This window comes from Candidatus Baltobacteraceae bacterium, from assembly GCA_036559195.1.
In the GTDB taxonomy this organism is placed as follows: Bacteria; Vulcanimicrobiota; Vulcanimicrobiia; order Vulcanimicrobiales; family Vulcanimicrobiaceae; genus JALYTZ01.
Window position 1 is genome coordinate 1 of the sequence record DATBTN010000059.1, and the last position, 55497, is coordinate 55497.

The following is a 55497-nucleotide window of genomic DNA, read 5'->3' on the forward strand; positions in this document are numbered from 1 at the left end:
GATTTTTTAACTGAGATTGCACTTCGCGCAATCTCCGGCACTCCGGTCCGCTTCCGACACGTTGCGTCGGAATCGGCCCTGCGCGCCCCCACCCTGACTTCGCGGGTGGGACCCCGATTTTTTTAACAAAAAAAAGGCGTCGCCGAAGCGACCCCATCGATTGGAACCTACCGGCGGTCCCTCGGATGAAGACCGGATCGCCCGAAGGCATCCGGTGAGGACCCTCCCGGGCCCTACTTCGGCTCTGGGAGTGTACCACGGCGGACGGGGTGCCCGTCAAGGACTCCTGTCCCGCGGAAGGCATTATCACCCGATGACCGAGCCCATCTATCGCGCCTTGCTCGGAAGCGAGCTTTCCACTGCCGCCGCCTATTGGATGGCGATGAACCAAGAACTCGCGCTGACGCAGTCAGGTTTCGTCGAGGATCCCGAAGCAATCCTCGACGCCTATCTTCGCGACGGCACGAGCCGCGGAACGCTGTGCGTCTTCGGCGCGCAGCTCGATGGCGAGATCGTGGGGAGCGCGTGCGCCGCGCTAAACAACTGGGGTTCGAATGCCATTCTGCGCGCGCCCTCCGCGACGATCGTCGGCGTCTACGTCCTGCCGCCGTTCCGCCGTCGCGGAATCGCCCGAGGCCTGACCGAGCGCGCGATCGAGTGGTGCCGTGCGCAGGGCTGCGAGTACGTGCGGCTTCAGGCGTCGGCCGCCGGCCGTCCGCTCTATGAATCGCTGGGTTTCACGCCGGGTTCGGAGATGCGTCTCGATCTGCGCGCGCGGTAACGCGTACGTCCGCGAATGCCACCAACGTGGCAGCATGATTCGCGTTGCAAGGTCTGAGCTTCTCAGTCGCGTAGCCTAACGCTAACCCGTTTTTTTTAACCATGTAGAAGAGGACGCACGCCCGTGAATCTTGCCAGCCTGCGCGCGACGCTTGGAAGCGTCGCTCTTTCGAGTTGTGTGCTTTTTGCGCCGCACGCCGCAGCGGCCGCCGAGCCGATCGCGCTAACCGTCGACGCTTCGCTCGCGCCGACGCAAAATCTGGTGCGAACGCACGAAATCATTCCGGTGAGCCCGGGAAAATTGACGCTCTTCTACCCGCAATGGATTCCCGGCGAACACGCGGCCGTAGGCCCGATTCAAAACGTCGCAGGGCTCGCGATCAAGGCCGGCGGCAAGACGCTGCCCTGGACGCGCGAGCCGTACAATCTCTTTGCTTTCGACCTTACGGTTCCGCAGGGCGTGAGTTCGATCGACGTCGATTTCGTCTATTTGGGTGCGACCTTCGGTAACTATTCGTCGAATCGGCTCTCCTCGCCGAACATCTTCGTGATCGACTGGAATCAGAACGTGCTGTATCCCTCGACCGGTACGTTTCAAAACACGATGTTCGATCCAACGTTGATTCTGCCGGGCTCGAATTGGAAGCTCGCGACCGCGCTTTACGATGAAAAACGTCTCGGCAATACCGTGAGCTGGAGTACGACCTCGCTCGAGCGGTTGCTCGATTCGCCGCTCGATTCATGCCTCAACTTTCGCCAGTGGGAATTGTGGAAGGATACCGGCGCGTTCCCGGGGACCGCGACGCTCAACGTCTGCGCGGATATCCCCGAAGAACTCGACGCGAGCGCCAAGGTCGTCGATCACTACAAAGCGCTCGTGCGCGAGATGATCGCGATGTACGGCGCGCGCCACTGGCACGATTATCATTTTCTATTGACGCTTTCCGACGTGATGCCCGGCGAAGGCGTCGAGCATCACGAATCGAGCGACGACGGTGAGGGCGGGAATTACCTCATCGATGCGGTTGCGCTCGAGCGCGGCGGCGATCTGCTTTCGCACGAGTTCAACCATTCGTGGGACGGCAAGTACCGCATGCCGGCCGGTCTCTATCCGAAGAATCCGAACTTGCCGTTCGACGACGAACTGCTCTGGGTCTACGAGGGCATGACGCAATACTACGGCGACGTCATGTCGTTCCGCGACGGCATTCGCGATGCGAAGAATTGGCCCGATCAAGTCGCGGAGATCTATGCGAATTACGACAACGAGCCGGGACGTTTGCAGCGCTCGCTCGACGACACGGCGACGTCGGGACCGTTTCTTTACGGCGCGCCGCGCGTCTACACGTCGGAACGCCGCAGCGTCGACTTCTACTCCGAGGGCCAGCTCGTGTGGCTAAAGGCCGATGCCGTCATCCGCCGTCTGTCGGGCAATAAAAAATCGCTCGATACGTTTGCGCGGGCGTTCTTCGGTCAAGAGAATACGGGGCCGATCGTCAAGACGTACACGCGGGCCGACGTCATCGCCGGCCTCGAACGCGTCGTGCCCTACGATTGGACTTCGTTCTTTCACACCTGGGTTGACGATATCGCACCGCATCCGGCCGACGGCTTTACCGAGGACGGCTGGAAACTCGTCTATACCGACGAGCCGACTCACTACGTGAAGAAGAACGACTTCGTTTACTCGGTGGGCTTTAGCGCGCGCAACGGGATGGTCGCCGACGTGCACTTCGGTTCGCCCGCCTACGAGGCGGGCCTCGACGTGCTCAGTTCGATCGTCGCGGTCAACGGGCGAACCTACTCCGACGATCTCATGTTCGATGCGATCGCGGCGGCACAGAAATCACATCAGCCGATCGTTCTGCTGACCGTGAAGAACGATGCCTACCGCACCATTACGATCCCGTACTACGGCGGCCCGCGCTACCCGCATCTCGTTCGGATCGCCGGCACGCCCGACCGCCTGAGCGACGTCGTGAAACCGTTAGCTAAGTGATTTGACGGCGTCGCGGAAGCCCGCTAACAGAAACTCGATCGCCGCTTCGTCGATGACCAGCGGCGGGGCGATGCGCAAGACGTTGGCGTGCGTATCTTTGGCCGCGATGCCGCGTTCGAGCAGCGCGTCGGAGAGGTGGCGCGCTTCGATCGTGAGTTCGATGCCGATCATCAGGCCTCGGCCGCGCACCTCTTTAATCAGCGGTGACGCGATCGCGCGAAAGCCCTGCATCAACGTTGCGCCGGCATACCGCGAACGGCTCACCAGATTCTCCTCGACGATGACGTCGATGGCCGCATCGGCCACCGCCGATCCGAGGGGATTGCCGCCGAACGTGCTGCCGTGGTCGCCGGGCTTGAAAAGCCCCATGAGGGCCGCACTCGCGAGTACCGCCGATACCGGATAGAAGCCGCCGCCGAGCGCTTTGCCGACGATCATCACGTCGGCCTTGATGCCGTCGTGATCGCAGGCGAAGAGATCGCCCGTGCGCCCGAAGCCCGTTTGAATTTCGTCGGCCACGAAGAGCACGCGGTGCTCGCGGCACAGCCCCCACGCACGTTTGAGGAAGCCGTCGGGCGGAACGATCACGCCGCCCTCGCCTTGAATCGGCTCGATGAGGATCGCACACGTATTCGCGGTGACCGCGCGGGCCAGCGCGTCGTAGTCGCCGTACGGAACCAACACGAAGCCGGGCGCGAACGGACCGAAACTGCGTTTGTATTCGTCGTTCGAACTCGCGCCGATAATCGCGGTCGTGCGTCCGTGAAAATTGTTCGCGAAAACGACGATCTCCGCACGATCCGGCGCGATGCCCTTAACGTCGTATCCCCAACGGCGCACGAGTTTGATCGCGGTTTCGACGGCTTCGGCGCCGGTATTCATCGGCAGCGCCATCTCGTAGCCGCACAGTTCCGTCAGTTTCTTTAAAAAACCGGGCATACGATCGTTGCGCATCGCGCGGGAGGTCAGCGTAACTTTTTTTGCCTGCTCGATCAATGCCGCGCGAATACGCGGGTGGCCGTGGCCCTGATTGACGGCGGAATAGGCGCTAATGCAATCCAAAAAGCGATTGCCGTCGACATCGTAGAGCCAAACGCCCTCGGCGCGCTCCACCACCACGTCCAGGGGATGATAGTTGTGGGCGCTATAGCGGTCCTCGAGCGCAATGAGCTCGCGAGACTTATCTTGAAAAACGTGCATGCTATCCATGCGCGCCGCGTGTGTTTACCGGCCTTTACCGGGACCGCAGGGGCGCGAGCGCCTGCGTTCGAGGAACACTTATCGCAAAGACTTAAGGACCGTACGCTTGGCAACCTCTTTTACAAACGACCCCTACGAACGGGCGCGCGCCGGCCTCAAGCACTTGCTCGATCGCGACCACGACCGGATCGGCGTATCGGGACGATCGCTCGTCTACGATCACGGGCGGCGGACCCCGCGGGCGGCGGTGCTTTTCCACGGTCTCTCGGCAAGCCCCACGCAGTTCGCAGCCGTTGCCGAGGCACTCTACGCCCGCGGCTACAATGTGCTCGTTCCGCGTCTCCCGCGCCACGGCTATGAAGACCGAATGTCCGATGCGCTTTCGCGGTTAACGGCGGCGCAGTTGCGCGCGAGCGCGACCGAGTCGTTCGAGCTCGCGCGCGGACTCGGCGAACACGTTACCGTCGTCGGTTTTTCTCTCGGCGGCTTGCTCGCGGCCTATTTGGCGCAACACGAACCGGTCGACTGCGTGGTTGCGGTCGCACCGTTCTTGGGCATCGTGCTCGTGCCGAGCCTCTTTCGCCGTCCGCTCACCTTTTGGGCGCTGCGCACGCGCAATCGCTTTGCCTGGTGGGATCCGTTTTTGCGCGACCGGCAACTCCCCGCGCACGGCTATCCGCGCTATTCCACGCACGCCGTAGCGCACGCGCTGACGATCGCCAACGATCTGCTCGAGGCGGCGCGCGCCGATTCGCCCCGCGCTCGACGAATCGTGCTCGTCACCAACGCCCGCGAGACGGCGATCAACAATCGCGCGGTCAATCGGTTGCTCCAACGCTGGCGCAAGAAGAAGCCGGAGGCCGTACACGCCCATCGCTTCGACGATCTGCCGCTCTCGCACGACATCATCGAGCCGCTGCGCCATCCCGATATCTCGCAGCGCGTCTTGCGAGTCCTCGTCGAACTGATCGATCGATGACGCGCTGTTCGTGGGCCACGAGCGATCTCGCGATCGCGTATCACGATGCGGAGTGGGGCGTACCCCAGCATGACGACCGGTGCCTCTTCGAATTTCTCGTTCTCGAAGGCGCGCAGGCCGGCCTGAGCTGGGAGACGATCTTGCGCAAACGCGAACGCTACCGCGCGGCATTCGCCGGATTCGATCCCGCGCGCGTCGCGCGGTTCGCGCCGGCAAAAATCGAACGCTTGATGGAGGATCCGGGTATCGTGCGCAATCGTCTCAAGATCTTGTCGGCCGTCGGCAATGCGCGAGCGTTTCTCGCCGTGCAGCGTGAGTTCGGCAGCTTCGATGCCTACCTGTGGGGCTTCGTGAACGGCAAAACGATCCGCAGCCGCCCCAAGCGCTCGAGCGACGTGCCCGCTACGACGCCGCTCTCCGATGCCATCAGCAAAGACCTGCGAAAGCGCGGGTTCAAATTCGTGGGATCGACGATCGTCTATGCGTTTCTACAAGCCGTCGGCGTGGTCGACGATCATCTCGCCGGCTGCGAGCGCGCGTGCTGAGCGCGCCGAACGCGCGACCGGCGGCCTCGTACGCGGAGGCGCTCGAACGGGCGGCCGCGTTCGCGGCGCTCGACGATGCGAGCATTCTGCCGGCGGCCCGAACGGTCGTGCTCGAGCACGGCTCGCGCGCGCCGCTCGCGGTCGTCCTGCTGCATGGATTTACGAACCATCCCGGACAGTACGGCCGTTTGGCGCCGCTCGTGCACGCGCGCGGGCACAACGTCTTCATTCCGCGCCTGCCCGAGCACGGCGACCGGGACCGCATGACGACGCGCCTTCGCCGCCTCACCGCAGAGCGTTTGCTGGCGTCGGCAACCGAAGCGGTGGATATCGCCTGCGGTTTGGGCGAGCGCGTCTGCGTGCTCGGCATATCGACCAGCGGTCTGCTCTGTGCGTACTTCGCGCAGTATCGAGCCGACGTCACGCGGGCGATTCCGGTGAGCCCAGCGTTCGCGCTGCTCGACGCGCCGTACGGCGTGAGTTTTCTGCTCGAAAAGGTCGTGCTCGCGGTTCCCAACCTGTTTCTCTGGTGGGATCCGCGCATCAAGCAAAACCAGCGCCCCTCGACCGCCTATCCGCGTTTCCCGACGCACGCGCTCATGCAATGCCTGCGAATCGCCGACGATCTGCACGCACGGAGCAAACGAGCCGCCTTAAAAGCCGCATCGGTGCACGTCGTTACCAATCGCTTCGATCCGGCCGTAAATAACGCGGTGACCGCCGAGATCGTGCGAAACTGGCAGCGCTTTCGCCCGCAGGCGGCGACGGCGTTCGAGTTCGCGGGTCTGCCGAAGAACCACGACATCGTCGATCCCGATAACCCGCTCGCCCGGACCGAAGTGGTCTATCCAACGCTGCTGGCGGCGATCGACGCGACGCTCGAGATCCGCCCCTTAATCCGTTCATAATATTGCTCAGGTACAACAACATGCGTACACCGTTGTTTTTACAAGGAGACTTTTTATGCTGCGCAAGTTTGCGTTAGTACTCGCCGCGGCGGGTTTGCTCGTGCCGTTGGCGGCCTGCGGCGGAGACGGGTCCACGACGAGCGGCGCGGTCTCGGGCGATATCACCGTTGCCGGCTCGACCGCGTTGCTGCCGCTGGTCAAGCAGGCGGCCGTCGATTATCAAACCCAGAATCCAAACGTGAAGATCAGCGTCTCGGGCGGCGGTTCGCGCGTCGGTATCACGCAGGCCGCGCAGGGCGGCGTACAGATCGGCGACTCCGATATCGCGGCGCTGGGCGAGCCGAGCTTACTCGACCATCGGGTCGCCGTCGTTTCGTTCGGCGTGGTGGTGAATCCGGCGTCGGGCATCACGCATCTTACGACCAAGCAGATTCGCGACGTCTTCACCGGCAAGGTCGCAAACTGGAAACAAGTCGGCGGTAAGGACATGAAAATCACGATCGTAAACCGTCCGAGCAGCTCGGGAACGCGCGCGGTTTTCGTGAAGAACGTCATGGGCGGAACGCAACCCTCCGCAGAGGGCCTCACGCAAGACTCGTCGGGGACCGTCGCAACGATCGTCGGGCAGACCCCGAGCGCGGCGTCGTATCTCGCGATGGGCTACGTGAAACCGGGCGCGGTGACCGCCGTTGCGATCGACGGCATCGCTCCGACCGACGCGAACGTCACGTCCGGCAAATACCCGTATTGGTCGTACGAGCACATGTTCACAAAGGGTAAGCCGAGCCAAACCGTTGCGAACTTCATCACGTTCGTTACCAACGACAAAGCGCTGCTCGCCCAGCTGCATTTCATTCCCGTCTCCGAGATGAAGACAGCCGGCAAGATGTAGCCGAGCCGGATTCGCTTTAGGCGAGGCTGGGCAGCGGAAGCGAGGGTCGGGTCGAGAGATCCGGGTAGGCCTCCTTGTGCTGCTCGGCCGCCGGCAGAATCAACCCGAGCGCGAAGTCGAGCTGCGGGTCTTTTCCGTTGCGGTAGTCTTGCGGCGCAAAGTCGATGTCGTAATCCGGATCCGTGCCGTAATTTTCAACGTTCCAGCCCACGTCCTTAAACCAAAACGAGAACTCGGGCTGCGTGGTGATCGTTCCGTCGACCAAACGATGGTACGGATTGATGCCGATCACGCCGCCCCACGTGCGCTTGCCGACGAGCGGCCCTAGACCCATCAATTTGAAGCAATGGCTGAAGATATCGCCGTCGCTGCCCGCGTTCGCGTTGGTAATCGCAACGATCGGGCCGCCAACCGATTCGGGCGGATACGGCACGGGCTTGCTGCTGTAACGGCCCACGTCGTAGCCCACGCGTTTGCGCGCGAGTTTCTCGAGCAGCAGCGGCGAAACGTGGCCGCCGCGATTGTACCGCACGTCGACGATGAGTCCGCGGCGATCGTACTCGGAGAGATACCCGCGGTGAAACTCCGAGAATCCCCACGGGCCCATATCGGGAATGTGCACGTAGCCGATTTTGCCGCCCGACCGCTCGTGCACGTAGGCGCGATTGGCGTCCACCCACGCCCGGTAGCGCAGCCCTTGTTCGCTCTCGAGCGTTTTAACCGTAACGCGCCGTTCGCCGCCCTTGCGGGCCTGCATCGTCAACGACACTTCGCGTCCGGCCGTGTGCACGAGCAACTGTTGCGGCGTAATCGTGCGCGAGAGCCGCTTACCGGCGATTGCGAGCAAAATATCGCCTTCGCGAATTTCGAGCCCCGGTTCCGCGAGCGGTGAATCGCTCTCGCGATTCCATGAATCGCCGCGGTAGATGCGCTCGATCTTCCACCCGTCGCTGCTCGCGTCGTATGCGAGGTCGGCTCCGAGAAAGCCGCGACGATATTGCGGCGGAATGCGGTGGTCGCCGCCATACTCGTAGGCGTGCGAAGTGCCCAGTTCGCCCTGCATCTCCCAGATGAGGTCGGAGAGTTCGGCGCGCGTGCGCACGCGCGGAAGAACGGCCGCATAGCGGTCGAAGACGCGGTCCCAGTCGATATCCGACATGTCTTCGACCCAGAAATGTTCGGTCTGCAAGCGCCAGGCTTCGCGGTACATCTGCGCCCACTCGTCGCGTGCATCGATCTCCACGGAGATCCGATCGAGATCGAGCCAACCGCTCTTGCGGCCCGCGTCGCCGGCGGGCTTGGGGGGCTCGTCGCCTTCATCGGGCAGGTCGCCGAGTGCGTCGAGGACGCGCAGCCGATCGTGCGAACGATAGACCAGCGTGTGGTGATCGCCCGCAATCGCGATCTCGTTAACGTCCGGTGCGAAGACCGCGCAGCGCTGCTGCTCGAAATCGTAAGCGAGCAACGTTCCGGCGCCGTCCTCTTCGTCCCACGAGCGGCCGACCGGCTTGATTCCGCGTACGTCGAACTTCGTGAAGAAGACCCGGCCTTTAACGGCAACGAGTTGTCCGTAATCGCCCTCTTCAACCGGGAACCCGAGAATGCGCCCCGCGATTCCGTCGAAGTCGATCTCGACGTTCGCGGGTTTCTCTTGCTCTTTCTTTTTTTTGCCCGGCGATTGGTCGTCGCGATCGTCGTCATCGTGATGGTGTTCGTGATCGCGGTGGACCGGTTTGGGCTTGGGGACGAACGGATTGGGGACGTCGTCGCGAAGCGTGACGACGAACGGGCGCTGCGCCTGCGGGAAGCTCAGGTCGAATTGCAGCGCGTCGTAGACGGGATCGAAATCGCGCGCGGAGATGAAGTATAGGTATTTGCCGTCGGGATCCCACGCGGGACCATGATCGACGCGCAGCTTCGGCGTGATGTCGTGAATCTTGCCCGACTTCACGCGCACCACGCGCACGATCGACTCGTTCGCGCTTTCGGGCCAGAAGACGTAGGCAACGTAACGTCCGTCGGGCGAGAATGCCAGATCGGTGATGCGATTGCCGACGCTTTTGTCCACGACCCGCACGCTGCCGTCGCCGGCATCCACCAACAGCAGCTCTTGGCGATGATTCGCGACCGCCAACAGATCGTCGGCCGGCGAGGCGACGAGCTCGGTCACGCGACCGATATCGCCTTTCGTAATGACCGTCGGTTTGCAGCTCGCGTCTTGCGCGTGGATCGCGACTTGCTCGAGACCGTTGATGTCGGTCACGCAGGCGAAGCGCTTGCCATCGTGCAGCCAGGCGAACGCGCGATACCGCGCGGCGCTGCCGATTCCGTGGTGGACCGGAGCCTCTTCCCACAACGGCATCGTGAACGGTTGCCCGCGCGCGATGATGCCGATGCCCGTTCCGTCGCGCGAGGGTACGAATTCGTCGAGTTCGTCGGTGCCATCGGAGAAACGGCGGACCGTTTGCGGCTGCGCGGACGGCGTGGCGACCTCGATTTCGTCCGTCCGGTCGCCGGCGATATCGTAGACGCGCAGCGCTCCGCCGGCCGCGTAGACGATGCGCGTTCCGTCGGTCGAGGGGAAGCGTACGTAATACTCGGTTTCGTGCGTGTGACGCACGACGTCGCCGCCGTCCGGCGCGCAGGAGTACAGGTTGCCGATACCGTCGTGGTCGGCCGCAAAGTAGATGCGCTCGCCGATCCACATCGGCTGCACGGGATTGCCGTCGGGCAGGTGCAGCCGTTCGAAGTCGCCGCGGCCGCGCAGATCGACCCACACTTCTCCGCTGGTCCCGCCGCGGTAGCGTTTCCAGCGCGCATTGTCGTCGCCGTTGCGGCCGATCGCCACCCGCTCGTCCGCACCCAGACTCAGCGTTTTCATCGGCCCGAAGGGGAGTTCGCGCGGCACGCCGCCCTCCGGCGCGATCGCGAACCCGCGAGTCTCGCGTTCGTACCAGGCCGAGGGATTGCTCACGAAGAGAATCTCTTTCCCGTCGGGACTCCACCCGCTCACCGCCGCGACCGTGCCGCCAAGGAAGGTCAAGCGCTTGGGCCGCCCCCCCGCCGACGGCATCACGTAGACCTCCGGATGGCCCTCGTCGGTCGAGATGAAGGCGATCCGGCTGCCATCGGGCGAGAGTCGCGGATGCGACGACACGCCGGTGCTGGCGGTCAGCCGCACGGCGGTTCCGCCCTGCGCCGATACGCTCCAAAGATCTTCTTCACAGACAAAAACGAGGCGGTCGCCCGCGATGGTCGGGTAACGATAATAACCGTGGCTCATGGGACTTGGGAAGTTGGCGACCGGAGGACGCCGTTCCGCTCGCGGTCCCCGGCTTGCACCCGTTATTACTTTGTGATACAAAGTAAATCATGCTGCACGCTCCACTGACCGATCCGGTGCCGTCGCACGTCGCGATCATCATGGATGGCAACCGCCGCTGGGCGGCGGCTCGCGGTCTGCCGATCGCCGAAGGGTACCGGCGGGGCATCGTGGCGTTGCGTGCCGCCGTGCGCGCGGCGATCGACTCGGGCGTGGGCACGCTGACCGTCTTCGGGTTTTCGACCGAGAATTGGCGGCGCGATTCGACCGAGGTCGCCCTGCTCATGTATCTCTGCGCCGCCTTCGCGCGCAGCGAAAAATCGGCCCTCGCGCGTCAGGGCGTGCGCGTGAAGATCGTTGGCGACGTCGAGCCCTTTTCGTTTGCCGCTCGCGCCGGACTGCGCGACCTGGTGCGCTCGACGCAGCAGAATCACCGCCTCGTGCTGAATCTCGCGCTCAATTACAGCGGCCGGGCGGAGATTCTGCAGGCCGTTCGTTCGATCGCACTCGACGTCGCCGGCGGCCGCCTCGATGCCGGCACGATCGACGAATCCACGCTGCGCTCGCGGATGTACGCGCCCGAATCGCCCGATCCCGATCTGCTCATTCGTACCGGCGGCGATTACCGCATCTCGAACTTCCTGCTCTACCAACTCGCGTACACCGAACTCTTGACCGTCGCGACGATGTGGCCGGACTTCACGCAGGCGCACTTTGCCGACGCGGTCCGGCACTTCTGCGACCGCCAACGCCGCTACGGCGCCTAACGGCGTTTCGTCGAGTGGGGGCCGCCTAGAGCGAGTTGCGGTCCTTTGCGCGTTCGAGCAGATCGCCTAACGTCTTGATCAAGAGTTGGGCGTTGTGCAGCTGGAGGCGCGGCCCCGCCAGCCGCGGCGTCGCGCTGCGTTTTTCGAAGGGCAGCACGGTGCCGCCCGGCGGAAAGGCAATCGCGGGGAAGCCGGCGATGCTGCGAAAGATCAGCTCGGCATAAAATGCGTTGGCCCAACCGAATTCGGCGCGCGTGAATCGCCAGTAGCCGTCGGGATAGAAACTCTCGTGAATGAGTCCGTCTTTGCTGTCGGTCTCCGCGAGGGTCGTGATGCTTTCGTCGACTTCGGCGCTCGACGTGGCCGTGAGCGCGCGCGCGATGATGCCGAGCGGCCACACGAATCCGGCGGGCGTATGCGGGCTGCCGAGTCCCTCGGCATAGCGTCCTTTGAAATAGTACGGATTGCGTTTGGAGAGTGCGAACGCGCGCGTGTTGAGATAGGCCGGGTCTTCGTTCGAACACCACCCCAACGCCGGCAGCGACGTCAGGTTCGGCACGTTCGCATCGTCCATGAGCTTGTCGTGTCCCAAACCATCGGTCTCGTAGACGTAGATCCAACCGCCGAGCGCGGGATTGTAGACGCGGCCGTACCGTTCGATGCCGACCTGAACCTCGTGCGCGAGCGTATCCGCATCGTGCGAAAGACGCGCGTCATGCCAGCCGCTGCGCGCGAGCCGCCCGATTTCGAGCAAGGCCACGACCGCGATCGCCTCTTGAGGTATGTTGAAGCGATACGTCACGGCGTCGTCGGACGGGCGAAACGCATCCCAGATCATGCCGGTCGCATCGTTGTAGGCGTCGTGCGTGGCCACGCGGTACGGGTAGTTGTAGCGGTCGCAGCGATCGTGATGCTGTTCGCAGCGATACGTGGCGACGATCGTGCGCAGCGCCTCGTGCAGATCGGAGGTAAAAAGATGGCGGTCGCGGCTTTCGCGCCAGTAGGTCCACGCGAGCAGCACCGGCCACGCGAGCGAATCGACCTCCCACTTGCGTTCCCACACGTGATAGTTGGCTTGAAACGCGTTCGCGTACGGATCGGCGATCGCGTTGCGGGCGTTGCGCTGGATCACTTCGTCGATGCGCAGCGAGAGAATCGGGTAATACCGGCCGAAGCGCACGTACGGCAGCGTCTGCGCGCTCGAATCGCGCAGCCACATCGCGGGGATATCGCCCGTCTGCACGTACGTCGTGCCGTCGCGCTCGCTAAAGAAGTCGGTGAAGAGCGTGTGAAAGAGCGAACTCGCTTCGATCGGCCGGATGCGCTGGCCGGTCATCGGCAGCGAGACGTCCTGCGCGTTTGCGGGCGCAATGGCGCGCAGAAGCACGACGGCAAGTGCGAGGCCCGCCAAGAGCCGCGATCGGTGTAAACGCAAGACTCGCTACGACTCCGGCCCGAGCGCGATCGCTCCGATCTGTTCGCGAGGGTGTTGGGGCGGCGCGGCGACGTTGGCTTGCATCGTCGGCTCGTTCGCGCCCGGAGTAACGGAGGCTTCGGCATCTCGCAAAATTAATCTAAAAGGCGCTTTGACCCAAACCGAACATGCCGCCCTCCTGCGGGAGTTTGAGGCCCGCTCTCCGCGCGCGCTCGCGCGCGCCATCTCGCTCTGCGAGGGCGGTCGCGGCGCCGAACTCATGCGCGCGCTCTACGGCAAAACCGGGCGGGCGCTTACCATCGGATTGACCGGGCCGCCGGGCGTGGGCAAGTCGACGCTGAGCTCGGCCCTCGTGCGTAAAGCGCGCGCGCTCGGCAAGACGGTCGGCGTCATCTCGGTCGACCCGTCCTCGCCGTTTTCCCACGGCGCGCTGCTTGGCGATCGCATTCGTCTCACCGAACACTTCACCGATAGCGACGTCTTCATCCGCTCGATGGCCAGCCGCGGTCACTTAGGCGGGCTCGCGGGCGCGACCGCGGACGCCGTTTCGCTGATGGATGCCTTTGGCAAAGACGTGATTCTGATCGAGACCGTCGGCGTAGGCCAGTCCGAGATCGAGATCGCCGAACTCGCGCAGACCACGATCGTCGCGCTGCAGCCCGGCAGCGGCGACTCGATTCAGGTGCTCAAAGCCGGGATCATGGAAGTCGCAGATATTTTCGTGGTCAACAAGGCCGACCACCCCATGGCCAATCAGCTCAAACGCGAGATTCGCTCGATGATGGAGATGCTCGATTTCTCGGGCTGGGTGCCGGAGCTCGTGATGACCAACGCCTTGGCCGGCGACGGAATCGACGATCTCTGGACGGCCGTACAGACGCACCTCGCCTATCTGACAAGCAGCGGCGAACTCGACCAAAAACGGCGCGAGGCCTACGTGCACCAGGTGCGCCAGCTGGCTCTGGGGCATCTGCAGCGCCGGCTCGAGCGCGAACTCGACGGCGATATCGCCACCGGCATCGATCCCTACGCGGCCGCCGACCGGGTGCTCCAGGCCTTCGGCGCGGGCGCCGAAGCGGGCGACGAACCGGCGCGTGCGCCGCGAAATCGCGCGGCGGTCAAAGGGCTGACGGGCCATCCCGCCTGAGACGGCCTCCGACTTCAGGGGCTTGCCTTCCGCGCGCCGTCTTGGGAAAATACACTGCGCACGTTGAATGAAGAGGCTATCTTGGCCAAAATGATCGAGCGTCCGAGCGGGCTCGGCGCGCAACCGACAACGCAATTCGTCCAGCAGCAAGAGCAATGGGAAGCTGCCGCCGCCAAGGGTAAGGGCCGTAAAGGTCCTGGCTCGGGCGCGGTCGATCGTACCATTTCCGATCTTCCTCTTAAGCCCGTTTACGGTCCGCAGGACGTCGAGCATCTCGATCTCGCGCGCGATGTAAGTTGGCCGGGGCAGTACCCGTACACGCGCGGCATTCATCCCAACATGTATCGCGATCGCTTGTGGACGATGCGTCAGTTCGCCGGTTTCGGTAACGCGAAGCAAACCAACGAGCGCTATCACTTCCTGCTCTCGCAGGGCCAGCACGGGCTCTCGGTCGCGTTCGACATGCCGACGCTCATGGGCTACGACTCCGATGCCGCGCAGGCGCGCGGCGAGGTTGGCCGCTGCGGCGTCGCGATCGATACGCTCGCGGATATGGAGCAGCTCTTCGACGGCATCGACATGGGCGACATCACGACCTCGATGACGATCAACGGTCCCGCCTGTATCGCCCTCGCGCAGTACATCGCGGCGGCCGAAAAGAAGGGCATCCCGCGCGCGAAACTCGGCGGAACGATTCAAGCCGATATTCTCAAAGAGTACATCGCGCAAAAAGAGTGGATATTTCCGCCGCGCCCGCACATGCGCGTGCTCGTCGATATGATGCGCTTCACGCGCGACGAGATGCCGAAGTGGAACTCGATCTCCGTCTCGGGCTATCACATTCGCGAAGCCGGCTCGACCGCCGTGCAAGAACTCGCGTTCACCCTAGCCGATGGGTTCGCATACGTGGAGGCCGGCATGAAGGCCGGCATGGACGTCGACTCGTTTGCGCCGCGGCTCTCCTTTTTCTTTAACGCGCACATCGACTTTTTTGAGGAGATCTGCAAGTACCGCGCCGCACGCCGCATTTGGGCGCGCCGTTTGAAGGAGAAGTACGGCGCGAAAGATCCGCGCTCGTGGCAGTTGCGCTTCCACACGCAGACCGCCGGCTGCAGCGCGACCGCCCAGCAGCCGGAGAATAACATCGTGCGCGTCGCGTTCGAGGCGATGGCTGCGGTGCTCGGCGGAACGCAATCGCTGCACACCAACTCGATGGACGAAGTGCTGGCGCTCCCAACCGAGAAATCCGTGGAGATCGCGCTGCGCACGCAGCAGGTGCTCGCCTACGAGACCAACGTCACCAACGTGGTCGATCCGCTCGGCGGCTCGTACTATGTTGAAGCGCTCACCGATTCGATGGAGGCGCAAGCCGAAGAGTACTTCCGGCAGATCGAGGAATACGGCGGCGTGATCGAAGCGATCGAGGCCGGCTTCTTCCAGCGCGAAATCGCCGACGCGAGTTATCGCTACCAGCGTTCGCTGGAAACGAAAGATCGCGTCATCGTCGGCGTCAACGCGTTCCAAAAAGAAGAGGGACGCGGCGATCTCGATCTGCTCAAGATCGGCGAGGAGATCGAACGCGGACAATCGGCATCGGTTTGCGCCATACGCGCGCAGCGCGATGCGAACGCGGTCGCGCGATCGCTCGAAGGCTTGCAGCGGGCCTGTAAAGACCCGCTCGACAACGTGATGCCGCATCTCATCGACGCGGTCAACGCCTACGCGACCGAGGGCGAGATCGTGGAAGCTATGGTCGCGGTTTACGGGAGATACACGGAGCGCGCTGCGTTCTAATGAGTACCATGCGGACACACACCGAAATCGAACGGCTCGCCGTTCGGCAAACCCTCGAAGAAGTTATGCGCAAGCTCGAAGAAGCGCTGCGCTTGAGCCGCGAACTCGATCGCGTCAAACGCGACGCGAGTTGCGAGCATAAGGGAGTTCATGGCTAGACCGTTACGCATCGTGATCGCCAAAGCGGGTCTCGACGGGCACGACCGCGGCGCCAAAGTCATCGCGCGCGCGCTGCGCGACGCGGGGATGGAGGTCATCTACACGGGGCTCTTTCAGACCCCCGAGCAGATCGTTCAAACCGCGATTCAAGAAGACGCCGACGGCATCGGCCTCTCGATTCTCTCGGGCGCGCACATGACGCTCTTTCCGCTGATCGTCGATCAGCTCAAAGCCCAGGGCGCGGCCGACATCGTCTTTTTTGGCGGCGGCACGATCCCCCCGGAAGATGCCGACGAGCTTCGCCATCGCGGCGTTCGTGAGATCTTCACGCCCGGCGCGCCGCTTGCCAACATCATCGACTTCGTTCAGCGCGAAGGCGGTCAACGCCGCGAACTCGTCGGCTAAGCTTGAAGGTTAGAACCCGCGTCGCCCCGTCGCCTACGGGCGACCCGCATGTCGGCACCGCATACGTCGCGTTGCTCAACTATTGTTTTGCGAAGAAGCATGGCGGCGAGTTCGTTTTGCGCATCGAGGATACGGACCGCGCGCGCAGCACGCGGGAATCCGAAACTGCGATTCTCGATTCGCTGCATTGGCTGGGGCTGTCGTGGGACGAGGGGCCGGACAATGGCGGTCCTCACGGCCCCTACCGGCAGAGCGAGCGCTCCGCGATCTACGCCGAACACGTGGCGAGGCTGCTTGCGGCCGGAGACGCTTTTAAATGCTTCTGCAGCCCCGCGCGACTGGAAGAGATGCGCGAGGCGCAGCGCGCCGCCAAGCAGCCGCCGCGCTACGACGGCCTCTGTACCGCGTTGAGCGCGTCGGAGGTTGCGGCGCGCGAGTCGCGGGGCGAACCGTATGTCGTGCGGATGCGCGTGCCGTCTGAAGGCGTCTGCGTCGTGAACGATCTGCGTCGCGGACCGATCGAGTTCGAATGGAACGCGGTCGACATGCAGGTGCTGGTGAAGTCCGACGGCATGCCGACCTACCATCTGGCCAACGTCGTCGACGATCACCTGATGGAGATCACGCACGTCATCCGCGGCGAAGAGTGGGTGAGTTCCGCTCCCAAGCACGTGTTGCTCTACCGCTATTTCGGGTGGGAAGCCCCCGCGCTGCTGCACCTGCCGCTGCTGCGCAATCCCGATAAGAGCAAGCTGAGCAAACGCAAGAATCCCACGAGTATTCTGTTTTACGAAGAGATGGGCTATTTGCCCGAGGCGCTCTGTAACTTCTTGGGGTTGCTCGCGGTGCATGCGATTGAGGGCGAAGAGCTGATGACGCTCCCGCAATTGATCGAACGGTTTACGCTCGATCATATCGCGCTCGGCGGTCCGGTTTTCGACGTCGCGAAACTCAACTGGCTCAACGGGCGCTATCTGCGCGAAGTGCTCGACGCGCCGGCCTTTATGGAGCGCGTGCGGGCCTGGGCATTCGAACCGGCGCGTCTGGAGCGTATCGCGCGCCTCGCGCAGCCCCGCATCGAACGCTTGAGCGATCTCGGGCCGCTGCTCGCGTTCTTTTTCGCGGGCCGCGTTGCCATTACGGCGCAGGATCTGCGCGGCGGCAAACTCGACGATGCAGCGCTGCGTCAGGCGTTCCAACTCGCGATGTGGGAATTCGATGCGCTGCGCGTTTGGGATCTCGCCGGAATCGAGGCGGTGCTCAAGCGCGTTGCCGAAACGCTCGAACGAAAGTTTCGCGACGTCGCGCGCCCGTTCTACGTTGCGATCACCGGCAGCCCCACTTCGGTGCCGCTCTACGATGCGATCGAGATGCTCGGCCGCGACCTCGTGCGCGAGCGCCTGCGTTTCGCGTTGGAATTGCTCGGCGGCGCGAGCGCGGCCGAGCAGAAAGCGTGGAAGCAGTTGACCGCGGCCGGCGTAGGAGAGAACCAAGCATGAGCGTTCGAGCGATCGTCCTAGCGGCGGGCAAAGGTACGCGCATGAAGAGCGCGATGCCCAAAGTGCTGCACGATCTGTGCGGCCGTCCGTTGCTTTGGCACGTCTTGGCCTCGCTGCGGCGCGCCGGCGTCGACGAGATCGTGGTGGTCAGCAACCCCGAACTCGATCCACTGCTCGCGGATTTCGGCGTAGCGAGCATCGTTCAGCAAGAGCAGCTCGGAACCGGGCATGCCGTGCAAGTGGCGCTGCGGCAATTGGAAGCGCGCGAGGGCGGACGCGTGATCGTCGCCTACGGCGACATGCCGCTCGTCGACGACGGAATCTTCGAGGAGATCCTGGGCGCGCTTGCGGGTAACGGCGCGGGGGGCGCGGCGCTCGCAATCGTCACCGCGACGATGCCGCTACCCTCGAACTTCGGGCGCGTGATCCGCAGCGGCGACGGCGTCGAGCGCATCGTCGAAGTCAAAGACGCAACTCCCGCCGAACTCGCCGTCGACGAAATGAACGCCGGCATCTACGCGTTCGAAGAATCGGCGCTGCGCGCGGGCATCGCGCACCTGCGCAACGACAACGCGCAAAAAGAATACTACCTCACCGACATGGTGGAGATGTTCGCCCAAGACGGAAAACGAGTCGTGCCGATAAAATCGAACGATCACCTCCACGTACTCGGTATCAATGACCGCGTCGAACTCGCGATCGCCCGCAAAGAACTCAACGCGCGGCTCTGCGCGCGGTACATGCGCGACGGCGCGACCATCGTCGATCCGGAGACGACCTATCTCGAACCGGAACTCACCATCGGACGCGATACGATCGTCTATCCGAACACGACGATCGGGCGACTCTCGGAGATCGGCGAACGCTGCGTGATCGGGCCTAACGCGCGCCTCTCGAACGCCCGGCTCGGCGACGACGTGAGCGTACGCGAGAGCGTCGTGATCGACAGCACCGTCGGAAACCACGTCCGGATCGGGCCTTTCGCGCATCTGCGCGGCAACACCGAGCTAGCGGCGGACGTGCACGTCGGCAATTTCGTCGAGGTAAAGAACTCGCGCCTCGCGCGCGGCGTCAAAGCCGGACACCTAACCTATCTTGGCGATGCGACGATCGGCGCGCGCAGCAACATCGGCGCCGGCACCATCACGTGCAACTACGACGGCACCACCAAGCACCCCACGACGATCGGCGAGAACGTGTTCATCGGCTCCAACACGTCGCTGGTAGCGCCGGTGACGATCGGCGACGGCGCGCTGACTGGTGCGTCGGCCGTGGTAATCAAAGACGTCGCCGCCGGCGAACGCGTCGCGGGTAATCCCGCCCGTCCGCTGCCGAAAAAACCGGCCGGCTAAAAGCGCAACGGGTGCCGCATGTTGCAATGCGGCACCCGTTGCGTCGCCCGGGGAGAGCTATTTTCCGATCGTCGCGTTGGTTGCGCTGACGTCGAAAGTGCCGAGACCCGTGGTGTAGTCGAAGCCCGGCAGCGCGCTATACGCGCCGTTGCCGCCCGTGAGAATATCGTGGAAACCGCCGTAAGCGCGGGTAGGCGGCGGTCCGGCCACCGGCGCACCGGGCGTCGCTTGCGAATAGATCTTGTAGAAGGCGGGCGATCCCAAGCCCAGAGCGTTGTCATGCGCGCTTTGCAGTCTCGCATAGACGCCCGCCGCGAGCGGCGAGGAGAGGCTGGTGCCGCCGATGACCGTGAGCGCACCGCCCACGTAAACGTCGGCGCCGGTGTTCGGATCCGCGTCCATCGCGATGTCCGGCAAACCGCGTAGGCTGACCGGCGCGCCGGCCGCGCTCGGATTGCTCGGCTGTACGCCTTGCTGCCAGTACGGCGAGTACTCGAACTGACTAACGCCGCCGCCGCCGGCGTTCCACGCGAGCTCGCCTTCGTAGCTTGCATCCGCGTTGCTCAGCAGCGTCGTGCCGCCAACCGCCACCACGTATGGTGACGCTGCCGGATATTCGACTAGCGGCGCGCCGGCGGGAACGCCGTTGGGCGTTCCGACCGAACAAAACGATCCGGTATCGCCGCTCGAGGCAAACATCGTCTGGCCTTGCGCCGCGCCTTGTAGCAGGATCTCGTCGTCGACGAGCATCGAGCCGTCGAGATACGGCCCGAATTCGCAGCCGCCGAACGACGAGTTCCCGATCTGCGCGAGGTCCTGCGTCACCCACTTGTTATATTCGAGCGCGATATCGGAGTCGGTGAGCGACGTGGTTGCGTAGATATAGAGATGCTTGAGCGCGCCGGCCATGCCGCTCGACGCTTGCGTGTCGAGATCCCATTCGTCCACGCCCGCCACGTCGGGGCTCGCGAGCCCGACCCGCACGACGCTCGCCGGAACCTGCGGCAGCCCGAAATGACTTTCGGCGACGCGCAGATCGCCGATCACCGACGAGACGTCTCCTTCGGCCATCACCGCGACCGACGTATTCGATCCGGCCGGCGTACTGCCGACGTCGTACGTCTTCCAGAACGTCGATGGATTGTAGTCGAAGCGAACGCACGTCGCCCCGGATCCGATGCCGCACGGAGTGATCGGCGCGGCGCGTACTTTCACGGCGTTATTGAGCCCGAGCACGGCGACCACGATGCCCGAGAGCGATTGCGGCACGAACGCCGGCGACGTGTTGGCGAAGACGTTCGTATTTTGCTGCGTGAACGCGTGCAGCGTGGTATCGAAAGCCTTCTGCACGATAGCCGACGTTGCGTCGGCGCTCACCAGCAGGTTGTTCGGCTCGACGGCGATGTTGGTGAACCCTTGACCGCGCAGATACGCCGTGACGGCAGCGACTTGTGCCGGCGTGGGCGCGTATTGCGCGTCGAACGCGGACGGATCGACCCTGGTGCCGCCGGCGACGGCGGCTTTGAGCCCGTCGGCATTGCGCAGCTGCAGGCCCAGCCGCACGGTTAGCGGAGTCGATGCGGCGAGGGCTCCCCGATCGCTCGCATTTGCAAGCTGCAGCGCTTGCGTACCCGTCGGTGCCCACCCGCTTGGAGCTGCCGCCGCCGCGGAGACGGCGCGGCTGGTCGCCGCGCCGGAGCTCGCCGGAGATTGCGATCCGATCGGCGGCAGCGAGCCGCCGTGGCCGGCGCACGCGGTCGCAGCCAACATGCCGGCGACCGCGAATGTTGCGCCGATACGCTTCGTCATGCGCATCCCTATTGTCCGATCTGCGCGTTGGCGATTGAGATATCGAAGCTGCCCAGTCCGGTCGTGTAATCGTAGCGTGGAAGTGCCGAATAGGTGACGTTGGAGCCGGTCAGCACGTCGTGGAATCCGCCGATCGGCTGCGTCGGCGGCGGTCCGAGCAGTGCGGTTCCCGGGGCGGCGTGCGCGTGATAGTTGTTATAGAAGAGCGGCGGCGCGAAGCCGAGCGTATTGTGGTGCGCCGTCTGCAGGCGAGCGAAAACGCCGGCCGCGAGTGGCGATGCGAGGCTCGTTCCGCCGGACGTGCAGGGCGTGCACGAACCGTTCACCGCCGAACCGGAGGTGTAGAGCAGCGCGCCGGATTCGAGCGAGGCATCCATCGCCACGTCGGGCAATCCGCGGAAGTTCTGACCCTGCGCGCTCACCGGTTGTTCGCTCGCTTCCCAATACGGGGAGTATTCGAACTGGCTCAACCCGCCGCCGCCGGCTTCCCAGGAGTTCTCGCCTTTGTAGGTGCCGTCGGCATTCGAAAACAGGTCGGTCCCGCCGACCGCGACGACGTACGGCGAAGCCGCCGGATATTCGACGAAGGGTGCGCCTGCCGGCACGCCATTGGGTACGCCGACTCCGCAGAAACCGCCGGAGTCGCCGGTCGAAACGAACATCGTTTGGCCTTGTGCGGCGCCTTCGAGCAAGATCTCGTCGTCAACGAGCATCGAGCCGTCGAGGTACGGACCGAACTCGCAGCCGCCGAACGACGAGTTGCCGATGTTCGTGCGGTGCTGCGTCACCCACTTGTTGTATTCCAGTGCGATATCGGAATCGGTAAGCGACGTGGTGTCGTAGAGATAGAGCGCCTTGAGGTTGCCGGCGATCCCGCTCGAATACGTCATGTCGAGCGTCCATTCATCGGCACCGGCCGTATCGGTGCTGGGCAGCCCGACGGGCACGACGTTCACCGGAACTTGCGGCAGGTTGAAATGCGATTCGTTGACGCGTAGATCCGCGATCGATGAGTTTACGTTGCCTTCGGCCATGATCGCGACGGCCGTATTCGAACCGGACGGCGTGTTCCCGGCGTCGTAGGTGATTTGGAAGGTGGCCGGGTCGTAAAAACGCACGCATGTCGGCGCGACCGGCGTATTGACGGACTTGATGCACGCCGTCGGTTTGAGCTGCGGCTTGGGTTTCATCATCTGCGCCGTGTTCAAGCCGAGCACGGCCACCACGGTTCCCGAAAGCGATTGCGGAACGTAAGCGGGCGCAACGTTTGCAAGCACCGTCGCGCCGTTCTGCGTGAAAGAGTGAATCGTGGTGTTGAAGGCTTTTTGCACTACCGCCGCCGTCGCGTCGGCGCTAACGAGCAGGTTGTTGGGCTCGACGCTCACGTTGGTGAAGCCTTGGCTCTGCAGGTACGACGTCACGCTTGCGACTTGCGCTTGCGTTGGTCCGTACTGGGTTGCGAGCGCCGATTGATCGATCGTTTGCCCGGAGGCGACGAGCGATTTGAGCGCATCGGCGTTGCGCATCTGGAGCCCGAGGCGCACGGTCATCGGCTTCGAACCCGATACGGCCCCGAGATCGCTTGCGTTGAGAAGGCCGACCGATTGGGTGGCCGTGGAAGCCCATCCGCTGGGTGCGGCCGCGACCGATTTAGCGGCGCGGCTATTGCCCGCGCCGACGGCGCTAGCTTGCGGCTGCGAACCGATAGGCGGCACGGCTCCGCCCCCGCCTTGACCCGAGCAGGCGGCCGTGGCTAAGCCGACCACCAGTGCTACGGCACTGAGTTTTTTCATGTGTTGCTCCCCCGGAAAGAAGTGTGCGAGTACTCCACCCCAGGCGAGCGTACGTCTAGCGCACCGGCCGAACCATACCAAAAATTGGGTAGAGGATTCGGCCTGCGGCCGAATCCGTCGCGTTCGGCCCGCTGGGCCGAGCCGCCCGTCGCGTTCGGCCCGCTGGGCCGAGCCGCGTTTTACGCGGTTTGCGTGGCTAGTAGCGCGTCGCCGAGGGCGGCTAGGATTTGGACGAGGTGATCGAAATCGGCTTGGGTGCTGCGGTGGTTGGTGATATTGGCGCGCAAGGCGCGCCGGCCGAAGATCGTAGTCGAGGAGAGCACGGCTTCGCCGCTCTCCTGCAGACGAATGGCCAGTTCGTCGTTGAAGCGATCGGACGCTTCATCGCTCGCCCCCGGGATGCGATAGCGAAAGCACACGATGTTGAGCGTGGCGGGTGCGAGTATTTCGAAGCGCGGATCCGCTTCGAGCAATCGCTGCAGGTAACGGGCCTGCTCGCAATTGCGTTCGATCGCTGCGGCCAGACGCCGAGAGCCGTGTTCCTTGATCGTGAACCAAACCTTGAGCGCGCGAAAGCCGCGCGAAAGATCGGTCCCGAAATCGGCGAACCACGGCGTGCCCGCCGCCAGTCCGCGCGGCATACGTGTGATATACGGGCCTTCGGTTGCAAACGTGGCGCGATGCAGGTCGCCGTCGCGCACCAGCACGCAGCCGGCGTCGTACGGCACGTGCAGCCACTTGTGAAAGTCGAAGGCGATCGAGTCGGCCGCTTCGATGCCGCGCAGCGCCGGCCGCAGCGTTTCGGAGAGATACGCGACCGCGCCGAACGCGCCGTCGACGTGAAACCACAGCCCCTCGCGGTGCGCGAGCGCGGCGAGTTCGTCGAGCGGATCGATCGCCCCCGTATCGACCGATCCGGCGGTTCCGACGATGAAGAACGGCACGTACCCGGCGGCGCGATCGCGGGCGATGCACTCGGCGACGAGCTGCGGCTGCGCGCGATGCCGCTCGTCAACCGGCAGCACGCGCAACGCCGCGGAGCCAAGCCCGGCGGTCTCGAACGCTTTGCGCACGCAGCTGTGCGTCGCCGCCGATGCGTAACCGACGAGTTTGCGCGTCGATTGGTCCAGCCCGTCTTCGCGCACTTGCGGCCCCAGCGCTTTCGTGCGTGCGACCAGCACCGCGATGAGATTCGCCGCCGAGGTACCGCTTACGAGGATCCCCGACGCGCTCGCGCGCCAGCCGTAGAGCGCCGCGAACCACGCGATCACTTGCCGTTCCACGTAGACGGCACCGTGATCGCGGCCGCCCACGTTCGAGTTCATCGTTGCGGCCAACAGGTCGGCGATCGCGCCGCTCGGCGTACCGCTGCCATGCACCCAACCGAAAAAACGCGGATGGATGTTTCCGGTCGCATACGGCATGATCGATTCGGTGAAATCGGCGTAGACGTCTTCGAAACTCGACGGCTCGAGCGGAAGCGGTTCGCGCAAATGCGCCCGCACGTCCTCGGGAACCGCGCGCCACACGGGCCGCTCGCGCACGTCGTGCAGAAAGTCGATGGCGTCGTCGAGCGCGCGATGCGCCTGCGCGCGAAACGCGCTCCAGTCAGCGGGATCGAGCACGAGAATCCAACAGCCGTTCGAGCGAGGCGAAAATCTGCGGCACGTAGAGCCGCTTGTAACCGAAGAGTTCGACGGGATCCTGCATGTGCACGATCATGGCCGGATCCGCTTCGAAAACCAGCAGGTTGCCGGCCGGATCGATGCTGCAGTCGATGCCGAAGTAATCGAGGCCGATCGCGCGGGCGATCTCGCGCAGCGCGCGCTGCAGCGGCGGTCCGAAGACCGACGGAAAGTCGGCCAAATAGCGCTCCTCTTCCGCCCGCATCCACGCTTGTTCGGCCATCGGTGCGTTGTAATAGTGAATCATCCAATTCGGCGAGATCGCGAGATGATAGGCGTGGGGTTCGCCGTCGACGCAGATGATGCGATATTTGCGGTAGAAGCCGTCGGGCTGCCGATACTCGACGAACGGACTCACGTAGAAAAACTCCGCGCGCGCGCTCTCGAGATACGCGTCGAGGTCGGCGAGCGCGTCGATCTTTGCGAGATCGTGTCCGGCATGGGAACCGACCGGGCGCACGAGCAGCGGAGCCTCGATCGGAAGCCGATGCGCCGCAACGTCTTCGCGCGTTACGCGCGTGACCGACGGCGTGACGCACGACTCGATTCCGCGAAGCACGTCGACGAGCGCGACCCGATTGGTGTTGAGCACGCGTGCGGGATCGTTGATCGCCGGCAAACCGAGCCGCTCGACGATCGCGCTCGCGATCTCCAGCGACTCGAGCGCGTCGTCGGCTTCGCCGATCGCGTTGAAGATCACGTCGCAGGCCGGAAGCCGCGCCGCCGCCGCGAGCGAGTCACGGCCCAGCAGAAAGAACTTATGAACGGTCGTGGTTTGCGCATCGAACAGAAAATCGACCGGAATATTTGCCTGCCAGTCCCCCGGGCGCAGCAACACCAAGACGCGTCGCCGCTCCTGAGGCGCGATCGCGCTGAAGAGCTGCTGACGTTCCAGCGCGCGCAATTGAAACGCGAGCGCGTCTTCGCGGCGCCCGGCGACCTGCGCGAGTTCGTACAGTGCCAAATTGGCGGCTACGTTATCCGGCTCGGCCGTTAAGGCATCGAGATAGTGCCGTCGCGCGTCGTCGAATCGCTGCGCGCGCGAGGCGAGGCCGCCTAGTCCGACGTGCGCGGCGACCAGACCTCGATCGGCTCGAATCGCGGCCTCGTAGGCTTGCCGCGCCGCGGCGCCGTCGCCCGACTCATCGAGCGCGATCGCCAGATTGCATTGCAATTCGGCAACCTCGGGGTGAAGCGCGGCGCCCGCGCGGAACGCCTCGATGGCTTGCGCTTGTTGACCCGACGCGCGCAAGGCGATGCCGCGCGCGTTGGCCTCGAAGGCCTGCGGTTCGGGTTGCGGGGATGACCGATCGGTGTGCTCGATGGGTACTGACCTCAGCTAGAGTGTACGAAGTTGTGTTGACGCTTGTCGGCGGCGCCGCGGTTCTCCTCGCGTGCCTGCTCGTTCGCGCGTCGGCGCTCGTAAAGTTTTACGAACGTTCGCTGCGGCGGGTGGAACGCCGCGAATCCGATGTATTGGAGGCCGTTCGCATCCTCACCGCGGCCTCGCGCGAATCCAGCGCCGCCGTTCTGATCGCGCTCGACCGTACGCTGCGCGTGCTCGACCCGGCGATCGACGACGTGCTGGTCTTCGTTCCGGAGACCGAGGAACTCGCGTGCGTCTTTGCCGGCGGCGGCCGCAGCGAGCACTTTCGGGGGCTGCGTCTGAGGCGCGACGCGTCCGACTCGTTGCCCGCGCGCGCGGCTCTCTGCGCGCATCGCGCCCAATCCGGCGACGACGCGCGCAAATTGATGCCGACCGATCGGGCCACGCTCGCGATTCCGATGCTCGACGGCCGGGGCCTCGCCGCCGTGGTCTACGTCGCATCGGCGCGCGCGGAAGCATTCGGCGAGCCCGATGCGCTGGTTCGCGCGGTCGGGCAGACCGCGTCTCCGTTCGCGCTTGCCGCCGAACGCGAAGCGGATCGCGCGAGCGCGACCTACGATGGCCTCACCGGCCTGCTGACGCCGCGCGCTTTTCGAAGCCGTCTGCAAGACGACGTCGCGCACGTGCGGCTCTTACCCGCAACGACGCTTTCGCTCTGGTTCATCGACACCGACGATTTCAAAGCGGTGAACGACCGCTTCGGACACGGAGCCGGCGACGTCGTGCTGCAACGTATGGCGGCGCTGCTGCGCGATCACGCCGTGCCCGGCGTCGACGTGGTCGCGCGCAACGGCGGCGACGAATTTTGCGCGATCATTCGCGACGCACAGAAGACCGTCGCGATCGCGCGCGCGCAAGCGTTTTGCGAAGCGGTGCGCGCGGCGAGTTTCGGCGTCGAGGCGCGCATCACCGCAAGCGTCGGGCTCGCATCGTATCCGCAGGATGCGACGAGCGCGCAGGCGTTGCTCGAACTCGCCGACGCGGCGATGTATCATAGCAAGCATGCCGGCCGCGATCGCGTCGCGTTCGCCCTGGGCGGCTCGCGGTTTGCCGTCTACGGCAAAAAATAGCGGCGCGCCGCAAGCGATTGGCGCCGTCGAGGCGAATGATCGCTCATGGCCGTCAAACTCGTGTGGAGCACCCCCGATGCAGAGCGCCTAATGGGCTACTGCGCGCGCGTGAGCAATCCGGAGAATCAAGAGAATCCCAACGTCGCGGGTCTCCTGCGCTATTGCATCAAGCACGGCCACTGGTCGGTCTTCGAGATGGCCGATATGTGCGTCCAAATAGCGACGACGCGCGGTATTAGCGCGCAGGTCCTCCGCCATCGGAGTTTTCATTTTCAGGAGTTCAGCTTACGCTACGCGCCGGTGCAGAAAATCGAACGCGTGCGCCCGCGACGTCAAGATGCGAAGAATCGTCAGTCGTCGCACGACGATCTTCCGGCCGATACGCTCGAATGGTTCGAGCGCGCGCAGAACGAGCATTTCGGGCAAGCGCGCAAGCTCTACGACGAAGCGCTCGCACGCGGGATCGCTAAAGAATCGGCGCGTTTTTTACTGCCCCTGGCGTCGGGAACCACGATCTATATGAAGGGCAGCGTTCGCGACTGGATCCACTATCTCAACCTGCGCACCGACCCGGGCACGCAGTTGGAGCATCGCGAGATCGCCCAGGGCTGCAAAGACCTTTTCATCGAGCAGTTTCCAATCGTCGCCGAAGCCCTCGGCTGGAGCGCAACGCCCGCAGCCGCCCCCGATCTCGAACCCGCCAAGTAACCGTGCCACCCCCCTGTCATCCTGAGCCTGTCGAAGGACGAGAGCCTGTCGAAGGACGAGAGCCGCTTAAACGGCGACGCGCTTCGAACGTGGCGATTGCGGGGTTGCTGCTCGCGGCGTTGTTCGTGCTTTTTGCGGGGGGCAACGCGCTTGCGGGGACGGCGCGCCCGAACGCGCTCGACCGCAGCGTCGATGCGATTCCGGCGGCGACGCTGCAATCGGCTCCGGCGATTGCGCTCGTGGACGCCGATCGCGAAGCTGCGGCGGAGCGCCTGCAAGGCTATCGCGCGCCGATCTGGATCGCGATGATGCTGTTGCAGATTCTGGTTCTCGCGTGGTTTTGGCGCTCCGGCTGGGCGGCGGCGTGGCGCGACCGCTTGCGCCGATCGATGCGAAACGCGTTTGCCGTGCGTTTCGTTTTCGGCGCCTCGCTCGTACTGATCGCCAAGTTCGCGGCCTTGCTCCCGCAATTCGCGGAATACCGGCTGTGGCGCGTGATGGATATCTCGACGGAACTCTCGCGCGCCTGGATCGCCGATTGGTTTCTGGGCGCGCTATTCGCGATGGCGATTGCCGGCGTCGTCGCCGGCGTCGTGCTGTGGTTCGCCGACCGCACCCATCAGTGGTATCTCTACACGATCGCCGGCGTTATCGCGATCACGCTGCTCGTGAAGTGGGCGAATCCGCTCACCGCGCCCGCCTTTGCTCGTGAGACTGCGGTACCACCGGCGGTGGCAACCGAGACGGCCGCGCTCGCTTCCGGCGCCGGACTGGGCGGCGTACGCGTGCGCGAGGCCGTGATCTCCGATAGAACGCGCGCGGGCAGCGCGAACGTTATCGGGCTCGGCCCGTCGCAAACTCTTCTGCTCTCCGACACCCTGCTGCAGGGCAGTACGCGCGGCGAGGTGCGCTTCGCGATCGCGCGCGAGATCGGCTATCTCGTTGCGGACGACTCGTTACACCTAGCGATCGCCGAAGCGCTGATCGCAATCGTCGGCGCCGCGCTCGCGGTCTTTATCGCCGACCGCATCGGTTTTCGGCGCGACGACGATCCGGTTTCGCGCCTGGCTCTGGTCGGCGCTTTGCTCGGGTGCGTCTATCTGATCGCGCTGCCGCTCTATCGCGGCTACGAACGCGGCGTGGAAGCGCGCGCGGACCGGTACGCCCTCGCGCTGACGCGCGATCCCGCCCCCGCGATTCGGGCCGTCGTGCGGCGCGCCGATCAAGAACTGCTCGCCGTATGCCCGAATCGCTTCTCGCTCGCTTACTTCGAGACGATGCCTCCAACGGCGGCGCGCGTCGCCGCGTTTACGGGCCGCGCGAATCCCTGCCCCTGACGGCGTTACGAAACGCCCCTCCGCGGCGCTGTAAAGAGGTAGAATCGAACGATGAGACGACATTTTGGAATCGGCGTCGTGACGGCGGCGGCGCTCGCGCTGGCCCTGATCTTTACGCCGCTCGGCGGCTATGCGAGCGGGTTTCTGACGATCTTTCAACCCAAGCAATTTACGACCGTGGATATCTCGCAGACGGATCTCACGCATTTCAAGTTGCTTCCGCGAGCGGATCGGTTCGGAACCTCGCGCGAGGTCGTGCGTCCGCGCCACATCCGGCTCGCATCGCTCGCCGCGGCGAAATCCCACGTCGATTTCGCCGTACTTCGTCCGCAAAACGTTCCCGGCTCGCTTTCGCGGCCGCGTTCGTACGACGTGCAGACGCCGGGCGAGTTTACGTTTACGTTCAGCGCGAAAAAAGCGCGCGCCTACGCGGCGCGTCAGCACCGGCGGCTACCGGCGATGCCGGCGAATCTCGACGGCACGACGGTACGCGTCGCGCTTGGCTCGGTCGTCGTCGCGACCTACGGTACGCACGCTCGAGGGACGCGCCGCATCGAACCGTTTCTGACCTTCGTGCAGGCGCGCGCCCCACGCGTTACGTCGACCGGCGCGACGCTCCCGGCGCTCGAGAGCTATGTGCTCGCGATGCCGGGCATCGCGCCGCAGCTCGCATCGCAGATTCGCGCGCTCGGCGATCTCAGCCAAACGCTGCCGATTCCGATTCGTCCCGACAAGCAGACCGCGCAGCGGATCACGGTCGGCGGTGCGCCGGGTTTAGCGATCGGCGATAATACCGGACTCGGTGCCGGTGTGGTGTGGGAGAAAAACGGCATCGTTTACGGCGTCGCCGGAACGCTGAGCGAGGACGACGTGTTGGCGTTTGCCAATGGCCTCCGGTAACGCCCTCGAAGCGCACCATCTCGTTAAGCGCTACGGCGCCGTGACCGCGCTTGCCGATCTCTCGCTTGAGATCGGGCGCGGCGAGATCTTCGGTTTCCTAGGCCCAAACGGTGCCGGCAAAACGACGGCGGTGAAGATCCTGGTTGGTCTCAATCGCGCGAGCGCCGGGGATGCGACGGTTTTGGGCCGTCCGCTTAGCGATCGTGCCACGCGGCGCAAGATCGGCTATCTGCCCGAACTCTTTCGCTATCAGGAGTGGCTGAGCGCTCGCGAGGTCCTGCATTTTCACGCGCGACTCGCAGGGCTCTCGACGACGCGATCCGCCGGCGAACTGCCGCGCGTCTTAAACCTAGTCGGCCTGACGGCGCGCGGCGACGACCGGGTCGGCACCTTTTCCAAAGGAATGCAACAGCGCCTCGGCCTCGCCGTAGCGCTGCTCGGCGAACCCGAAGTGATCTTTCTCGACGAGCCCACCTCGGCGCTCGATCCGATCGGGCGGCACGACGTGCGCGAACTCTTGCGCGTGCTCCAATCGCGCGGCACCACGGTCTTCCTCAACTCGCACCTTTTGAGCGAGGTGGAATTGGTCTGCGATCGCGTTGCGATCGTCAACCGGGGCCGCGTCGTCGCGCACGGACCGATCGCCGCGATCGTCGGCAGCGGCCGCGGCGTACGCGTGCGCGCGAGCGCCGACGGGACGCCGCTCGAGCCGGTGCTCTCGGCGTTCGGCCCGACCGTCGCCGACGGCGACGCGCTGCGCGTGGAAGGCGTACCGCGCGACGCGATTCCGCAACTGGTTGCGGCGTTGGTCGCCGCAAACGCGCGCGTCTACGAGATCGAACCGCTCGCAACCTCGCTCGAAGAACGGTTTTTGCAGATGACCGGAGACGGCGCGTGATCGATGTCGTGCTCGTAACCTTGCGCGAGTTGGTTCGCCGCCGCTTCGTGCTCGCGGCGATCGTCGCAACGGCGCTGCTCGTTGCGCTCACCGCCTGGGGATTCCACAGTCTGACGCACGCGCACGATCGTCACGGCGCGACGCTCTCGCCGCTCGAAGTTCGAACGACCAGCGCCGGGCTCGTGCTGCTGATTGCGTACATGTTTAGCTTCGTGCTGGCGGTGGCGGCAACGTTCGTTGCGGCGCCCGCGCTCGCCAACGAAATCGAGTCGGGCGTGCTGCTGCCGATCGTCGTGCGTCCGATCGCGCGCGCGTCGATTCTGCTCGGCAAGACGATCGGCATCGGATTGATGCTCGGCGCCTATTTACTGGTAGCGGGGATCGCCGAACTCACGATCGTGCGCGCGATTACGGGCTACGCTCCGCCGCATCCGTTCGAAGCCTTCGGATTCGTTTGGCTGCTCGCGCTCGTCATGGTCGCGTTCGCGACGCTGCTCGGCACGCGACTCTCCGCGATCGCGAGCAGCATCGTCGCGGTCGTGCTCTTCGGTATCGCCTGGATCGGCGGCATCGTGGGCGGCATCGGCGGCGCGGTCCACAACCAAGCCCTCGTAAACGCCGGCACGATCTCGCAACTCGTCCTGCCGAGCGATGCGATGTGGCAGGCGGCCGCGTACCGATTGGAACCCGTGGCGATGATCGTCGGCATGCAGCAGGCCGCCGCGCATAATTCCTACGGCGGTCCGTTTCTGATCGCGGCGCCGCCGCCGCTGCCGATGCTCCTCTGGACGCTCGCGTGGATCGTGGTCGTCGTTAGCCTGGCTTCGTGGAGTTTTGCTCGCCGGAGTCTGTGAGCGCCCAGGTGTTGACGAATTGCATCGCCGCGTCGATGCCCGCGTCGAGCCAGCGTTCGATCCCGTCGGCGGCCGCGCCGACGACGTCGGGCAACCGCTCGCGTTCCGCTTCGGTGAAGGGGCTAAGGACGTGATCGATCGTGTCGTACTCGGGGCGGCCGACGCCCACGCGCAGGCGCGGAAAACCTTCGCCCACCGTCGCGATGAGCGAACGCATGCCGTTGTGGCCGCCATGGCCGCCGAACGCGCGCAACCGAAGTTTGCCGAAGGGAATATCCATCTCGTCGTACGCAACGAAGACGCCGGCCGGCGGCACGCGATACCACGAGGCGATCAAACGAACCGGCGCGCCGCTCAAATTCATGAACGACTGGGGTTTGACGAGCACGATCTTGCGCCGCGAATCGTAGATCTGCAGCGCGTTGTCTTTTTTCTTCCAGCCGTCTAACGCAAAGCGACGCGCCACTTCGTCGGCTATCGAAAATCCGACGTTGTGACGCGTGCGCTCGTACTCTCTGCCCGGGTTGCCCAATCCGACGATTAGGCGTACGTCGGAGTCGGCTATTTAGCGGCTCCTTCGCCTTCCGGAGTCTCGCCGATGACGACGGGTTCGGCCTGAGCCGGCGCGCCTTCGGTGGCGGCTTCCTCAAGCACTTGAGCGGTCTTCGAGGGCTCGACGACCACGACGGTTTGATCGCCCGGCGTGATCATGGTGAATCCGTCGGGAAGCGTTATCTGGCTCGCCGTGATGTGATCGTGAATGCCAAGTTCGCTCACGTCGATCTCAATGCTGTCGGGCAGTTTGTTCGCCGGCCCGGAGACTTCGAGGTCGTGGGCGACCACGTCCATCACGCCGCCGGAGTCTTTAACGCCCTTAGCAACGCCGGTCGTGACGACCGGGAGTCGCGCGTGAACGCTCTCGTTGGCCGACGTGCGCTGCAGGTCGGCGTGGAGCACTTTGCGCGAAACCGGGTGGATTTGGATCTCGCGAACCAGCGCCGTTTCGTTCTTCTTTCCATCGAACACGAGCGTGACGAGCGACGTGCGCCCGCCGTGATGGAGGAGTTCGTCAAACGCGCGCGCGTCGAAGATCACGTGCTGGGGCTCGCTGCCGTGACCGTAAAGGACGCCCGGGACTTTCCCCTGCGCGCGCAGGCCACGCGAGCCCGTCGTGCCGGTTTGCGCGCGGTCTTGGACCGATAGTCGTAATTCTTGTGCCACGATGAAGTTCTCTCCAGTTCTAGTGTACGGTTACGGTACGGCGATGGGCTCCGGCTCGATGCGCGGGGCCTCGGTCAATCTTTTCTCCGGGTCTTCGGTGAAGAGTTCGGAGACGGAGCGGTTGGTCGTAATACGATTGATCGCATCGGCGAGCGTTTGGGCGATCGAGAGCTGCACGAATTTCGGGTGCTCGGTCACGTCCGGGAACGGGATCGTGTCGGTCACGACCACTCGTTCGATGGGCGACTCTTCGAGCACGCGGATCGCATCGCCCGCGAAAATGCCGTGCGTGGCGATCGTGTAGACTTTCGTCGCACCCCGCGCGAGGATCGCTTCCGCCGCCTTAGCCAGCGTTCCGCCGGTCGAGATCATATCATCGACCACGACCGCGATCTTACCCGAAACGTCGCCGACAATATCGGTAACCTCCGAAACGTCGGGCTCCGGCCGGCGTTTGAAGACGATTGCCAGCGAACTGCCCAGCCGCTTGGCGAAGAGTTCGGCGCGATGGACGCCGCCCGCATCGGGCGAGACCACCACGATCTTGTCGTCGCAGAGGCCCTCTTTTTTGAGGTAGTTACAGGCGACCGGCATCGCGGTGAGATTATCGACCGGCCCGTCGAAGAAGCCCTGAATCTGAGCGGCGTGCAGGTCCACGGTGACCATGCGCTTGGCGCCGGCCGTTTTGAGGAGGTTGGCGATCACTTTGGCGGAGATCGGCTCGCGGCCGGTCGTCTTTTTATCCTGTTTCGCGTACCCGTAGTACGGGACGACCGCCGTGATGCGCGCCGCCGACGCCCGCTTGAGCGCGTCGATCATCAGCAGAAGCTCCATCAGCGAGTCGTTGACCCCGTTTCCGTTGGGCGCCTTGCAGATCGACTGGATCGCAAAGACCTCGGAACCGCGGACGTTCTCGCCGATCTGGACGCGCGTCTCTTCGTTTTTGAACTTCGAGACCAGCGCTTTGCCCACGTGAAGTTTCAGCCGCTTGGCGATCTCGTCGGCTAGACGCGGGTTCGAATTTCCGCTGAAGAGGAGTGGATTGTGACTCAACGGTGCATCTCCGGGGAGGCGAGCGCGGACCTCAGAGCAGTTCACGCGCTCTGGGGTCACGACCTTCGCGAAACCCGCGCCCCGGGCGGGGCGGTCTAGCATGAGCATGCCGCAGAAATTCGAACTCGTCGCCCCCTACTCGCTCGCCGGCGACCAGCCGAAGGCCACCGCCGCCCTCAGCGAGGGCGTGCTCCGCGGCGACCGCGCGCAGACGCTGCTCGGGGTGACGGGCTCGGGCAAAACCGTCGCCATGGCGCGCGTCATCGAGATGGTTCAGAAACCCACGCTCGTACTCTGCCACAACAAGACGCTCGCGGCCCAGCTCTGCGCCGAGTTCCGCGATTTTTTCCCCAACAACGCGGTCGAGTATTTCGTATCGTACTTCGACTACTATCAGCCCGAAGCGTATATCGCGCACACCGATACCTATATCGAGAAGGACAGCTCGATCAACGACGAGATCGAGCGGCTCCGCCACTCGGCCACCCAGTCGATGCTCACGCGTCCCGATACGCTGATCGTGGCCTCGGTCTCGTGCATCTACGGCCTCGGTTCGCCCTCGGATTACATGGAGATGTCGGTCACGATCCGCGTCGGCGGCGAACTCAATCGCGACGCATTCCTGCGCAAACTCGTCGACATGCAATACCGGCGCAACGATCTCAACCTCGTGCGCGGAACCTTTCGCGTTCGCGGCGACACGCTTGAATTCGTAAGCGTCGATGAAGAGCTCGTTCATCGCATCGAGTTTTTCGGCGATACGGTCGATGCGATCAACGTCGTCAACTTGATGACCGGCGAGTACGTCGAGTCCAAAGACGAACTGCTGATCTTCCCGGCCAAGCATTTCATCACGCCCGACGAGAAGCTGCGCCGTGCCGTTACGTCGATCGAAATCGAGCTCGAGGATCGGCTCAAGTATTTCAAGGACAACGGCAAACTGATCGAGGCGCAGCGCATCGAGGGCCGCACCCGATACGATCTCGACATGCTGCGCGAAGTCGGCTACTGCAACGGCGTCGAGAATTACTCGCGGCACCTCACCGGTCGCGAACCGGGCTCCACGCCGTGGTGCCTCCTGGACTTCTTTCCGAAGGATTGGCTGCTCTTCGTCGACGAGTCGCACGTGACGATGCCGCAGACGCATGGCATGTTCGCGGGCGATCGCTCGCGCAAACTCTCGCTCGTCGATCACGGCTTTCGCCTGCCGAGCGCGCTCGATAACCGGCCGCTCACCTACGACGAATTCGACGCACATATCAACCAGGTCGTCTACGTCTCGGCGACGCCGAGTACGTACGAGCTCGGGCGCAGCAGCCAAGTCGTCGAAATGATTATTCGCCCGACCGGCCTGGTCGATCCCGAAGTCGAGGTGCGGCCGACCCGCAATCAGGTCGACGATCTCATGGAAGAGATTCGCCTGCGCGTGACGCGCAACGAACGCGTGCTCGTGACCACGCTAACCAAGAAGATGGCCGAGGATCTCACCGACTTCTTGCTCGAGATGAACTTTAAGGTGCGTTACCTGCATAGCGAGATCGACACGCTCGAGCGCATCGCGATTCTGCGCGATCTGCGCCTGGGCGTCTTCGACGTACTCGTCGGAATTAATTTGCTGCGCGAAGGTTTGGATTTGCCGGAAGTCTCGCTCGTCGGCATCCTCGACGCCGATAAAGAAGGCTATCTGCGCAGCGAGACCTCGCTCGTGCAGACGATTGGGCGCGCGGCGCGGCACGTTGAAGGCAAGGTGATCATGTACGCAGACGTCATTACGGAATCGATGGCGCGCGCGCTCGGTGAGACCAAGCGCCGCCGCGAAACGCAGGTCGCGTTCAACGCCGCGCACGGCATCGAGCCGAAGTCGATTCGCAAGGAGGTTCGCGACATTCTCGAACTCGTCGGCGCCACCGCCGACGTTGAGGAGAAATTAAAGCGGGAAAAACTGCCGCGCGACGTGGCGATCAAGATGGCGCAGGACATCGAGCGCAAGATGCGCGAGTACGCCGCCAATCTCGAGTTCGAAAAGGCGGCTGCGCTTCGCGACGAGCTGGTGGAACTGCGCAAACAGTTGGGGGGCAACGAGTCGCTGCTTTTTGCGGGCAAGGCACCGAAGATTTTCGAGCAGGCGCTCAAGGAACTGGCCGGCCGCTAGCCCGGGGCGGCGCCGATCGTACGGCCAGCGCGTGAACGGTGCCGATTCCCGGGTACACGATCTTCCCAAAGCTTTCTTCCTTGGTTACCAAGCACGTAAGGAGCGAAACTTTAATGAAGCATCTACGAACGATTCGCGCGACCGCGGCTGCGGTTGCCCTGGCGGCAACCGTTGGATTCGTCGGTTTGGCGCACGCCCCGTCGAGCGCCCGTCCGGCGCCGCAGGCGACGGAGCTTCCATCCCCGGCCGAGTCGGCGCCCCCCGAGGCCGCGACCCCAGAGCCCGTGATGGCGCCCCCGGCCGGTACCACGACGCCCGCGCCGGATCAGGCGACGCCGGCGACCGGCAGCACCGCTCCGACCACGCAGACCAACGCACTCAACGACAATCCCAACGGAGCGAATTGGCTGCAGAAGTTCAATCGCCAGCCGGCCGCCATGCCGAGCCACACCATGCCGAGTCACACGATGATGATGAAGCATCACATGATGACGCCGGGCCACATGCCGATGGCGCATCCCATGCCGATGGCGCATCCCATGCCGATGAAGCACCCGATGCCGATGAAACACCCAATGACGATGCCGATGCCGAAACCGTCGCCGACGCCCTAGCCGGCGCGGCCGGATACTCGAACGGTAAAACAACGGAGCCCTCCGAAGGTACAAGGTCGCTAAAGGGAGGGTGTCCGTTGTTGTATCGTTTTGGCTGCGCCGTTGGCAAGATCGACGGAATCGGATTGCGGCCGGCACCGTAACCGTGCGGCTTACACTCGCCCCGGTGGAGCGCACCGGCGCGCTCGCGGTGTTGACGGCCACCCTGGAACCGCAGTCGCGCCCGGTACGCATTCGCTACGCAACGCGAACCGGCGCGCTTTTGCGGGTCGATGGAGCCGCGCTCGGAGCTTTCGATCGCGAACATCGCGAGGTCGAGTTGGCGCCGTGCGAGCGGCCGCGCGCGTTGCAGTTCGAAGTCGAACTGCGCGCCCTGCCAACCAACGCGCTGCCTTCCGGCCCCGGGCTGCAATGGATGCTGCTCCAGGCCCTCTCGCACCCCGAGCCGCACGCGCATGCGGAACTGCTCGAGGGCGCGGAATCGCTGCCGGAACCGGCCGACGGGGACGTTCGCGCGATCGGACACTCCCATCTGGACGTTGCGTGGCTCTGGACGTACGAAGAAACGCGCCGCAAGGCCGCGCGCACGTTTGCCATCGCGACCGATCTGCTCGATCGCGATCCAACCTTTACGTTCGCGCAATCGCAGCCGCAGCTCTACGCCTTTGTGGAGCACGACGATCCCGCGCTGTTCGCACGCGTCGCGGCGCATGTGGCTGCGGGGCGCTTCGATCCGCAGGTCGCCGCCATGTGGGTCGAGCCCGACTGCAACCTGCCTTCGGGCGAATCGCTGCTGCGGCAGTTGCTCTTCGGGCACCGCTATTGCCTCGAACGTTTCGGCGTCGAGCCCGCGATCGCGTGGCTGCCCGATTCGTTCGGCTTCGCGAACACGCTGCCGATGCTGCTCGCGCACGCGGGCGTGCGTTTTTTTGCCACGACCAAGCTGCAATGGAACGACACCACGCGCTTTCCCTATCCGCAGTTTACGTGGCGCGCGCCCGACGGCAGCGAAGTGATCGGCGCGCTGCTGCAATCGTACGACGGCGGCCTCACGCCCGAACGCATTCGGATCGCGCGCGAGCGCGACGAACCGATCGTCGCGGGGTATGGCGACGGGGGCGGCGGCGTGACGCCCGGGATGCTCGCCGACGTACGCCGCGACGGCCGCTGGATCGCGCCGCGCGGCTGGTTCGAGGAATTGCGCGCGCGCGGCGATCGTCTGCCGGTCCATGCCGGCGAACTCTATCTGGAGTATCATCGCGGCGTCTACACGACGCATCACGATCTCAAGGCGGGCAACGCGCTGCTCGAACGCGCGCTCGCGGAGGCGGAGGAACTCGTCTCGTGGTGCACCGCCGTGCGCGCGCCGCGCGAGATGCTCGCGCATTTCCGCGATGGATTGCGCGCCGCGTGGGAGATCGTCCTGCGCAATCAATTTCATGACGTGCTGCCCGGTACGTCGATCGCGGCCGTGAATGCCGATGCCGTTGCGGAGCACGCGCGCGCCGGCGAAATCGTTGCGAGCGTCTTGGGTTCCGCGCAGCAAGCGCTGCCGCGCGGTCGCGCGCCCGCGGCGCGCCCGCAATCAAGCGCGCCGCTCGAGACCGACGGCGACTACCTGTTCGACAACGGCTTGCTGCGCGCGAGAATCGCGCCCACCGGCGCCATTCTCGAACTCGCCGCCGCCGGCGGCCCAAACGTCTGCACGCAGGGCAACGTGCTCGCGCTCTACACCGACCGGCCCAAGAAGTGGGAAGCGTGGAACGTGGACGCGGGCTACGAGCGCACGTTACGCCACGCCAAGCCCGGTCCGTGCCGCATCGAAGCGGGCGCCCTCGTCGTGCCGTTTACGTTCGGGCGTTCGAGCGCGACCATGCGCGTCGCGCTCGAGGCCGGCGAGCCGTTTCTGCGCGTCGATCTGGATCTCGATTGGCGCGAGCGGCGCACGCTGCTGCGCGTGGAGCAGTGGCTGCCGATCGATGCCGAGGCCGTCACGTACGGTACGCCGCACGGCACGGTCGAGCGCGGCGCGCGCCGGACGACGCCCGAGGAGCGTGCGAAGTTTGAAGTGCCGGGTCAGCGCTTCGCGGTGGTTCGCGGCGCCGGCGACGCGGGTCTCGCCCTCTTTGCGCTCGACACCTACGGCTGGAGCGCGCGCGTGCTGCCCAAGGGCGGGATTCAACTGGGGCATTCGCTGCTGCGCGGTACGACCTGGCCCGACCCCGGCGCCGATCTCGGCGGCCAGCGGCTGCACTATGCGTTCGCGCCTTTCGCCGGCGCGACGATCGGCGCGATCGAGCGCGCGTGGCTGACGTTCGCGCACCAGCCGCGGGTTCGGCTCTTTACCTGCGACGACGACGGCGTTGCGATCGCGGCCTGCAAGCCCGCCGAGGATGGCGACGGCGCGATCGTGCGGGTTCGGGAATGCGACGGCCGGGGACGCGCGGTTGCGTTGCGCTGCGGCGCTCGCATGCGCGAAGCCGAGCCCGTCGATGCGCTGGAACGCCCGGCGAGCGGCGCGGCGACGATCGAAGGCGAACACCTGCATTGCGAGATCGGCGCTTTTGCCTTGCGCAGTTTCCGGGTAAGGTTCTAGGATGCGCGATCTACACTGCGTCCTGTTTGATTTGGACGACACGCTCCACGACGACACGCTCGCCTACAAGAGCGCCGCGGAAGAAGTGGCGCGGGAGGTTGCGGCGGAGCACGGTATCGATGCGCTCGCTCTCAAGACCGCCTACGTGGCCGAGGCCGAGGGATTCTGGAAGCAGCTCTCGAGCGACCAGCTTGCGACGCGGCTCGCGAGCCTGCGGGCGACGCTGTGGTCGAACGCGCTAGGCACCGTCGGCCTCACCGATCGCGATCTCGCGAGCCGGAGCGCCTCGAATTACAATCGCTACCGCAAAAAGTATCTCGCCCTTTTTCCGGGCGCGCGCGATCTGCTGCTCGCGCTGCGCGCGCGCGGCACGAAACTCGGGCTCGTTACCAATGGGTTTGCCGAGACGCATCGCGAGAAGATCGCGCTTTTGCAAATCGGCGAACTCTTCGATGCGATCTTTATCGCCGACGAGGTCGGGATGCTCAAGCCCGATCCGCTGCTCTTCGCCCACGCGTGCACCAAACTCGCGTGCGCGCCCTCGCACAGCGCGATGGTCGGCGACCGTTACGAACGCGATATTCGCGGGGCCCGCGATGCCGGGCTTTTCACGGTGTGGATGAACGTGCACGGCGAGACGGTGCCCGCGGGCGCGCCGCCGCCGGACGTTACCGTCGAGACCGTCGGCCAGGTTGCGGCCGTTCTGCTCGGCGAACCCGCGTAGGATGCAAGCGCAGGCACCGGTCACCGGCACGTTCCGTCGCGCGTGGGAACTGCTGGCCGGCAATTGGATCGTCGTGGTACCGGCCGTTATCGTCGGCATCGTTACCGGCGTGGTGCTCTATCTGTTGGACGTCTACGCCGGCGTCTCGCTCGGCGGGCTCGGCGATCTCAACGGCGGACCCGGCGTTTTTGCAATCTTTATCGGCTCGATCGTCGCCGTCGTCGTGCGGATGCTCGGGGCGATCGTTTCGATCGCGTACACGACCGGCATGGCGGCGGCGGCGTGGCAGCGCGGCCGTGCGACGCTCGCCGACGGTACGAGCGCGCTACGCAAAGACGGCACGCAAGTCTTCATCGCGATCCTGCTGCTGTTTCTAATCGGTTCCATCGCCGCGTTTTTGATGGATTTTCTCTTCTATCTTCCGGTCTTGCTCTATGCGATCTTCGTGCTCTATACGATTCCGGGCGTCATCGTCGGCGAACGGACGGCGGTTGACGCGCTCGTCGAGTCCTTTCGGCTAGCCGGAAAGAACTTTTGGGCGACCACCGGCGTCGTGGCGCTCATCATCGCGATCGCCGCCGTGGCCGCGATTCTTGGGGGGCTGCTGCACGGCATTCCGCTGATCGGCTCGATCTTCGAGCTGGTCGTTATGGAGGTGGTCGTCGCCTACGCGACCCTGGTCGTTGTGGGAGAATATATCGTTTTGCGCCCCACCCTCGACCAGCCGGCCGACGCTCCCCCGCCGGCTGCATCCTAAACTCCCAAGCCGCGGTCTAGAGAAAAGCATGTCTCTCGATTCGATCGTTATCAAAGGCGCGCGCGAGCACAACCTCAAGAACGTGGACCTCGTGCTTCCGCGCAACGCGCTCATCGTCGTCACCGGCCTCAGCGGTTCGGGCAAGTCCTCGCTTGCCTTCGATACGATCTATGCCGAGGGGCAGCGCCGCTACGTCGAGTCGCTCTCGTCGTACGCGCGGCAGTTTCTCGGACAGATGGAGAAGCCGGACGTCGATTACATCGAGGGTCTCTCGCCCGCGATCTCGATCGATCAAAAATCGACCTCGCGCAATCCGCGTTCGACGGTCGGCACGGTGACCGAGATCTACGACTATCTGCGACTGCTCTACGCGCGCATCGGCATTCCCCATTGCTACAATTGCGGCCGCGAGATCAGCTCGCAATCGAGCGAACAGATCGTCGACTCGATCATGGAACTCGCCGAGGGCGCGCGCGTTCAAGTGCTGGCGCCGCTCGTCCGCGGGCGTAAGGGCGAGTACGCGAAGCTCTTTGAAGAGATCGGAAAAGAGGGCTTCTCGCGCGTCCGCGTCGACGGCGAGCAAAAGGAACTGCGCGAGAAGATCGTGCTCGACAAGAAGCGCAAGCATACGATCGAAGTGATCGTCGACCGGTTGGTCATGAAACCCGACGTGCGCAAGCGCTTGACCGATTCGGTCGAAACGACGCTGCGTCTCTCGACTGGAATCGTGACGGTTCTGGTCGAGGAGAAGACCGGCTCGCGCGAACTGACTTTCAGCGAGGCGTTCGCCTGCGTTCACTGCGGGCTCTCGTTTGAGGAGTTGGCCCCGCGGCTTTTCTCGTTCAACTCGCCGTACGGCGCCTGCCCCGGATGCACGGGTCTGGGTGAGAAGATCGAGATCGACCCGTGGAAGGTCATTCCCGATCGCGACAAGTCGATCGACGACGGCGCGATCGTTCCCTGGAGCAAGTCGCTGGGCGGCGGCCGCTTCCCGTCGATGAACCCGTACTATCTCCAGCAGCTCGAACGCGTACTGCGAACGCATCGCGTGAAGTTGAGCACGCCCGTCGAGAAGATGTCCGACGACGTGCTCGACGTCATTCTCTACGGAACCGAGCGCGAGCAGAACTTCGCCTACCAATCGCGCAGCGGCAAGGTGTGGGAGTATCGCACGACGTTCGAAGGCGTGGTCAACAATCTGCAGCGCCGCTACGCCGAGACCAGCTCCGACTACGTCAAAGAAGATATCGAGAAGTACATGTCGGCCTCGGTCTGCCCGCAGTGCAAGGGGGCGCGGCTCAAACCCGAGGCGCTCGCCGTAACGGTGAACGGCCGCAACATTCACGACGTCACCCAGATGTCGATCGAGAACTCCGAGCGTTTCTTTAGCGAGTTCGCGCCCACGGAGCGCGAAGAACAGATCGCAAACCAAGTGCTTAAAGAAATTCGCGGGCGGCTCGGGTTTCTCACCAACGTGGGCTTGAACTATTTGACGCTCGGGCGTTCGGCGACGACGCTCTCGGGCGGTGAATCGCAGCGCATTCGGCTCGCGACGCAGATCGGCAGTTCGCTCGTGGGCGTTCTCTATATTCTCGACGAGCCGTCGATCGGGCTGCACCAGCGCGACAACGATCGGCTGCTCGCAACGCTGCGCACGCTGCGCGATCTCGGCAACACGCTCATCGTCGTGGAACACGACGAGGATACGATTCGCACGGCCGACGTCGTCGTCGATATCGGCCCCGGGGCGGGCGCCGAAGGCGGCCATATCCTCACCAACGGCAGCATCGAGGAAGTGCTCGCGCACCCCGAGTCCGAGACGGGCGCCTATCTCTCGGGGCGCAAGTTCATACCGATCCCGAAGAAACGCCGCGCCGCGCGCGCGGCGCTCAAAGTAAAGAACGCGAAGGCGAACAACCTGCGCGGCCTCGACGTCGATTTTCCCATCGGCGTCTTTACGTGCGTGACCGGCGTGAGCGGCAGCGGCAAATCGACGCTCGTCAATCAAGTGCTGGTCAAGGCGCTCAACCAGCACTTGCACGGGCACACCGCCGGCGGTACGTACGGTACGGTTAAGGGCGCGGAGGAACTCGACAAACTCGTGGTGATCGATCAATCGCCGATCGGGCGAACGCCGCGCAGCAATCCGGCGACCTACACCGGCGCCTTCGATCAGATTCGCGAACTATTCTCGCTCGTTCCGGAAGCGAAACTGCGCGGTTACACGCCGGGCCGGTTCTCGTTCAACGTCAAGGGCGGCCGCTGCGAGGCCTGTCAAGGCGACGGCATCATTCAGATCGAGATGCACTTTCTGCCCGACGTCTACGTTCCGTGCGAGGTCTGCAAGGGCAAGCGCTATAACGCGCAGACGCTCGAAGTGAAATTCAAGGGTAAGGCGATCTCCGATATTCTCGAGATGCGCGTGGATGAAGCGAGCGAGTTCTTCTCAACGATTGCACGTATCCATAACAGGCTTAAGACGATCTGCGAAGTCGGACTCGGTTATATCAAGATGGGGCAGCCGGCGACGACGCTCTCGGGCGGCGAAGCGCAGCGCGTAAAACTCGCGACCGAACTCTCGCGCCGCTCGACCGGGCGCACGTTCTACGTGCTCGACGAGCCGACCACCGGACTGCATTTCGCCGACATTCACAAACTGCTCGAAGTGTTGCAGCGACTCGTCGAGACGGGAAACACCGTGCTCGTGATCGAGCACAACCTCGACGTGATCAAGACCGCCGATCACCTGATCGATCTCGGCCCCGAGGGCGGCGACCGCGGCGGCACGATCGTCGGCATCGGCACGCCCGAAGAACTCGCCCGCAACGCGCGCTCGTTCACCGGCGCCTACCTTGCGCCCGTGCTGCTCGATCAGCGGGCCGTCGGCCACCACCGCCCCGACGCGAAGGCGCTCGAAGCGATGGAGAGCGAGAATATGCGCGTCCTCGACGACCTCGCCAAGGGTGGCCGCGTCCCCGTCGAAGCCTAACCCATGAGCAATTGTCATCCTGAGCTTGTCGAAGGACGGAGCTTGTCGAAGGACGTGGTTCGACAGGCTCACCATGACAAGTCGAAGGACGGGCTCACTATGACAAGTCGAAGTGGAGTTGACGGCGGTGTCTAAATTTTCCGTGGCGATGCTCGTTTGTTCGAATCTCGAACGCTCGCGCGATTTTTATCGCGACGTGCTGGGCCTCAAGATCAAGACCGATGCCGTTCCGCATTGGGTGGACTTTGAATTGGGCGACGGTGCTTCGCTCGGACTGCATGCGAAGAGCGAGTTGCTCTCGGTGCGCCCGGGTTCGCTGCAGCTCGGATTCTCGGTCGATAACGTCGACTCGTTCGTATCCGATTGCGCGCAGTTGGGCGTCCCCGTTTTTCAGGATCCCTACGACGAATCGTTCGGGCGCGTCGCGATCGTCGGCGATCCCGACGGCTATCCCGTTCAACTCGTGAGTCCGTCCAGAAGGAAACAACGCTGAGCAAAGCGGCTTCCCGCGTGGCCGAGTTGCGCGAGCGGCTCGAGGACGCGAGTTACCACTACCACGTTCTCGACGAACCCGAAATATCCGACGCCGAGTACGACGCGCTGCTGCGCGAACTGATCGACCTCGAGACGGCCCATCCCGACCTGCGCGCGCCGGATTCACCCTCGCAACGCATCGGGATGCCGGCTTCCGCGAAGTTCGCGCCGTACGAACATCACCGCCAGATGCTGAGCCTCGCAAACGCATTCGATCCCGGCGAATTGCGCGCGTTCGACGACCGGGTCGCCAAACTCGCGGGGACCCCGGCGAGCTACGTCGCGGAGTTGAAGATCGACGGCCTGGCGACGTCGCTATACTACGAGAATGGATCGTTCGTACGCGGCGGCACGCGCGGCGACGGCCGGGTCGGAGAAGACGTAACGAGCAATCTGCGCGCCGTGCGAGCGATTCCGTTGCGCCTGCGCGGCGCGGAAACGCCGGCCGTGATCGAGGCGCGGGGCGAAGTGTATTTGAAGAAAAGCGATTTCCAACGCCTCAACGCAGGGCGCGAGCGTGCCGGTCTCGCCCTCTTCGCCAATCCGCGCAATACGGCCGCCGGCGGTATCCGTCAGCTCGACCCGACGCTCGCGGCCGAACGTTCGCTGTCGTTCTTCGCCTACTCGATCGGTCAACTGGAGAGCGGCGCCCCGGTCGCGACCCAATGGGAGGCACTCGGCTATCTCAAGTCGCTCGGCTTTCCGGTCAACCCCCACATCGAACGCTGCGCGAGCATCGACGAGGTGATCGCGTATTGCGCGGCGTGGGAGGCGAAGCGCGACGAACTCGACTACGAGATCGACGGCGTCGTCGTAAAGGTCGACGATCTCGCGACGCAAGAGCGCCTCGGTTCGATCGCTAAGGATCCGCGCTGGGCGATCGCCTTCAAATTCAAACCGCGCGAAGCGCGCACGAAACTGCTCGATATCGCGATCACCGTCGGCCGCACCGGAACGCTCAATCCGAGCGCGGTGCTCGAACCCGTGCAGATCGGTGGCGTCACCGTTCGCAACGCCACGCTTCACAACGCGGAATATATTGCGAGCAACGACATTCGCATCGGCGACACCGTCGTAGTAACGCGCGCCGGCGACGTGATTCCGCGCGTCGTCGGGCCGATTCTGGCGGAGCGTAAAGGGAGGCTGCGCCCGTTCGCGATGCCCGTCAGTTGCCCGGTCTGCGGTTCGGCCGTCGACCATCCCGAGGGCGAGGCGATGTCGCGCTGCACGAACGCGGCGTGTCCCGCGCAAGTGCTCGAACGGGTCCGTCATTTTGCATCGCGGGGCGCGATGGATATCGAGGGCGTCGGCGACGTTCTCGCGGCGCAGCTGACCGAACTCGGGCTGGTGCGCGATATCGCCGATCTCTACGCGCTCGATAGCGAACGGCTCGAGTGCGTTCCGCGGATGGGCGCGAAGAGCGCGGCGAACGTGTTGCGCAACGTTGAGGAGTCGAAGCGGCGCGGGCTCGCGCGGCTGCTGGCGGGGCTCGGCATTCGATTCGTCGGCGCACAGACCGCGCAGATTCTCGCGGCCGATTTCGGTTCGATCGATGCGCTCGCCGCCGCGAGCGAAGACGAACTGCGTCGAAGCGAAGGGATCGGCCCCGAGGTGGCCGGCAGCGTGAGCCTGTTTTTCCAACAAGACGCCAACCGCGCCATGATCGAACGCCTGCGCGCCGCCGGCCTCGATATGACCGCACCCAAACGCGAGCGCGCCCCCGACGGCCCGCTCATCGGCAAAACCTTCGTACTGACCGGAACGCTCGCCGGCATGACGCGCGAAGAGGCCGCCGAGCAGATCGTTGCGGCGGGCGGAAGAGTCACGAGTTCCGTCAGCAAAAAAACCGATTACGTCGTAGCCGGCGACGATCCCGGCAGCAAATTCACCAAAGCGCAACAACTCAACATCCCAATCCTCGACGAACCCGCCCTCCGCGCCCTCTTGTCATCCTGAGCCTGTCGAAGGACGAGCGCGCCTAAAGACGCCCGTGGTTCGACAAGCTCACCATGACAAACCAGCGACTCCTCACCAACCCCCCCCCTCTTGTCATCCTGAGCTTGTCGAAGGACGAGCCTGTCGAAGGACGGGCTTGCGGTTGCGAGCGCGGGGTTAGAAGACGCGTACGATGCCGGCGGGGTGAGGCGGTTCGGATAGCGCGCTTGCGAGGGCGTCGGGGAGGTCGCCGGCGATTACGCCGCGGCTGCGTTCGGCGGCGCAGCGTTTACCGGTCAATCCGTGCCAGTAGGCGCCGACGCGCGCCGCGTCGACCGGTGCGAGTCCTTGGGCGAGCAGTGTCGCGATGATACCCGTGAGTACGTCGCCGGTGCCGGCCGTCGCGAGCGCGTTGTTGCCGCTGGTATTCACGTGCATCGTCGCGCCGTCGTAGATTAGCGTGCTCTGGCCTTTAAGCAGCGTGACGATCGCGGTGCGGTGCACAAACTCGCGCAAGCGTTCGACGCGTTCGCCGTCGCCCACGCTCCCTTTGCCGGAGAGTCGCGCGAACTCACCCGCGTGCGGCGTTAGAACGCAGCGCTTGGCACGCAAGAGTTCCAGATGTTTCGCGAAGTGAAATAGCGCGCTCGCATCGGCGACGAACGGCAGCTCGATGCGTTCGGCGACGCCGCGCACGATCGCGCCGGTTCGCTCGTCCAAGCCCAGACCCGGGCCGACGGCAAACGCCGTTGCATGATTTGCCAGATCGAGAATCGTACCGACGGCCGCGGCCGCCGATTGCGATTCGGGAATGGTCACGACGACCGCCTCGACGAGATGCGCGCGCAGCGCCGGTGCGGCCGCCTCGCTCGTAACGACCGTCACGTATCCGGCACCCGCGCGAGCCGCGCCGCGCGCGGCGAGTATCGCGGCTCCGGGGAACTGACTCGACCCGGCAAAGAGTAGCGGCGCACCCGAACGGCGCTTATCCGAATCGGCCGGGCGTTCGGGCAGCCGCGCGATCAGCTCCGCCGCATCGACGGCCGCATAGATGCGGTCCTGCGTCGCAAGCTCGGCGTCGGCGATCCCGATCGACGCGCACCAGAGCGCGCCGACGAAGGCGCGGGCGTTTTCGAGCAGCAGGCCCGGCTTCAGCGCGCCGAGCGCGAGCGTCACGTCCGCGCGCACCGCGTCGCCGGGGGTCGCACCGGTCAGCGCGTCGACGCCGCTCGGAACGTCGATGGCGAGCACCTCCGCGTCGCTGCCGTTCACCGCTGCAATCGCCGCCGCATACTGCGGCGGCAGCGGCATGCGAGCACCCGTACCGAAAAGCGCATCGAGCACGAGTCCGCTCTCGCCGATCGCCGCGCGCGCGGCCGTTTCATTCTGCGGGAGCGGGTGAAGATGCACGCCGGCATCGTGGGCGCGCAGCTCGGCATCGCGGCGCGCGGGCGAGGACGAGCGCTCGTCCTCCTGCGCGTAGATGTGCCGCTCGTAGGACGCATCCAATTCCGCAAACGCGGCGAATGCGTCTCCGCCGTTGTTGCCGGGACCGGCAAACGCGACGATGCGCGGCCCGCGGGCATGGCGCTCGATCAGTTCGGCGATGCGCGCGCCGGCGTTGCGCATCAGTTCGACCTCGCCCATTCGTTGCGCGGCCAGCGCGTCCACGGCGCGCATTTGCTCGGGCGTCAGTACGAACACGCTACTCGCGTTCCAGAATGACGACCGCGGCCGCCGCGTTCGCCGTATGCGTGATCGTCAGGTGGACGGCCGAGACGCCGCGGCGCGCGAGCAGCTCGCTTGCTCGCCCCAAAAGCACGATCGCGGGCTTCCCGCTGCGTTCGTGCGAGACCCCGATCTGCCGCCACGGGATCGCGTGTCCGAATGCCTTGCGCGTCGCCTCTTTCGCGGCAAAGAATCCGGCGAAACGTTCGGCGCGATTGCGCTTGCGCATCGCGTAGGCGACCTCTTCGTCGGTGTAGATCTTGCGCGCGAACCATGCGAGCTTCGCGTCGTCGAAGCGATAGCGCTCGACCTCCGCCAGGTCGATCCCCATGCCAATGATCATAGCTAGCAGTGTTCGGCCCCGCGGTGGCGAAGACTCCTCCCGCAGACTATGGAAACGCAGATCCGCATCGTCCCGATCAACGCGATCGACCCCGGCTTCCTTTCGCGTTTGGGACTCTGTCTCGAAGAACGTTTCTTATACAGCGCGTCGGTGCAGCGCGGGCTCGCCGTACCACGCAGCGCGGTCAACAGCGCGCGGCAGCAAATGTTCCTCTCGACGCTCACCTCGAAAGTGTTGCGCGAGTATCCCGACGACGACGGCCTGCTCCTCGCGATCACCGATTTCGACCTCTACAAAACGTCGCACCGCTTCATCTTCGGCGACGCCGACGAGCAACGGCGCGTCGCGGTCGTTTCGCTGCATCGGCTTCGTTCGGAGTTCTACGGCGAAGAACCCGACGAGAACGTGCTCTTCCAGCGAACGCTCAAAGAATGCGTGCACGAGCTGGGCCACGCGCTCGGCCTCAAACATTGCTATAACGCGCGCTGCGCGATGTATTACTCGAACTCGATCTTCGAGAGCGACAACAAGATGTCGTACTACTGCGAAGCCTGCGACAAGCGCAGCCGCGCCCGGAGCTGAGAGGCCCTCCGGGCCCCGCTCTAAATAAATTCCCCGTTTTAGCCGTAGACTCTGAGAGAAGAATGCCGGAGCGCCCGTCGGGCGCCTTCCTTGGCGTTCGATCGTTTTTCGAGGCGAGGTTCGAGTGGTTCTTGCTGGGAGCAGGCCGATGATCCAGGCTCGTCTGACCGCCTGGCGTTCGCGCCTGGGGAATCCCGCACGCGCGCTGCTCGCGATTGCAGCGGCGCTGCTCTGCGCGATCCTCGATGCGTATGGTTCTAAAGTCCCATCGTTTGACCTCGTGCTGCTGGCGATCGTGGCGGCAACCGCTGCCGTTGCCGGGCTCCCGTTCGGACCGGCGCTGGCGGTTGCGGCCGGTGCGATCGATTACGCCGTGCGCGCGCACCAACATCGCGGCGGCGCTCTCGGTTCGGGATTTCTACTCGCGCTCGTCGGCGTGCTGATCGCGATGCTCGTTGCGACCGACGCCGGCGATAGGGCCTCCGACGGTGCGGGCGACTCGGCGCCGCACTCGCTGCGCACGGCCGGCGGACTCGCATCGAGCGTCGCCGCGCTCGCGTCGGGCATCCGCGAAGTCAGTCAGGGCGATTTCACCAAGAATTTGGCCGTCTCCGACGGATCGCTCGCCGATCTCGCGATCGCGCTCAACAAATTGATCTTCGGCATGCGCGAGTTTCTCGGCGGGCTGCACGAGAGCGCCGCCCAGCTCGGTTCGGCCGGCGGCGAACTCAACGCGACGGCTTCCACGGCGCTGGCCGTAATCGAAGGCGCGTCGCTCGCGCAAGGTCAGCTCGACGAAGGCATCGGCGAACAGTCGCGGATCGTTGGAAGCGCGACGAGCAAAGTGACGCAGCTGACGCAAACGATCTCCGCTATCGCCGCGTCGGCCGAAGAACAGACGCGCAGCCTCGACGAGACCTCGCTCGCCGTTACCAACATGGCGAGTTCGATCGAGCAGGTAACGGCGCAGGTCGATTCGCTCGCCTCGATCTCGGCGGAGACGTCGCAGACGGCCGAGCGCGGCGGCGTTGCGATCCACACGATCGTCGAAGGGATGGACACGATCCGCGCGACCATCGGCGATCTCGGTCGCGACATCGCGATGCTCGGCAGCAACTCCGAGCAGATCGGCGACATCGTAAAAGTGATCGACCGCATCGCGGAGCAGACGAATCTACTGGCGCTCAACGCCGCCATCGAAGCGGCTCGCGCCGGCGAGCACGGCCGCGGTTTCGCCGTCGTCGCGACCGAGATTCGCAAACTCGCCGACGGAAGCGTGCAGGCGACCAAAGAAATCGCCGGCCACATCCTCTCGACGCAGAACGTGATCGCGGAGGTCGTTCGCGCGATGGAACGCCTAACGGCGCGCGTTGAAGATAACGTCGGCAGTACGACCTCGGCGTCGGGCGCCTTGCGCGAGATCGTGCAGGCCGTGCTCTCGGCCAATCAGCAGATCGGCGAGATTTCGTCGGTCGCGCGGGCGATGAGCAGCAACTCGTATCAAGTGATTCGTTCGATCGAAGAGATCGCGAAATCGGTCCAGCTTAACGTGACAGCCACGCAAGCGATGTCGACGCATTCCGACGCGGTGACGTCGGCGTTCGAAAATATCGCCTCGATCTCGCAGACGAACGCGTCGTCAGTCGAAGTCCTCACCTACGTGAATAAGGAAGTAACGGACGCCGCCCAGCGCATTTTGAACTCGGTCGAAGAGATGAACGAATCGGCCGCACGGATCGACAGCCGACTCCGGCAGTTCAAAGTGAGCGACCGCGGCGCGCAAGGAGACACGGTATGATGATGAGTCTGCGTTTTCGCCTGCTCGGCACGATCGTCGCAGCGATCGTCCTCTTTTTCTTGATCAGCGTCATCGCGGCGCGGGTCACGCTGCAGAAGGACTTGAGCGCCCTCGGGCGCACCGAGGCCACCAACGGCTCGAACGCCTTCGGCGGCTATTGGGACTCGCGCAAAGAGCAGGTTCGATTGCTCATTACGCAAGACGCGGTCTCTAACGCGCTGCGCAAATCGCTGCAGTCGCACGATGGCAAAGCGCTGCAGGACCAGCTCTCCAACATCGCGCGAACCTCGAACCTCTCGTTCCTCACCATCGTCGACGGCAAAGGCCGCGTGGTCGCGCGAGCCAACGGCACGAATCTCGGCAGCCTCGGCGACGAGAGATACGTGCAGCGTGCGCTCGGCGGCGAAACCGTCAGCACGGCCGCCTTGTTGGCGCCGAACGAATTGCAAGGCGAAGGTCTCGCCGCGCAGGCGGTCTCCGACGTGAAGGGTCCCGATGGAAAGACCGTCGAGCACCTAACGCGCGGACTCGCGCTCGTTGCGGCCGCGCCGATGTCGGACTCGAACGAGCGGACGCTCGGGGCGATCTATGGCGGCGTGCTGATGAACCATTTCTACGATCTCGTGGATCAAAGCACGCACGCTCTTGGAGGGCAGACGGCGCTGCTCGACGGCGATGCGATCGTGGCATCGACGATCAGTCAGGCCGACGGCACCCGCGTGGTCGACACGCAAGTCGCTCACGCCGCCGACGCGAATAAGGTCCAAGACGATTACGTGGGCAGCGACACCGAGGGCGGTACCGAGTACATGGCCCGAATCGATCCGATCTCGAACGATCAAAACGAGGTCGTCGGAGCGTTTTGGTACGGTCTGCCGATGGCGCAGATTACGACGATCCAAAACCATCTGATGGAAACGTTCGTGCTGTGGGGCCTGGTGGCCATGGCGATTGCGCTTTTGCTGGCGGTGCCGATCGTGCGGCGCCTCTCGTTAGCGCTGGCGCGCCGGAGCGCGCAAGTCAGTTCGGCAGCGAAGGAACTCGGCGTTACCATTGTAGGCGGTGAGGTCTCCGGCGATCACGTGGCGGCAACGAAAGCTGCAGTCGAGCGCTCCGGAGCCGTGATCGACGACATCGCGGCCAACGGCGCGACGCCCGCCAAGATGGCCGATCTCAAAGCGCTCAACGAGGAACTCGTCGGCGATATGGTCGTCATCGACACGCTCTCACACGAAATGAGCGGACGCCTGCAGCAGGCCGTTACGCGCGTCGCCGAGCTCAAAGACGTCGCGCGCGGGCTCGATAAACTGGTTCACGGCGCGCCGGCGACGTAGACGACATCGTGGCAGACGTCATTCTGTTCTTCGCGAGCAACGCCGATACGATGATCGCGACCAAGGCGCTAAAAGACTCCGGAATCGTGGCGAAGATGATTCCGAAGCCGGCGACCCTCAGCGCATCGGCAAACCTCTGCTTAAGCTTGGACGGAAGTTTGGAGTCGCAAGCCGTCGCGGCGCTCTCCGGTGCAAACGTCGCGCTCGGCGGCGTCGCGAAATAACTAGCGCATAACGCGCGCGTCGGCGAGCGCGATCTCGCGCTGCGCTCCGTCGTGCCGCACGATCAACGCGCCGCCGGTTGCGAGCCGCAGCGGTTCCGCTTCGAAGGGTGCCGTCTCGCCGTCGAGGACGAACGTATAGGGCGTACCCGGAATGCGCGCGGCCTCTTCCCAGCGGCGAGCGACGTGCTGCGGCGTGCGCAAGAGATCGTACATGGCATCGAAACGCTCGAGAATCGTCGCGAGTAGCGCGTCGCGCGCGACCGGCGCGCGATCGTCGCAAAACGCCGGCGGCGGTTCGATCTCGGCAAGCGCTGCCGCGCCGGCGGCATCGGCCGGGCGCGTCACGTTAATTCCGATCCCGCAGCCCGCCCACGCGGTATCCCCGCTAATGCGCGAGATGCAGAGAATTCCCGCAATTTTGCGTTTGCCGAGCAGGACGTCGTTTGGCCATTGTAACGTCACCGCGATTCCGTGCGCTTCGAGCGCCGCGCTTACCACGAGCGCGCTCCAGAACGGGACGATCCAGAGATCGGCGCTCGCGATCGGTTCGGGGAGCGCGGTCGTGAAGAGCAGGGCGCTGCCCGGCGGCGCGATCCACGCGCGGCCCTTTCGGCCCGAGCCGCGCTGCTGGTAATCGGCCGCGATGGTGAGGCCGAGAGCCTCGGGTTTGCCGAGCAGACGGGCGATATCGTCGTTCGTGCTGCCGGTGACGGCAACGCGCAGGACGCCTGAAAAGCGCATGGCCCGGTATTTTCGCCGCAGGCCTTCGCGTGGCCCGGCCCGTATTGGAGCGGCGTTATGGCAATCGAACGTACGTTAATTCTTTGCAAGCCCGACGCCGTTTCCCGCGGTTTGGTCGGCGATATCGTCTCGCGCCTCGAACGTCGCGGCTACATCATTACCGCTATGAAGCTCATGCAGCTCGATGGCGAGCGCGCCCGCAAGCATTACGCGGAGCACGACGGTAAGCCGTTCTTTGCGGGTCTAGTCGACTTCATTACGAGCGCGCCGCTGGTGGCGCTGGCCGTCGAAGGTGAGAACGCCATCGAGGGCTGCCGCCAATTGATGGGCGCGACCAATCCGTTGACGGCGGCGCCCGGAACGATTCGCGCCGACTACGCGCAGTCGATCGGACGCAACCTCGTGCACGGCAGCGATAGCAAGGGCAGCGCCGAGCGCGAACTCGCGATCTTCTTCAACACGAACGAATTCGTCACGCGCAAACACGATCTCGAGCGCTGGGTTCTGGAAAAGTAGCGCGATGGGCTTGGAATCGTTGCGCGGCGGCGGCCGCCCGTTGATCGAAGGCGTGCACGCACGCGAGGTGCTGGACTCGCGCGGAAATCCCACCATTGCGGTCAGCGTCGCCACCAGCTTCGGCTCGGTTGAAGAAGCGATGGTTCCGTCGGGCGCATCCACGGGCGCGCACGAAGCCGTCGAACTTCGCGACGGCGACGCCAAGCGGTACAACGGAAAGGGCGTGCTGCACGCAGTCGCCGCCGTCAACGATTTTCTCGGGCCGATTCTCGAGGGGCTCGACGCGACCGCGCAACGCGAGATCGACGAGAAACTCATCGAACTCGACGCGACCCCGAACAAGAGCAAAACCGGTGCGAACGCGATTCTGGGCATATCGCTTGCGGTCGCGCGGGCGGCAGCGAGCAGCTTCTCGATGCCGCTCTTTCGATATCTCGGCGGCCCATCGGCATCGACACTGCCCGTGCCGATGATGAACGTTATCAACGGCGGCAAGCACGCGGACGGCGCGCTGCAATTTCAGGAGTGCATGATCGTGCCGGTCGGCGCCGAGTCGGTGCACGAAGCGGTGCGTTACGGTTCGGAAGTCTTTCACGCGCTGGGCGCGCTGCTGCACGAATCCGGGCAGCCGACGCTCGTAGGCGACGAAGGCGGGTTCGCGCCGCGGCTCGATACGCTCGATGCCGCAATGGACTTGCTCGTGAAAGCGATCGAGCGCGCCGGATACGTTCCCGGCGAGGACATTGCGATCGCGCTGGATTCGGCGTCGACCGAGTTCTTCCAAGACGGCAAATACTATCCGCTCTCCAAAGATCGCGCCTTCTCCGCCGACGACATGGTGCGATTCTATGCAGATCTGATCGCGAAATACCCGGTCGTTTCGATCGAAGACGGCCTCGCCGAAGACGATTGGGATGGCTGGCGCAAACTCACCGATGCGATCGGTGCGAAATGCCAGCTCGTTGGCGACGATCTGTTCGTAACCAATACCCAGCGGCTCGCGCGCGGCATCGCCGAGGGCATGGCGAACTCGATTCTGATCAAAGTCAACCAGATCGGAACGCTGACCGAGACGCTCGACGCCGTCGAGATGGCGCACAAAGCCGGCTACACCTGCGTGATCTCGCATCGCTCGGGCGAGACCGAAGATACCACGATCGCCGACATCGCGGTAGCGACCGGCGCCGGTCAGATCAAGACGGGATCGCTATCGCGCAGCGACCGCGTTGCCAAATACAATCGCCTCATGGCCATCGAAGAAGAGTTAGGGCAGGCGGCGCGCTATCCGGGCCGATCGAACAGGATGCGCAAATTGTAATGGGAAATGGCGACCCGTGCCCTCGCGGGCCCGTAGCTCAGCGGTAGAGCGCCCGGCTCATAACTGGTTGCGCGTAGGTTCGAATCCTACCGGGCCCACATTTTTCGGCTGCGGCGCGCCCGCAGCGTTTAGACTCCTTGCAAGCTGTGGAATGACTCCTAGCATGCAGGGAGTTTTTATCGTTCGTTCGCTTACCGCGCTTGCGCTGGCCGCAGGCTTGGCCGCGTGCTCGTCGGCAACGCAGAGCACGCATCCGCAAAGCAATTCGACCGCGGCCCCCGACGCCGCGATGACCAAGATGGCGAAGACGCACTATCGGGTCAGTGCCGATAAGGCATCGAAGAGCATGAACTACAGCGTTTACGTCAACGGCCAGCCGGGCCCAACCCTCAATACTGCCGGCGGCTCGGCCGACATTTCGAGCCTCGTACCCGTCGGAAACGATACGATCGCCATAAAATGGAAAAAGGATCGTAACAACGGTTCGGGAACCGTCACCGTGTGGTCCGGCGCCAAGGTGCTCCTCGTCGAACACGTGCGTCCGAGCGATCCGGTGACGGGGCAAAAATCCGTCTCGGTCAGCGCGAAATAGCGGGAGGCCGCCACTCCCCCCGGTACGAATAGGGGACGGCCACCGTGGCGCCATCGTCTATCGGTTAGGACAGCGCCCTTTCAAGGCGCAGAGACGGGTTCGATTCCCGTTGGCGCTACCAC

At 64.4% G+C, this 55497-nt stretch carries 48 protein-coding genes and 2 tRNA genes; 36 read left to right on the plus strand and 14 right to left on the minus strand.

The annotated features are described in order from the left end of the window. Positions 1-313: 313 nt before the first annotated feature. Positions 314-781, plus strand: a complete 468-nt coding sequence (locus tag VIG32_09410; GenBank protein HEY8298226.1) for a GNAT family N-acetyltransferase — start codon at positions 314-316, stop codon at positions 779-781. Between the two features lie 123 nt (positions 782-904). Next, complete coding sequence (locus tag VIG32_09415; GenBank protein ID HEY8298227.1) at positions 905-2779, plus strand: hypothetical protein; 1875 nt, start codon at positions 905-907, stop codon at positions 2777-2779. Here the strand turns inward: VIG32_09415 and rocD are convergent. Next, positions 2768-3979 (minus strand): ornithine--oxo-acid transaminase, encoded by a 1212-nt coding sequence (gene rocD / locus VIG32_09420; protein HEY8298228.1) that lies wholly within the window; start codon positions 3977-3979, stop codon positions 2768-2770. The two genes, VIG32_09415 and rocD, sit on opposite strands and share 12 nt — an antisense overlap. A 106-nt stretch (positions 3980-4085) precedes the next feature. Between rocD and VIG32_09425 the strand changes: the two genes are divergently transcribed. Genes VIG32_09425 through VIG32_09440 form a run of 4 tightly spaced genes read left to right on the plus strand, consistent with a single transcriptional unit; the run spans position 4086 to position 7303 of the window. After that, positions 4086-4958 carry an alpha/beta fold hydrolase gene (locus VIG32_09425; protein ID HEY8298229.1) on the plus strand — a complete coding sequence of 291 codons (873 nt, stop codon included), beginning with the start codon at positions 4086-4088 and terminating at the stop codon, positions 4956-4958. Beyond that, entirely contained in the window at positions 4955-5503 is a 549-nt protein-coding gene (locus tag VIG32_09430; GenBank protein HEY8298230.1) for a DNA-3-methyladenine glycosylase I, read from the plus strand. Before VIG32_09425 ends, VIG32_09430 begins: the two co-directional genes overlap by 4 nt. Next, positions 5497-6411, plus strand: a complete 915-nt coding sequence (locus tag VIG32_09435) for an alpha/beta fold hydrolase (GenBank protein ID HEY8298231.1) — start codon at positions 5497-5499, stop codon at positions 6409-6411. The genes VIG32_09430 and VIG32_09435 overlap by 7 nt, the downstream gene beginning before the upstream one ends. Before the next feature lie 55 nt (positions 6412-6466). Further along, complete coding sequence (locus VIG32_09440) at positions 6467-7303, plus strand: phosphate ABC transporter substrate-binding protein (GenBank protein HEY8298232.1); 837 nt, start codon at positions 6467-6469, stop codon at positions 7301-7303. A 16-nt stretch (positions 7304-7319) separates the two neighbouring features. Here VIG32_09440 and VIG32_09445 read toward each other — a convergent pair whose 3' ends face one another. After that, positions 7320-10586: a PDZ domain-containing protein gene (locus VIG32_09445; GenBank protein HEY8298233.1), complete on the minus strand. Its 3267-nt coding sequence runs from the start codon at positions 10584-10586 to the stop codon at positions 7320-7322. A gap of 89 nt (positions 10587-10675) precedes the next feature. Between VIG32_09445 and uppS the strand changes: the two genes are divergently transcribed. Next, a complete protein-coding gene (uppS, locus tag VIG32_09450) occupies positions 10676-11392 on the plus strand; it encodes a polyprenyl diphosphate synthase (GenBank protein HEY8298234.1) in 717 nt (238 codons plus the stop codon). Positions 11393-11417: 25 nt separating this feature from the next. Here the strand turns inward: uppS and VIG32_09455 are convergent, their stop codons facing one another. Continuing rightward, a complete protein-coding gene (locus VIG32_09455; protein ID HEY8298235.1) occupies positions 11418-12827 on the minus strand; it encodes a glycoside hydrolase family 125 protein in 1410 nt (469 codons plus the stop codon). 6 nt (positions 12828-12833) lie between these two features. Beyond that, positions 12834-12959 (minus strand): hypothetical protein, encoded by a 126-nt coding sequence (locus VIG32_09460; protein ID HEY8298236.1) that lies wholly within the window; start codon positions 12957-12959, stop codon positions 12834-12836. Between the two features lie 19 nt (positions 12960-12978). Here VIG32_09460 and meaB point away from each other — a divergent pair, with 19 nt between their 5' ends. The 6 genes from meaB to glmU all read left to right on the plus strand — a co-directional run bounded on the left by meaB (position 12979) and on the right by glmU (position 19183). Further along, on the plus strand, positions 12979-13974 hold the full coding sequence (gene meaB, locus VIG32_09465; protein ID HEY8298237.1) for a methylmalonyl Co-A mutase-associated GTPase MeaB: 996 nt from the start codon (positions 12979-12981) through the stop codon (positions 13972-13974). Between the two features lie 90 nt (positions 13975-14064). Beyond that, positions 14065-15768: a methylmalonyl-CoA mutase family protein gene (locus VIG32_09470; GenBank protein HEY8298238.1), complete on the plus strand. Its 1704-nt coding sequence runs from the start codon at positions 14065-14067 to the stop codon at positions 15766-15768. Then, positions 15768-15926: a hypothetical protein gene (locus VIG32_09475; GenBank protein HEY8298239.1), complete on the plus strand. Its 159-nt coding sequence runs from the start codon at positions 15768-15770 to the stop codon at positions 15924-15926. Before VIG32_09470 ends, VIG32_09475 begins: the two co-directional genes overlap by 1 nt. Then, on the plus strand, positions 15919-16332 hold the full coding sequence (locus tag VIG32_09480; protein HEY8298240.1) for a cobalamin B12-binding domain-containing protein: 414 nt from the start codon (positions 15919-15921) through the stop codon (positions 16330-16332). Before VIG32_09475 ends, VIG32_09480 begins: the two co-directional genes overlap by 8 nt. Before the next feature lie 2 nt (positions 16333-16334). Beyond that, a complete protein-coding gene (gltX, locus tag VIG32_09485) occupies positions 16335-17831 on the plus strand; it encodes a glutamate--tRNA ligase (GenBank protein ID HEY8298241.1) in 1497 nt (498 codons plus the stop codon). Then, on the plus strand, positions 17828-19183 hold the full coding sequence (glmU, locus tag VIG32_09490; GenBank protein HEY8298242.1) for a bifunctional UDP-N-acetylglucosamine diphosphorylase/glucosamine-1-phosphate N-acetyltransferase GlmU: 1356 nt from the start codon (positions 17828-17830) through the stop codon (positions 19181-19183). Before gltX ends, glmU begins: the two co-directional genes overlap by 4 nt. Before the next feature lie 57 nt (positions 19184-19240). On the opposite strand, the gene VIG32_09495 is transcribed toward glmU, so the two are convergent. From VIG32_09495 to VIG32_09510, 4 genes are all read right to left on the minus strand, one after another. Beyond that, a complete protein-coding gene (locus tag VIG32_09495) occupies positions 19241-20992 on the minus strand; it encodes a S53 family peptidase (GenBank protein ID HEY8298243.1) in 1752 nt (583 codons plus the stop codon). An 8-nt stretch (positions 20993-21000) separates the two neighbouring features. Then, complete coding sequence (locus VIG32_09500; protein ID HEY8298244.1) at positions 21001-22785, minus strand: S53 family peptidase; 1785 nt, start codon at positions 22783-22785, stop codon at positions 21001-21003. A 179-nt stretch (positions 22786-22964) separates the two neighbouring features. Further along, the gene (locus tag VIG32_09505) at positions 22965-24410 is read right to left on the minus strand and encodes an aminotransferase class V-fold PLP-dependent enzyme (GenBank protein HEY8298245.1); all 1446 of its coding nucleotides are present in this window, start codon (positions 24408-24410) and stop codon (positions 22965-22967) included. Then, the gene (locus VIG32_09510) at positions 24394-25722 is read right to left on the minus strand and encodes a hypothetical protein (protein HEY8298246.1); all 1329 of its coding nucleotides are present in this window, start codon (positions 25720-25722) and stop codon (positions 24394-24396) included. Before VIG32_09510 ends, VIG32_09505 begins: the two co-directional genes overlap by 17 nt. A gap of 104 nt (positions 25723-25826) precedes the next feature. Here VIG32_09510 and VIG32_09515 point away from each other — a divergent pair, with 104 nt between their 5' ends. The 6 genes from VIG32_09515 to VIG32_09540 all read left to right on the plus strand — a co-directional run bounded on the left by VIG32_09515 (position 25827) and on the right by VIG32_09540 (position 31624). Continuing rightward, positions 25827-26927: a GGDEF domain-containing protein gene (locus VIG32_09515; protein ID HEY8298247.1), complete on the plus strand. Its 1101-nt coding sequence runs from the start codon at positions 25827-25829 to the stop codon at positions 26925-26927. Between the two features lie 45 nt (positions 26928-26972). Beyond that, on the plus strand, positions 26973-27635 hold the full coding sequence (thyX, locus tag VIG32_09520; protein HEY8298248.1) for an FAD-dependent thymidylate synthase: 663 nt from the start codon (positions 26973-26975) through the stop codon (positions 27633-27635). Positions 27636-27724: 89 nt separating this feature from the next. Continuing rightward, positions 27725-28972 carry a M48 family metalloprotease gene (locus VIG32_09525; protein HEY8298249.1) on the plus strand — a complete coding sequence of 416 codons (1248 nt, stop codon included), beginning with the start codon at positions 27725-27727 and terminating at the stop codon, positions 28970-28972. Positions 28973-29023: 51 nt separating this feature from the next. Then, positions 29024-29872 carry a hypothetical protein gene (locus tag VIG32_09530; GenBank protein ID HEY8298250.1) on the plus strand — a complete coding sequence of 283 codons (849 nt, stop codon included), beginning with the start codon at positions 29024-29026 and terminating at the stop codon, positions 29870-29872. Continuing rightward, positions 29859-30770 (plus strand): ABC transporter ATP-binding protein, encoded by a 912-nt coding sequence (locus VIG32_09535; GenBank protein ID HEY8298251.1) that lies wholly within the window; start codon positions 29859-29861, stop codon positions 30768-30770. Before VIG32_09530 ends, VIG32_09535 begins: the two co-directional genes overlap by 14 nt. Then, positions 30767-31624, plus strand: coding sequence for an ABC transporter permease (locus VIG32_09540; GenBank protein ID HEY8298252.1), 858 nt, complete (start codon positions 30767-30769; stop codon positions 31622-31624). Before VIG32_09535 ends, VIG32_09540 begins: the two co-directional genes overlap by 4 nt. On the opposite strand, the gene pth is transcribed toward VIG32_09540, so the two are convergent. The 3 genes from pth to VIG32_09555 are packed head-to-tail and all read right to left on the minus strand — an operon-like array spanning position 31584 to position 33898. Beyond that, the gene (gene pth, locus VIG32_09545; GenBank protein HEY8298253.1) at positions 31584-32156 is read right to left on the minus strand and encodes an aminoacyl-tRNA hydrolase; all 573 of its coding nucleotides are present in this window, start codon (positions 32154-32156) and stop codon (positions 31584-31586) included. The two genes, VIG32_09540 and pth, sit on opposite strands and share 41 nt — an antisense overlap. Before the next feature lie 29 nt (positions 32157-32185). After that, positions 32186-32845 carry a 50S ribosomal protein L25 gene (locus VIG32_09550; GenBank protein ID HEY8298254.1) on the minus strand — a complete coding sequence of 220 codons (660 nt, stop codon included), beginning with the start codon at positions 32843-32845 and terminating at the stop codon, positions 32186-32188. Positions 32846-32875: 30 nt separating this feature from the next. Further along, entirely contained in the window at positions 32876-33898 is a 1023-nt protein-coding gene (locus VIG32_09555) for a ribose-phosphate pyrophosphokinase (protein HEY8298255.1), read from the minus strand. 106 nt (positions 33899-34004) lie between these two features. Between VIG32_09555 and uvrB the strand changes: the two genes are divergently transcribed. The 8 genes from uvrB to ligA all read left to right on the plus strand — a co-directional run bounded on the left by uvrB (position 34005) and on the right by ligA (position 46220). Then, complete coding sequence (uvrB, locus tag VIG32_09560) at positions 34005-36050, plus strand: excinuclease ABC subunit UvrB (GenBank protein ID HEY8298256.1); 2046 nt, start codon at positions 34005-34007, stop codon at positions 36048-36050. Between the two features lie 113 nt (positions 36051-36163). Further along, positions 36164-36664 carry a hypothetical protein gene (locus VIG32_09565; GenBank protein ID HEY8298257.1) on the plus strand — a complete coding sequence of 167 codons (501 nt, stop codon included), beginning with the start codon at positions 36164-36166 and terminating at the stop codon, positions 36662-36664. A 70-nt stretch (positions 36665-36734) separates the two neighbouring features. After that, positions 36735-39260 carry a glycoside hydrolase family 38 C-terminal domain-containing protein gene (locus tag VIG32_09570; protein ID HEY8298258.1) on the plus strand — a complete coding sequence of 842 codons (2526 nt, stop codon included), beginning with the start codon at positions 36735-36737 and terminating at the stop codon, positions 39258-39260. Position 39261: 1 nt separating this feature from the next. Continuing rightward, complete coding sequence (locus VIG32_09575) at positions 39262-39984, plus strand: HAD-IA family hydrolase (protein ID HEY8298259.1); 723 nt, start codon at positions 39262-39264, stop codon at positions 39982-39984. A 1-nt stretch (position 39985) separates the two neighbouring features. Continuing rightward, on the plus strand, positions 39986-40741 hold the full coding sequence (locus tag VIG32_09580; protein HEY8298260.1) for a hypothetical protein: 756 nt from the start codon (positions 39986-39988) through the stop codon (positions 40739-40741). Between the two features lie 28 nt (positions 40742-40769). After that, on the plus strand, positions 40770-43730 hold the full coding sequence (gene uvrA / locus VIG32_09585; protein HEY8298261.1) for an excinuclease ABC subunit UvrA: 2961 nt from the start codon (positions 40770-40772) through the stop codon (positions 43728-43730). A gap of 127 nt (positions 43731-43857) precedes the next feature. Next, on the plus strand, positions 43858-44223 hold the full coding sequence (locus VIG32_09590; GenBank protein ID HEY8298262.1) for a VOC family protein: 366 nt from the start codon (positions 43858-43860) through the stop codon (positions 44221-44223). Continuing rightward, positions 44220-46220, plus strand: coding sequence for an NAD-dependent DNA ligase LigA (gene ligA / locus VIG32_09595; protein HEY8298263.1), 2001 nt, complete (start codon positions 44220-44222; stop codon positions 46218-46220). The genes VIG32_09590 and ligA overlap by 4 nt, the downstream gene beginning before the upstream one ends. A gap of 156 nt (positions 46221-46376) precedes the next feature. On the opposite strand, the gene VIG32_09600 is transcribed toward ligA, so the two are convergent. Together VIG32_09600 and acpS are read right to left on the minus strand one after the other, a co-directional pair. Then, positions 46377-47903 (minus strand): NAD(P)H-hydrate dehydratase, encoded by a 1527-nt coding sequence (locus VIG32_09600; GenBank protein ID HEY8298264.1) that lies wholly within the window; start codon positions 47901-47903, stop codon positions 46377-46379. A 1-nt stretch (position 47904) separates the two neighbouring features. Beyond that, the gene (acpS, locus tag VIG32_09605; GenBank protein ID HEY8298265.1) at positions 47905-48270 is read right to left on the minus strand and encodes a holo-ACP synthase; all 366 of its coding nucleotides are present in this window, start codon (positions 48268-48270) and stop codon (positions 47905-47907) included. Positions 48271-48318: 48 nt separating this feature from the next. Between acpS and VIG32_09610 the strand changes: the two genes are divergently transcribed. The 4 genes from VIG32_09610 to VIG32_09625 all read left to right on the plus strand — a co-directional run bounded on the left by VIG32_09610 (position 48319) and on the right by VIG32_09625 (position 52208). Then, positions 48319-48852, plus strand: coding sequence for an archaemetzincin family Zn-dependent metalloprotease (locus tag VIG32_09610; protein HEY8298266.1), 534 nt, complete (start codon positions 48319-48321; stop codon positions 48850-48852). A 148-nt stretch (positions 48853-49000) separates the two neighbouring features. Next, entirely contained in the window at positions 49001-50650 is a 1650-nt protein-coding gene (locus tag VIG32_09615) for a methyl-accepting chemotaxis protein (protein ID HEY8298267.1), read from the plus strand. Between the two features lie 2 nt (positions 50651-50652). After that, positions 50653-51984 (plus strand): cache domain-containing protein, encoded by a 1332-nt coding sequence (locus VIG32_09620; protein HEY8298268.1) that lies wholly within the window; start codon positions 50653-50655, stop codon positions 51982-51984. An 8-nt stretch (positions 51985-51992) separates the two neighbouring features. Next, positions 51993-52208, plus strand: a complete 216-nt coding sequence (locus VIG32_09625) for a putative Se/S carrier-like protein (GenBank protein HEY8298269.1) — start codon at positions 51993-51995, stop codon at positions 52206-52208. On the opposite strand, the gene VIG32_09630 is transcribed toward VIG32_09625, so the two are convergent. After that, positions 52209-52949, minus strand: a complete 741-nt coding sequence (locus VIG32_09630; protein ID HEY8298270.1) for a biotin--[acetyl-CoA-carboxylase] ligase — start codon at positions 52947-52949, stop codon at positions 52209-52211. A 57-nt stretch (positions 52950-53006) separates the two neighbouring features. Between VIG32_09630 and ndk the strand changes: the two genes are divergently transcribed. The 5 genes from ndk to VIG32_09655 all read left to right on the plus strand — a co-directional run bounded on the left by ndk (position 53007) and on the right by VIG32_09655 (position 55496). Then, positions 53007-53465 carry a nucleoside-diphosphate kinase gene (gene ndk, locus VIG32_09635; protein HEY8298271.1) on the plus strand — a complete coding sequence of 153 codons (459 nt, stop codon included), beginning with the start codon at positions 53007-53009 and terminating at the stop codon, positions 53463-53465. A gap of 40 nt (positions 53466-53505) precedes the next feature. Beyond that, a complete protein-coding gene (gene eno, locus VIG32_09640; protein ID HEY8298272.1) occupies positions 53506-54783 on the plus strand; it encodes a phosphopyruvate hydratase in 1278 nt (425 codons plus the stop codon). Positions 54784-54809: 26 nt separating this feature from the next. Beyond that, positions 54810-54881 (plus strand) — tRNA-Ile (locus VIG32_09645). Between the two features lie 65 nt (positions 54882-54946). Then, a complete protein-coding gene (locus tag VIG32_09650; protein HEY8298273.1) occupies positions 54947-55375 on the plus strand; it encodes a hypothetical protein in 429 nt (142 codons plus the stop codon). Between the two features lie 46 nt (positions 55376-55421). Continuing rightward, positions 55422-55496 (plus strand) — tRNA-Glu (locus VIG32_09655). The last annotated feature ends 1 nt before the right edge of the window (position 55497 follow it).

What these genes read in the sequence shown, in the direction of transcription:
- VIG32_09410 (HEY8298226.1), top strand. Translation starts at nt 314, where the DNA reads ATGACCGAGCCCATCTATCGCGCCTTGCTCGGAAGCGAGCTTTCCACT.
- rocD (HEY8298228.1), bottom strand. Translation starts at nt 3,979, where the DNA reads ATGCACGTTTTTCAAGATAAGTCTCGCGAGCTCATTGCGCTCGAGGAC.
- VIG32_09430 (HEY8298230.1), top strand. Translation starts at nt 4,955, where the DNA reads ATGACGCGCTGTTCGTGGGCCACGAGCGATCTCGCGATCGCGTATCAC.
- VIG32_09440 (HEY8298232.1), top strand. Translation starts at nt 6,467, where the DNA reads ATGCTGCGCAAGTTTGCGTTAGTACTCGCCGCGGCGGGTTTGCTCGTG.
- VIG32_09445 (HEY8298233.1), bottom strand. Translation starts at nt 10,586, where the DNA reads ATGAGCCACGGTTATTATCGTTACCCGACCATCGCGGGCGACCGCCTC.
- uppS (HEY8298234.1), top strand. Translation starts at nt 10,676, where the DNA reads ATGCTGCACGCTCCACTGACCGATCCGGTGCCGTCGCACGTCGCGATC.
- VIG32_09470 (HEY8298238.1), top strand. Translation starts at nt 14,065, where the DNA reads ATGATCGAGCGTCCGAGCGGGCTCGGCGCGCAACCGACAACGCAATTC.
- VIG32_09475 (HEY8298239.1), top strand. Translation starts at nt 15,768, where the DNA reads ATGAGTACCATGCGGACACACACCGAAATCGAACGGCTCGCCGTTCGG.
- VIG32_09480 (HEY8298240.1), top strand. Translation starts at nt 15,919, where the DNA reads ATGGCTAGACCGTTACGCATCGTGATCGCCAAAGCGGGTCTCGACGGG.
- glmU (HEY8298242.1), top strand. Translation starts at nt 17,828, where the DNA reads ATGAGCGTTCGAGCGATCGTCCTAGCGGCGGGCAAAGGTACGCGCATG.
- VIG32_09495 (HEY8298243.1), bottom strand. Translation starts at nt 20,992, where the DNA reads ATGACGAAGCGTATCGGCGCAACATTCGCGGTCGCCGGCATGTTGGCT.
- VIG32_09500 (HEY8298244.1), bottom strand. Translation starts at nt 22,785, where the DNA reads ATGAAAAAACTCAGTGCCGTAGCACTGGTGGTCGGCTTAGCCACGGCC.
- thyX (HEY8298248.1), top strand. Translation starts at nt 26,973, where the DNA reads ATGGCCGTCAAACTCGTGTGGAGCACCCCCGATGCAGAGCGCCTAATG.
- VIG32_09530 (HEY8298250.1), top strand. Translation starts at nt 29,024, where the DNA reads ATGAGACGACATTTTGGAATCGGCGTCGTGACGGCGGCGGCGCTCGCG.
- VIG32_09535 (HEY8298251.1), top strand. Translation starts at nt 29,859, where the DNA reads ATGGCCTCCGGTAACGCCCTCGAAGCGCACCATCTCGTTAAGCGCTAC.
- uvrB (HEY8298256.1), top strand. Translation starts at nt 34,005, where the DNA reads ATGCCGCAGAAATTCGAACTCGTCGCCCCCTACTCGCTCGCCGGCGAC.
- VIG32_09565 (HEY8298257.1), top strand. Translation starts at nt 36,164, where the DNA reads ATGAAGCATCTACGAACGATTCGCGCGACCGCGGCTGCGGTTGCCCTG.
- VIG32_09575 (HEY8298259.1), top strand. Translation starts at nt 39,262, where the DNA reads ATGCGCGATCTACACTGCGTCCTGTTTGATTTGGACGACACGCTCCAC.
- VIG32_09580 (HEY8298260.1), top strand. Translation starts at nt 39,986, where the DNA reads ATGCAAGCGCAGGCACCGGTCACCGGCACGTTCCGTCGCGCGTGGGAA.
- uvrA (HEY8298261.1), top strand. Translation starts at nt 40,770, where the DNA reads ATGTCTCTCGATTCGATCGTTATCAAAGGCGCGCGCGAGCACAACCTC.
- acpS (HEY8298265.1), bottom strand. Translation starts at nt 48,270, where the DNA reads ATGATCATTGGCATGGGGATCGACCTGGCGGAGGTCGAGCGCTATCGC.
- VIG32_09610 (HEY8298266.1), top strand. Translation starts at nt 48,319, where the DNA reads ATGGAAACGCAGATCCGCATCGTCCCGATCAACGCGATCGACCCCGGC.
- VIG32_09615 (HEY8298267.1), top strand. Translation starts at nt 49,001, where the DNA reads ATGATCCAGGCTCGTCTGACCGCCTGGCGTTCGCGCCTGGGGAATCCC.
- VIG32_09620 (HEY8298268.1), top strand. Translation starts at nt 50,653, where the DNA reads ATGAGTCTGCGTTTTCGCCTGCTCGGCACGATCGTCGCAGCGATCGTC.
- VIG32_09630 (HEY8298270.1), bottom strand. Translation starts at nt 52,949, where the DNA reads ATGCGCTTTTCAGGCGTCCTGCGCGTTGCCGTCACCGGCAGCACGAAC.
- ndk (HEY8298271.1), top strand. Translation starts at nt 53,007, where the DNA reads ATGGCAATCGAACGTACGTTAATTCTTTGCAAGCCCGACGCCGTTTCC.
- VIG32_09650 (HEY8298273.1), top strand. Translation starts at nt 54,947, where the DNA reads ATGCAGGGAGTTTTTATCGTTCGTTCGCTTACCGCGCTTGCGCTGGCC.